This is a genomic window from Pseudomonas gessardii (genome assembly GCF_001983165.1).
In the GTDB taxonomy this organism is placed as follows: domain Bacteria; phylum Pseudomonadota; class Gammaproteobacteria; order Pseudomonadales; family Pseudomonadaceae; genus Aquipseudomonas; species Aquipseudomonas gessardii.
Window position 1 is genome coordinate 54,690 of record NZ_MNPU01000006.1, and the last position, 57,671, is coordinate 112,360.

Sequence of the window (57,671 nt, forward strand, 5' to 3'; positions counted from 1 at the left end):
AGTGGCGACCAGACCCACTTGAACGCATACGCCAGGCCGATCAGGCTCGCATAGCCAATGGTCTCGCGTGCCACACCGGCTTCACGCAACCAGACCGAGAGCGTCGAAAACACCAACATGTAAGGCAGACCGGCGGCAAAGCCGAGCAGTAGCAGCACTAACGTCGAGGGGCTGGCATAGGCAGCGAGCGCGGCGCGCCAGGTTTTACGGGGCATGGGCTGGAGTCTGCCTCAGATTTACGGAAACAAAGCGCGCACTCTAACCGCTGTGCTCTACCGGGCGCCAGCCATGACGCTGAATATCAACGCGATTGTTCAGGATACTGACACCTTCGCTGCGCAAACGCGCACGCTGTTCATCGCCCGAAGCGCTGCCCACGGGCAGACTTATCCGACCGCCGGCGGCGACCACCCGGTGCCAGGGCAACGTCGAACCTTCGGGAAGCTGGCTCAGCGTACGGCCCACGAAGCGTGCGGCGCGCCCCAGCCCGGCCAGGTGCGCCAGTTCGCCGTAACTCACCACGCAGCCTGCGGGTACTTGGGCCAGGGTCAGGTACAGCGCGGTGCGGCGCATTTCGGCCGGGGTTTGCGGAGTGTCGGCGGGCTCGTTCACGGTTCAGGCAGCTCGGTTGAAATGAGTCGTCAATAGGTAAGAAACATCTGTAAAAGCGCTGTTGAGAATTGAACTCAACAGAAAACCTTGAGTCAGTCCTTGCTAAGACTTCAGCTACGCCGATAATGCCCCTTTTTTTCGCCAAACTTGAGCCCCGTAACCGCTTATGTTGTCCAGAACCCTGCTGTGCCTCGCTGTCTTTACTGCTTCTACCCCTGTGCTGGCCGATACGGTCTGGTTGAAAAACGGTGATCGCCTGACCGGCAAGATCAAGGTTTTCGACGGCGGCAAGCTGCTGATCCAGACCGAATACGCCGGCGCGATCCCGGTGGACTGGAAACAGGTGAAAACCCTGGAAAGCGACCAGGAACTGCTGGTCAAGCAGGATGCCTACACCGGCGAGAAGGCCAAGTCCCTGCACCCGGCCGAGGACGGCAAGGTCATCCTGGCCAACGGCGAGGCGCCCAAGACGGTGGAGTTGGCCAGCATCCAGCAGATCATCAAGCCAAAACCGGTGATCGAGGACCTGGTATGGAAGGGCAATGTCGACGTGGCGCTGGACTACAAGCGTGCGGAAAAAGATACCGACGACTATGACATCGACTTCAAGACCACCGCCCGTCACGGCAAGTGGCGGCATATTGCCGAAGGCGAATACAACCGCGAATTCCAGAACGATGTGGTCACCACCGACAACTGGAGCGCCGAGTACGCGCTGGACCGCTTTATTACCGACCAATGGTTCTGGCAGGGGCGCCTGACCTACAAGCACGACAGGGTCGAAGACCTGCGCCGCCAGCGCACCGTCGGTACCGGTCCGGGTTATCAGTTCTGGGATGATGAGCTGGGGGCGTTTTCCCTGGGTTCGTTGCTCAACCGTACGGACTATGAATACCAGGACGGCGGCAAGGACAACTTCTATTCCCTGGCCATGAAGTGGGACTACAACCGCTACCTGATCGGCAAGACCGTGGAGTTCTTCACCAACGGCGAACTGGGCAAGCCCCTGGCCGGCCCTGCCGACTATTCCCTCGATGCCGAAATGGGCCTGCGCTACAAGGTCACCGAATGGGCTTCGCTCAATCTCAAGGCCGAACGCGACATCATCAGCGGCAGCTCGGACAGCGACCTGAGCAAGACCCGTTATACCGCGGGCTTTGGCGTGACCTGGTAAGCCTGCCACGGTACGAATGCGGACTTTTAATGTGGGAGCGGGCTTGCTCGCAATAGCGATGTATCAGTCGACATATTCGTTAACTGACAGTCTGCTATCGCGAGCAAGCCCGCTCCCACATTTTTTTCGGCGTTGTTACAGGCGCAACCCCCCATCCATCTCCAGAATGCGCCCGGTGTAATAGTCGTTCTCGAAGATATACGCCGCCGAATGGGCGATCTCTTCCGGGCGGCCCATGCGCTTGAGGGGAATCCCCGCCGTCATCTTCTCCAGCGCCTCGGGCTTCATGCCCAGGGTCATCTCGGTCTCGATAAAGCCCGGGGCAATGCCCGCCACGCGGATGCCATAGCGTGCCAGTTCCTTGGCCCAGGTCACCGTCGCCGCTGCCACGCCGGCCTTGGCCGCCGAATAGTTGGTCTGGCCGACATTACCCGCCCGGGAAATTGACGAAATGTTGATAATGGCGCCGTGGTTGTTCAGCTCCACCATCTTCGCCGCCACTTCACGGGTGCAGAGGAACACGCCGGTCAGGTTGACGTCGATCACCGCCTGCCACTGGGCCAGGCTCATCTTGGTCATTTCGCCGTCCTTGACCTTGAGCAGCAGGCCATCGCGCAGGATCCCGGCGTTGTTGATCAAACCATGGATCGCGCCGAAATCATCGGCGATCCGGGCCACGGTATGGATCACCTGTTCTTCATCCGCCACATTACATAGATAGCTGCGCGCGGTAACACCATGGGACTGGCAGGCCGCCACTGCTCCATCGAGCTTTTCCTGGTTGAGGTCCACCAGCGCCAGGTGGGCACCTTTGCTTGCAAAATACTCGGCCATGGAACGGCCCAGCCCCTGGCAACCGCCGGTGATAATGATTACTTTGTCGTTGAGATGCATTCGCATGTCCTGTGAGCAGATTTAAGCGGTTGCCCAAGTCCGTTTTTTGACGGAATTTATCGAAGGAGTCATAAGTTGAGCGTCCACGTAGCCCAGAATGCCCGAGAACTACTGCTCAAGGAATACCGTGGGGCGCTCGCCACCCACTCCAAGGCCATGCCCGGCTTCCCCTTTGGTTCGGTGGTGCCTTACTGCCTGGATGCCGAGGGCCGGCCGCTGATCCTGATCAGCCGTATCGCCCAGCACACCCACAACCTGCAAAAAGACCCTAAATGCTCGTTGCTGGTGGGCGAGCGCGAGGCCGAGGACGTGCAGGCCGTGGGGCGCCTGACCTACCTGGCCGAGGCCGAAAAGCTCGACGACGAGGCCGCCATTGCCGCTGCCGCCGAGCGTTACTACCGGTACTTCCCGGATTCGGCGAACTACCACAAGGCCCATGACTTCGACTTCTGGGTCCTCAAGCCGGTGCGCCATCGTTATATCGGCGGTTTCGGGGCGATCCACTGGGTCGATCAACTGACCCTGGCCAACCCGTTCGCCGGCAAGGCCGAGCTGAGCATGATCGAGCACATGAACAGCGATCACACCAAGGCCATTGCCCACTATGTCGAACTGGCCGGCCTGCCGACCTTCGAGCCGGCGCAATTGGCCGGTATCGACAGCGAAGGCATGCACTTGCGCATCGGCCAGGGCCTGCACTGGTTGCCTTTTGCGCAGACTTGCAACACGCCGACACAAGTGCGCGAGGCCCTGGTTTTCCTGGCTCACGCCGACGCCTGGCCGAAAAAAGCCGGCACGCACGCTTGAATTCACGAAAGGGCGACGTCATCTAAGGTCTAGTAGCAAGGCATTCTTGCGTTGAGGAACCATTTGATGCGCCCTTTTTTATTGCTCTTTCTGCTGTTTCCGGTGCTGGAGCTGTTCGTATTCGTCAAGGTCAGCGGGGCTATCGGGTTTTTCCCGGCGCTGCTGCTGATCATTCTCGGCTCGATGCTCGGCGTGTTTGTGCTGCGCATCGCTGGCCTGGCCACGGCACTGCGTGCCCGTGAAAGCCTGAACCGCGGCGAATTGCCGGCCCAGACCATGCTCGAAGGCCTGATGATGGCCTTGGCCGGTGGCCTGCTGATCCTGCCGGGTTTTGTCAGCGATGTGCTGGGCTTGATCCTGCTGCTGCCCTTCACCCGTCGCTTGCTGGCGGGCAAGATGCGCCAGCGTGCCGAAGAAGCGGCGATCCGCCAGCGCGCCTTTGCCGATGACCTGCAGCCCCGTGGCGGCCCGGCACCTCGCCAGCCGCTGGGGCGTGAAGGTGATGTGATCGAAGGCGAGTTCGAGCACCGCGACTCCAAGTAACGCCATCCCTGGCCCGGCACCTTCGGGTGCCGGCCGACACAAAAAATTTCACCTGCGGCCCTTGTAATAAGCATATACGCCCTTATGTAACGGTCACCGCAAGGTTTCTGGTGGCGACACCAGACAGACTTCCGCGTTTCGCTTGGCGAAGCGCGACCGGCACCGCCGGAATACAACCAGCCGGTACTGATACCGGCCGATGAAACTTACAATTAGGAGAGATCGACAATGAGCAAGCTTCGTCCTCTGCACGACCGCGTCGTTATCCGTCGCAGCGAAGAAGAAAAGAAAACCGCTGGCGGTATCGTTCTGCCAGGTTCGGCTGCTGAAAAAGCCAACCACGGTGTGATCCTCGCAGCTGGCCCAGGCAAGACGCTGGAAAACGGTCAAGTACGTGAGCTGGCGGTGAAAGTGGGTGACAAGGTTGTATTCGGTCCTTACTCCGGCAGCAACACTGTGAAAGTCGACGGCGAAGATCTGCTGGTGATGGCTGAGAACGAGATTCTCGCCGTTCTGGAAGACTGATTTCCCGCCCATTTTCCCGTTACTACAAAGTATTTAAGGAATATCGATCATGGCTGCTAAAGAAGTTAAATTCGGCGATTCCGCCCGTAAAAAAATGCTCACCGGTGTCAACATCCTGGCTGACGCAGTAAAAGCGACCCTGGGCCCGAAAGGCCGTAACGTGATCATCGAGAAGAGCTTCGGCGCTCCGACCATCACCAAGGACGGCGTTTCCGTCGCCAAAGAAATCGAACTGGAAGACCGTTTCGAGAACATGGGCGCGCAGCTGGTCAAAGACGTTGCCTCCCGTGCCAACGATGACGCAGGCGACGGCACCACCACCGCCACCGTTCTGGCTCAGGCCATCGTCAACGAAGGCTACAAAGCCGTCGCTGCCGGCATGAACCCGATGGACCTCAAGCGCGGCATCGACAAGGCGACCATCGCCATCGTTGCCGAGCTGAAAAACCTGTCCAAGCCTTGCGCTGACACCAAGGCCATCGCTCAGGTAGGTACCATCTCTGCCAACTCCGACAGCTCCATCGGCGACATCATTGCCGAAGCCATGGAAAAAGTCGGTAAAGAAGGCGTGATCACCGTTGAAGAAGGCACTGGCCTGGAAAACGAATTGTCGGTTGTAGAAGGCATGCAGTTCGACCGTGGCTACCTGTCCCCGTACTTCGTCAACAAGCCAGAGACCATGGTTGCCGAGCTGGACAGCCCGCTGATCCTGCTGGTCGACAAAAAGATCTCGAACATCCGCGAAATGCTGCCAGTACTGGAAGCCGTTGCCAAAGCCGGCCGTCCACTGCTGATCGTTTCCGAAGACGTTGAAGGCGAAGCCCTGGCGACTCTGGTGGTGAACAACATGCGTGGTATCGTTAAAGTCGCAGCCGTCAAGGCTCCGGGCTTCGGCGACCGTCGCAAGGCCATGCTGCAGGACATCGCCGTCCTGACCGGCGGCACCGTTATCTCCGAAGAGATCGGCCTGAGCCTGGAAAGCGCCACCCTGGAAAACCTGGGTAGCGCCAAGCGCGTGACCATCTCCAAGGAAAACACCATCATCGTTGACGGTGCTGGCGTAGAGCAGGACATCCAGGCGCGCATCACCCAGATCCGTGCCCAGGTTGCCGAAACTTCGTCCGACTACGACCGTGAAAAACTGCAAGAGCGCCTGGCCAAGCTGTCTGGCGGCGTTGCAGTGATCAAGGTTGGCGCGGGTTCCGAAGTAGAAATGAAAGAGAAGAAAGCCCGCGTTGAAGACGCCCTGCACGCAACCCGCGCAGCCGTTGAAGAAGGCGTGGTACCTGGCGGTGGCGTTGCGCTGATCCGTGCTCTGGAAGCGCTGACTAACCTGACCGGCGACAACGCTGACCAGAACGTGGGTATTGCTGTACTGCGTCGTGCTGTTGAAGCACCGCTGCGCCAGATCGCTGCCAACTCCGGCGACGAGCCAAGCGTTGTGGTCAACGAAGTCAAGAACGGCAAAGGTAACTACGGTTACAACGCTGCGACTGGCATCTACGGCGACATGATTGAAATGGGCATCCTGGACCCTACCAAGGTGACTCGTTCCGCGCTGCAAGCGGCATCCTCCATCGGCGGTCTGGTCCTGACCACTGAAGCTGCGATCGCTGAAGCGAAGAAAGAAGCCCCGGCTGGCGGCGGTATGTCAGACATGGGCGGTATGGGTGGCATGGGCGGTATGGGCGGCATGATGTAAGCCAGCCTTACCCCTGATACATAAAAGCCCCGCCTGAGTGATCAGGCGGGGCTTTTTCATGGGCGCTTATCGGGGCACTGTTGGCTCAGTTGAGGGCCGGGTCTTTCGGGGCTTTCCAGCTCAGCAGGTGGTGCTTGAAGTCATAACTGGCCGTTTGGTAGTAAGTGATCGCGCGCTGGATCAACGGGTCATTGCTGTCAACCCGGGACTCTTGGCTTGCACCCAAGGCCTGGTCATGGCGACGCAGGCCTTGGCGCGGGCTGAGGATTGCCAGGTTGGTGCCATCAAACAGGCCCAGGTGCTGATAGTTGCCGACCACCACGCGCGGTGGCAGCGGGTTGTCCTGCAACAGGTTGCGCCCGAAAAACGTCGATTCATAGCTCAGGTTCAGCAGGCCCAGAAGTGTCGGGGCGAGGTCGATCTGGCTGGCCAGTTGCGCGCTTTCCCGGGCCTTGATCAATTTCGGCGCATAGATAAACAACGGAATCTGGTAGTTGGCGATGGGCAAGTCTTCCTTGCCCGCGCTGCCGGCGGTGTGGTCGGCGACAAACACGAAGATCGTATTGTCAAACCACGGTTTTTGGCGCGCAGCCTGCAGGAACTGGCCGATGGCGTAGTCGGTGTATTTCACCGCACCGTCGCGACCATTGCCGGACTTGATATCGATCCTGCCATCCGGGTAAGTGTAGGGGCGGTGGTTGGACGTGGTCATCAGCTGCAGCAGGAACGGTTGTTGTTTGGCGTAGTCGGCATCCGCCAGTTTCAGGGTCTGGTTGTACAGGTCTTCATCGGCCATGCCCCAGGCGTTCTTAAAACTGATGTCGGATTCGGCGACACTGCTCTGGTCGACCACCCGGTAACCGTTGCCGCTGAAAAACGCATTCATATTGTCGAAGTAGCCGCGGCCGCCATACACAAACACGCTGTCATAGCCGATGCCCTTGAGCTGCTGGCCCAGGCTGGCAAAGCCGCTTTCCCGGCCAATGCGCTTGACGATGGAGCGCCCCGGTGTGGGCGGGATGGCCAGGGTAATGGCTTCCAGACCGCGGTCGGTACGGGTGCCGGTGGCGTAGAAGTTGTTGAAGTACAGGCTCTGCTTGCGCAGTGCGTCGAGGTTGGGCGTCAGGTTGCGTGCATCCCCATTGCTGCCCATGTATTTGGCGCTGAAGCTTTCGAGGGTCACCAGCACTATATTGGGTTTGCGCAGGGTGCCGGGGTTATCGATGGTGCGGCGGATATCCAGCGGGTCGCTGCCGATGAAGCGCGCATTGGGCTCGCTCAGCTCCGCGCGTAGCTGGCGGGCCACGGTATCGCTCGGCAGGCTTTTGTAGAACTGGCTGTAGTCCAGTTCGTTGTTACGGAACGCCGCGAAGAACTGGTATGGGCCATTGCTGGCCAACTCGTTGTTATAGGCGTTGCCACCCTGGGTGCGCGGGCTGTCCTGGCTGATCATTTGCAGGCTCAGGCCGGCAACCACCAGCAGTCCCAAGGCATTGAGCAAGCGCCCACGCATGGCCGGCAGGGGCGAGTCGAGGGCTGCGTTGAACAGTTTGCGCAAGGCCAGGCTCAAGACAATCGCCAGCACCGCCAACAGGCTCAACAGTTTGCCGATGGGGTAGGACTCCAGCAGGTTGTTCAGTACCTCGTCGGAATACACCAGGTAATCGACGGCGATAAAGTTGAAGCGCACCCCGAACTCATCCCAGAACAACCATTCGGCCACTGAGGTGAACAGCATGGCGAACAGGCTGACGGTCAGTACCCCTTGCAGGAACCAGCGATGGCCACGCCGCCGCCATAACGCGGGCGGGCACAGCAGCAGGTACAGGCCCAGGGGTAGTGCGGCATAGGCCAGGAAGCCCAGGTCGTAGAGCAGGCCTACACCGAACACCGGCAGCAGGTTACCGCTGACTTCATCCAGGTGGGTGACGAGCAAGACGCTGCGGGTCAACAGAAAAATGACCAGCCAGGTGCCGGTCACCAACAGCAAATAGCGCATTGGCGCAGTTTTGATAAAACCCATATCTAACTTCCTTATATCAATGGGGGGCGATTTTCACTCGGGTACTGTAGTCAAGCTGTGAACCGATAGTGAAAAACTCGTTACGCCAGGCAATCAGTTGAAAAGAGTAATAGGTTAGCCTGTCAGGCCTAGCGGTAAGCCCGGCTTGGCCTTAAGCTGCGCGAGCCAACACGGCCGCTACCGCGTACGGAGACACTGCCCATGCGAATTTTATTGGTTGAAGACAACCGCGATATTCTGGCCAACCTGGCCGATTACCTGGGGCTCAAGGGCTACACCGTAGACTGTGCGCAGGACGGCTTGTCAGGCCTGCACCTGGCCGCCACCGAGCATTACGACCTGATCGTGCTCGATATCATGTTGCCCGGGATTGATGGCTACACCCTGTGCAAACGCCTGCGTGAAGACGCGCGCCGCGATACGCCGGTGATCATGCTCACCGCCCGCGATCAATTGGACGACCGTCTGCAAGGCTTCAAATCGGGTGCCGACGACTACCTGCTCAAGCCGTTTGCCCTGTCGGAGCTGGCTGCGCGCATCGAAGCGGTACTGCGTCGTGCCCAGGGTGGCGGTCGGCGGGAGCTGCAGGTCGGCGACCTGTCCTACGACCTCGACACCCTGGAAGTGACCCGCGAAGGACGTCTGCTCAAGCTCAACCCGGTCGGCCTGAAACTGCTTGCGGTGTTGATGCAAAAAAGCCCGCATGTCCTGCGCCGCGAAGTGCTTGAAGAGGCCCTGTGGGGCGATGACTGCCCGGACAGCGACAGCCTGCGCAGCCATGTCCACCAATTGCGCCAGGTGATCGACAAGCCTTTCGCCAAACCGTTGCTGCAAACCGTGCATGGTGTGGGCTACCGCCTGGCAGAGGGCCGTGATGGAGTTTAGGCAAAGCCTTGCCCAGCGGATCATCATCGCCTTTGCGCTGATGAGCGCGCTGGTGGCGGGAGCCTTCGCCATGGGCATCGTGGCCACGGTGCACCTGGTGGAAGAAAAACTGATTTCAGCGGGCCTGGGCGGCGACCTGCAACGCCTGCTGTTGATGGACAGCGTCGAGGACTGGCGCCACCGCCCTGAGCCGGACCAGTTGTTCTACTTCAGCGGCGGGCGTGGGGATTTTCAACTGCCCAAGGACTTGCGGCATCTGGACGCCGGCTTTCATGAAGTGTTTCGCGATGCGCTTTCCTACCATGCCATGGTCGAAATCGTCGACGGCCGTCGGTATGTCCTGCTGCAAGACCAGAGTGATTTTGAAGAGCGCGAGCGCGTACTGTTTGCGGTGGTGCTGGTGGGGTTTGTCCTCAGCCTGGCGCTGGCGGTATTCCTCGGCTGGGTTCTGGCCCGCAAGGTGATGGCACCGGTCGTACGCCTGGCGCGCCAGGTGCGCCATCGCGACCAGCTATTGGGCCTGGCCCCACCGCTGGCCCCGGACTACGCGGCCGACGAAGTGGGCGAGTTGGCAGTGGCCTTCGACGCCACCCTTGGCCGCCTGCGCCAGGCGCTGACCCGTGAGCGCTTGTTCACCAGCGATGTGAGCCATGAACTGCGCACCCCCTTGATGGTGCTGGCCAGTTCCTGCGAATTGTTGCTGGAGAACCCGGCGATTGATTCACGGGGGCGCAAACAGGTTGAGCGTATCGCCCGGGCCTGCGAAGAAATGCGCGAGCTGGTGCAGACCTTCCTGATGCTGGCCCGTGCCCAGCATGATGACACCACAATGTCGCCTCAGATCAGCCTGACCGAGGTCGCGGAGGGCTTGCTGGGGATCTGGCGCGACCCCATCGAGCGCAAGGGCATCGAGTTGTTCTACCAACCGGGCAACCCACTCGACACCCGCTACAACGCCACCTTCCTGCATGCGGTCATGGGCAATCTATTGCGCAATGCCCTGCATTACACCGAGCAGGGGTTTATTCGCCTGACCCTGGAACCCACCGGTTTTGTGGTGGAAGACAGCGGCGTGGGGATTCCCGAAGACAAGCGCGAGGCCATGTTCGAGCCGTTTGTGCGCGGTAACGAAAAACGCGGTGACGGCCTGGGCCTGGGTTTGTCGCTGGTCCAGCGCATCTGCGAGAGCCAGGGCTGGGTGGTCAGCCTCAGCACCATGGAGCCCAGTGGTTGCCGCTTCCAGGTTGAATTGAACCCGATCAAAACCTGACCCCTTGCCTGCCCCTGTTCTCGGGGGCAAATGGCTTTATGCCATGCTTTTTCCCTGTAAAACTTTGTAATTCTTTAGGATTAGACGGGACGTTTTTTTCACAAAGGGTTGACCTGCGGATGACGCACGACTGCTTAAGGTTGTCGGCATCAGTCCAGGAGAGCTGTTGATGGCTACCCCAATCAAGCTTGAATTTTCCGCAAAGTACGACGACCAGCACGCTCAGGAATATTTGCTTAAACATCAGGACACCCTGTCGCGCCGTCTGTCTCACAAACGTGATGAACAATTGGCCCGTGGTGCGCTGGCGATGGCCGGTGAGCCTGGCCTGGTATTGGACCTGCCGTGCGGGGCCGGGCGTTTCTGGCCGTTGCTGGCCGAAAAGCCCAACCGGATCATTATCGGTGCGGACAATTCCGAGTCCATGCTCAACATCGCCATGGGTGCGCAGCCGGCCGAGGTGGTCAAGCAGGTACGGCCCTTGCAGACATCTGCCTTTGATATCGATTTGCCAGATAACGCCGTGGACAGCATTTTCTGCATGCGCCTGTTGCACCACATCGGCGAGCCTGCGCACCGCATGGCGATATTGAAGGAATTTCAACGAGTTACCCGCGATAGCGTGATTGTCTCGTTGTGGGTGGATGGCAATTTCAAGGCCTGGAAACGCAAGCGCCTGGAAGAGCAGCGCCGCCAAAAAAGTGAGCAGGACAGTTACCGAAATCGATTTGTGTTACCGGCTGCTACTGTTGAGGCTGAGTTTGAGCAAGCTGGTTTCCGCGTCCAGGAGTATTTGGACTTCATACCGCTGTACGCCATGTGGCGTGTGTATGTATTGCGCAAGAGGTAACAGGATGGCAGTTGAGTGCGTAGCAGGCAGTCACGTAGCTCCCGAAGAGCGGTTCGATTATTTCTGGCAACAGCAGGGCGAATGGGTCGAGGAACCCAATCGACGGCGGGGTGGCGAAAGCGGCGTACAGCGAGTGATCGGTACCCAGGGGCGCCTGCTCTACAGCAAGCGCCAGACCGGCCATACCTACCGCAGTTGGCTGCATCCCTTTGGGCGGCCTACGGTACTGCGCGAGCGTGATGCGCTCAGGGGCCTGCGCTTGCTGGATGTGGGCGTCCCGGAACTGGTGTTTTGTGGTGCCCGTCGCGATCGGGACCAGCAGTGGACGGCCTTGCTGGTGACGGCGGCATTGGAGGGTTTTACGGACATCGACAGCTGGTACGCCGCCGGTGGCCGCGAGCAATGCGGGGAGCTGGCGCATGAGCGCCTGCTCGATGAATTGGCGCAAACCCTGGCGCGGATGCACAAGGGGCGCTGGCAGCATGGCTGCCTGTACAGCAAGCATATTTTCGTGCGGGTCAGCGGGGCGGGTGAGGGTGCGACGGTCGACGTGGCGCTGCTGGATCTTGAAAAGTGCCGCCAACGTTTGACCGCCCGCCGGGCCGCTGCCCATGACATGCAGCAATTGCGTCGCCATTCGTCGTGGAATGCCACCGACTGGCAAAAACTCAGCTACTTTTACGAAACGGCGTTTGGCAGCGCTATCAAGGGTTTAACCTAATGAAGCTAGAAATAGCACGAGGTTTGTTTCTGTTGGGGGCCTTGGGCATCGCTTCCCTGGCCCTGGCTGCCTGGGAGCAGCCCCGCACAGAAGTCCTCAGCGCAGAGCACAGTGGTGGGCAATGCCCGCTGCCGCGTATCGCCAAGACTGCTGGGGTTACACAACCTGATCATCAGCTTTTGCTGTTTATGTTTGGGATGTCCCAGGGCATGAGGCCTGCGAGTTGAATAGATTGACGCCCCTGTAAAAGGCCCCGCAGCGCGGGGCCTTTTGTTTTTTGCGTGTTGCTGCGTGCTTTGCCCGGGTGGCGGCTAAAACAGAGCAACAGCAGAAGCGGAGCGCGAAGCTGCATTCGCCGCCATTACCGCAGAAATGGATATGTCCTCAATCAGCCAAGGGATCAGGCTTGGCCAACAACGTATAAACACACGGCAACACAAACAAAGTAAACAACGTCCCCACAGACATCCCCGTAGCAATCACCATCCCGATATCAAACCGACTGACCGCCCCCGCCCCCGTGGCCAGGATCAACGGCACCATCCCAAACACCATCGCCGCCGTGGTCATCAAGACCGGGCGCAGGCGAATCGCCGCTGCCTCTTCCACCGCTTCACGGGGCGTCAGGCCTTTGTCCTTGCGCAACTGGTTGGCAAATTCGACGATCAGGATCCCATGCTTGCTGATCAGCCCGATCAACGTCACCAACCCCACCTGGGTGTAGATATTCATGCTCGACCAGCCGAGGAACAGCGGGATCAACGCCCCGCAGATCGACAGCGGCACCGTCACCAGGATCACCAGCGGGTCACGGAAGCTCTCGAACTGCGCCGCCAGCACCAGGAAGATGATTGCCAGCGCCAGGCCAAAGGTGACCCACAGCGCGCTGCCTTCCTGGATGAACTGGCGCGACGCGCCGCTGTAGTCAAAGGCGTAGCCGGCCGGGGTTTCTTCGAGGGCGATCTGGCGCACGGTGTCGATGGCCTCGCCCATGCTGACAATCGGGAAACCCGAGATCAGTGCCGAGTTGAGTTGCTGGAACTGGTTCAGCTGGCGCGGCCGTGCGCGGTCGCTGACGCTGATCAGGGTCGACAGCGGCAACAGTTCGCCCCGGGTGTTTTTCACGTAGTAATTGTTCAGCCACTCGGGGTTGTCGCGGTAGGCCCGTTCGACCTGGGCGATTACCTTGTAGCTGCGGCCATCAAGGGTGAACCGGTTGATCTGCGCCTCCGCCAGCAAGGTCGCCAGGGTGCTGCCCAGGTCTTGCATCGACACCCCCATCTGCGCTGCCTTGGCGCGGTCGATATCCACCACCACCTCGGGCTTGTCGAACGCCAGGTCGATATCCACAAAGGCGAACTTGCCCGACTCCATGGCGCGTTTCTTCACGCGGGTGGCCACTTGTAGCAATGACTCATAGTCATTCGGCGTATTGATCACAAACCCGAAGGGCAGGCCTTCGCCGGTGCCCGGCAGCGACGGCAGGTTGAAGCCGAACACCTGCAAGCCGGGAATCTGCTCCAGGCGTTTCTGCACCTCGGGCAGGATCTGCATCTGCGTGCGGTCGCGCTCGTTCCACGGTTTGAGCAGGAAGCCGCCGATACCCGACTGCACCCCGTTGAACCCATTGATCTGGAATGAGGAGTAGTACTCCGGGAAGTCCTTGAAGATCGTGATGAACTCATCGGTGTAGGTGTTCAGGTAGTCCAGGTTGGTCGGCTGCGGCGCGCTGGCCATCATGAAGATGATGCCCTGGTCTTCGTCCGGGGCCAGTTGCGACTGGGTGAACTTGAGGAACACCGGGATCAGGCACAGCACGATCAAGGCAAATACAATCACCACCGGCCGGGTGTCCAGGGTGCCGTGCAGCAGGCTCTGGTAGCGGCGCTTGAGGCCCTCGAAGATCAGGTCCAGGCGATGGGCCAGGCCCGTGGGGTTTTCGTCGTGGCGCAACAGCAGGGCACACATCATCGGGGACAGGGTCAGGGCAACGATGCCGGAAATCACCACCGCCCCGGCCAGGGTCAGGGCGAACTCCTTGAACAATGCCCCGGTCAGCCCCTCAAGAAAGCCGATGGGCGCGTAGACCGCCGCCAGGGTGATGGTCATCGACACCACCGGCACGGCAATCTCCCGCGCACCTTCCAGCGCTGCGTCCAGTGGCGTCTTGCCGTCTTCGATATGGCGGTGGATGTTCTCCACCACCACAATGGCATCGTCGACCACCAGGCCGATGGCCAGCACCATCGCCAGCAGCGTCAACAGGTTGATGGAGTAGCCCATCAGTTGCATGAAAAACAGCACGCCAATCATCGACAGCGGGATGGTGACCACCGGGATCACCACCGAGCGCAGCGCCCCGAGAAACAGGAACACCACGACGATCACGATCAGCACTGCTTCAAACAGGGTCTTGATCACTTCGTTGATCGAGGCCTGGATAAACAACGTGGCGTCGTAGGCAATTTCGGCCTTGAGAGTGGGGGGCAACTGGGATTCCAGCTCCGGCATCAGCTTGCGCACTTCCTTGATCACGTCCAGCGGGTTGGCGCTGGGGGTGGCCTTGATGCCGATATACACCGAGGGCGTGCCGCCAAAGGAGCTGATGGCGTTGTAGTTTTCCGCGCCCATTTCCACCCGGGCCACATCGCCGAGCAGCACCCGGCTGTCGCCATCGGTCTTCACCGTGATAGCGGCGAAGGCTTCGACGGTCTTCAGATCGGTATTGGCGTTGATGCTGGTGACCACATATTCGCCCTTCACCTCGCCGGCGGCGGAGAGGAAGTTGTAGTGGCGTACGGCATCGGTCACGTCGCTGGCGCTCAGGCCAAAGCCCGCAAGCTTGACCGGGTCCAGCCACAGGCGCATGGCAAACACCTGGTTGCCGAGGATCTCGGCCTCGGCCATGCCGGGCAGGGTCGCCAGCTTGGGCTGGATCACCCGCGACAGGTAGTCGGTGATCTGCGGGTTGCTCAGTTGCTGGCTGGAGAAGCTGATATACATCAGCGCCGAGGCATCCGCGGCTTCCTTGCTCAACACCGGGTCTTCAGCGTCCAGGGGCAGCTTGTTCTTGACCTCGTTGGCCTTGGCCAGCAGCTCGGTGAACAGGCGGTCGCTGTTGGCGCCGATCCGTGCATAGATGGAAATCACCGAGAAGTTCTGGCGACTGACCGAGGTCATGTAGTCGATGCCTTCGGCGCTCGCCAGGCTTTGCTGCAATGGCTGTGTGATGTAGCCCTGGATCGTCTCGGCATTGGCCCCGGGGTAAGCGGTGGTCACCGTGATCAGGGCATTTTCCATGGACGGGTATTGGCGCAGTGGCAGTTTGCTGTAGGCCTGCAAACCCAGAAGCACGATCAGCAGGCTGACCACCATGGCCAGTACCGGGCGGCGGATAAACGTGTCGGTAAACGCCATGGCTCAGTTCCTTGAACCGTCGTTGCGCAGAGGCAGGCCAGGGGTGGCCGGCAGGTTTTTATCCGCAGTGATGGCAATATGCGCACCGGTGTCGAGCTTGATCTGCCCGGCGCTGACCACTTGCTCGCCACGGCTCAGGCCCTGGGTGACCAGCACTAGGCCGTCGCGCCGTTCGCCGGTCTCGATAAAGCGCCGTTCGGCGATCAGGATCGGTTGGCCGCTGGCATCTTGTTCAAGGCTGCCGTCCGCGGCCTTTTTCTGCGCCACCACATAGGCCGAATTGCCGTAGAGGGTGTAGGTAATCGCACTTTCCGGTATCACCACCTGGGCTTGCGGATCGGGCAACAGCACTTGCAGGCTGCTGAACATGCCCGGTAGCAGTTTAGTGTCCGGGTTGGCCAGGGTGGCCCGCACCAGCACGTTACGGGTGCTGCTCTCGACTTTGGGGTTGATGGCGCTAAGGGTGCCGGGGAAGGTCTGTTTGGGGTAGGCCGAGACGTGCACCTGTACCTCCTGGCCGATGGCCAGCTTGGGCACCGATTGCTCGGGCACATAGAAGTCCACGTACAGGCTGCTCAGGTCCTGCAAGGTGGCGATCACCGTGCCGCTGGCCAGGTAGTCGCCCACATCCACCTGACGGATGCCGATGGTGCCGCTGAACGGCGCGACGATGTGTTTCTTGGCCAGGGACGCCTTGAGCTGGTTGACCGTGGCTTTGTGCTTTTGCAGTTGCGCCGAGAGCCGGTCGAACTCGCCCCTGGAGATTGCCTGGCTGCCCACCAGTTGGCTGCCGCGCCCGTAGTCGAGCTGGGCCAGGCCCAGGTCGGCCTGGGCCGTATGCAGCAAGGCGTCTTCCACCGCGCTGTCGAGTTGCACCAAAGGTTGCCCGGCCTTGACCTTCTGCCCGGACTCGAACTGCACGTCCTTGACGGTGCCGGCGATCTCCAGGGCCAGGTTCACCCCTTGCAAGGCCTTGAGCGTGCCCACCGCTGGCAGGCGTTGTTGCCAGGGGTGTTCGACCGCCGTGGCCACCGCCACGCTGATCGGCGGTTTGGGCGCAGAAAAGACCTGGATCTGCTGATAGATGGAAAAGGCCTTATAGCCTCCCAGCAGCAGGACGATTAACAGGACAATGGCCAACATGATCAGCATGCGACGACGCAGCATATTCCGGTTCCTTGGAAAAAACTGAGGCAGACGAAGACGAACGATTCGGCACATTACTCCGAGTTTCGGGGGGATTCCAACTGGTAAATTTCACAGTTGGCAGGCAGGCTCAAACCCCCGGGTTGTAAGGGCTTGGAGGAGTGGGAAAGGGGTGTCAGCCCTTTCCTTGGGGGCGTGTATCAGCGTGTAGGTTTGGCCAGCGCCGTATACACCGACGGGAGGACAAACAAGGTGAACAAGGTGCCGATCGACATGCCGGTGGCGATCACCATGCCGATATCAAAGCGGCTGACCGCGCCCGCCCCGCTGGAAAACACCAGGGGGATCACCCCCAGCACAGTGGCGATGGTGGTCATCAGCACCGGCCGTAAGCGGATCGCGGCGGCTTCCTCGATGGCGACACGGGGTGACAGGCCCTGTTCCTTGCGCAGTTGGTTGGCGAACTCGACGATCAGGATGCCGTGCTTGCTGATCAGGCCGATCAAGGTGACCAGGCCGATTTGTGTGTAGATGTTCAGGGTCGACCAGCCGAGGAACAACGCAATCAACGCGCCGCAGATCGACAGTGGCACCGTCACCAGGATCACCAGGGGGTCACGCAGGCTCTCAAACTGGGCCGCCAGCACCAGGCCGATGATCGCCAGGGCGAGGCCGAACGTGCCCCAGAGCGCATTGCCCTCCTGGACAAACTGGCGCGTGGCGTTGCTGTAGTCGAAGGTGTAGCCGGCCGGTGCCTCTTCTTCGGCGATGGTTTGCAGGGTTTCAAGTGCGTTGCTCATGCCGACAATCGGGTAAGCCGAGACCAGCACCGAATTGAGCTGCTGGAATTGATTCAACTGCCGCGGTCGTACCTGTTGCTTGGAGACGGTGATCAACGTCGACAAGGGCAATAATTGGCCTTTGGCATTTTTTACGTTGTAGTGGCTCAGCCAGTCCGGGTTGTCGCGGTAGGTGCGCTCGACCTGGGCGATCACTTTGTAGAGGTTGCCATCAATCCTGAACCGGTTGATTTCCGTTTCCGCCAGCAGGGTGGCCAGGGTCAGGCTCAGGTCCTCCATGGACACGCCTATTTGTGCGGCCTTGACCCGGTCAATGTCGATCACCACTTCGGGTCGGTCGAACGCCAGGTCGATATCCACGTAGGCAAATTTCCCGGAGTCGATCGCCCGTTGCTTGACGCGCTCGGCCACGCCCAGCATCGATTTGTGGTCTTGCTGGGAACTGATGACAAAGCCAAAAGGCAGGCCCTCGCCCGTACCCGGCAAAGAGGGCAGGTTAAAGGCAAAAATCTGCAGGCCGGGGATCTTGTCCAGTTTCTCGCGTAATTGCGCCAGCACCTGCATTTGTGTGCGCTCGCGCTTGTCCCAGGGCAGCAGTTGAAAGCCGCCAACCCCCGAGTGCACGCCATCGAGGCCATTGATCTGGAAGGAGGCCTGGTACTCGGGCACGGTCTTGAACGGCTCGATAAAGTCCTGGGTGTAGCGATTGAGGTAGGCCAGGTTGGTCGGCTGCGGCGCGTTGGCGAGGATAAAGATCAGGCCCTGGTCTTCATCGGGTGCCAGCTCCGAGAGGGTGAAGGTGAGCATGGCTGGGATCAGGCCAAGGATGAGCAGGGCGAACACGATGACCACCGACTGCGCCTCCATGATCTGGTGCAGGCGGCGCTGGTAACGGTGCTTCAGATGATTGAAAAAGCGATCGAGGAGCAGCGGCAGGCCCTGTGGCTGTTGTTCCGGGCGCAACAACAGGGCGCACATCATAGGGGACAGGGTCAGGGCAACGATGCCGGAAATCACCACGGCGCCGGCCAGGGTCAGGGCGAACTCCTTGAACAGTGCGCCGGTCAAGCCTTGCAGGAAGCCGATCGGCGCATACACCGCCGCCAGGGTGATGGTCATGGAGATCACCGGCATGCACACCTCCCGCGCCCCCTTGATCGCGGCTTCAAGGGGGGACCTGCCTCTTTCGATATGCCGATGGATGTTCTCCATCATCACAATGGCGTCATCGACCACCAGGCCAATGGCCAAGACCATGGCCAGCAGCGTCAGGACGTTGATGGAGTAGCCCATCAGTTGCATGAAAAACAGCGTGCCGACCAGCGACAAGGGAATGGTGATGACGGGAATCACCACCGCGCGTAACGAACCCAGAAACAAGAACACCACCAACACCACAATCAGGATGGCTTCCATCAGGCTCGACAGCACATGGTCGATAGAGGCGTTGATATACAGCGTCGAGTCGTAGGCGATATCCGCATGCAGGTGGGGCGGTAACTGTGTTTGCAGCAGGGGCATCAGCTCGCGTACGCGCTTGCCCAATTCCAGTGGGTTGGCATCGGGGGTCGGTTTGATGCTGATATAGGTCGCGGGCAGGCCATTGAACGAACTGAAGCTGTCGTAGTTCTGCGAACCCAACTCCACCCGCGCCACATCACCGAGGCGGACCTGGCTGTCACCGTCGATTTTCAAGGTGATGGCCCGGAAGCCCTCGGCCGATTGCAGCTCGGTATTGGCCGTCACACTGGTGACCACCAGTTCACCGGTGGCATCGCCGGCAATGGACTGTACGTTGTAGCGCTTGATGGCGTGCGTCACATCGCTGGCGCTCAAACCAAACCCCGCGAGTTTCAGCGGATCGAGCCACACACGCATGGCAAAGCTTTGGTTGCCGATGATCTGGGCCTCGGCCATGCCCGGCAGTGTCACCAGTCGAGGCTGGATCACGCGGAGCAGGAAGTCGGTGATTTGCGCATTGCTCAGGGTGTCGCTGGAAAAACTCAGATACATCAGCGCGGTGTTATCCGCCGCGACTTTGCTCAGGACCGGGTCCTCAATCTCCTTGGGAAGCTGGTTCCTCACTTCATTGGTCTTGGCCAGCAGTTCGGTGAATAAACGGTCGCTGTCGGCACCGACCCGGCCATAGATGGAGATAATGGACACATTCTGCCGGCTGGAGGAGCGCATGTAGTCGATGCCTTGCGCGCTTGCCAGGCTTTTCTGCAGGGGTTGTGTGATATAGCTCTGGACGGTTTCGGCACTGGAGCCCGGAGAGAGCGTGGTCACCGTAATCAGCGCATTTTCCATCTGGGGGAACTGGCGCAGCGGCAATTGCCCCCAGGCTTGCCACCCCAGCAGCAGGATCAGCAGGCTGACGACCAGGGCCAGCACGGGACGGCGGATAAACAGGTCGGTGAACGTCATTCAGCGTTCTCCCGTTGTGCCGCCAGTGGTCGCTCATCGGGTTGATTCCTGTCGAAGCTGATGTGCACCGGGGTGCCGTTTTGCAGTTTGATCTGGCCGGCCGTGATGATTTGTTCGCCCTTGGCCAGGCCCTTGGTAATCACGATGTCGCCGTCGCGTCGCTCGCCGGTTTCGACCAGGCGTTGTTCGGCGATCAGGACCGGCATGCCCTCGCCATCCAGTTCGTCGCGGCCTTCGCTGTTTTTGCGCGGCACCACGACGTACACGTATTCGCCATAGGGGCTGTAGGCAATTGCGCTTTCCTGGACCACGATGTGCGCGCCCGGGTCGGCCAGCATCACCTGCAAGTGGGCGAACATGCCCGGGAGCATGTCGTCGGGCGGGTTGGTCAGGGTGGCGCGTACCAACACATTGCGCGTGTTGTCATCGACGATGGAGTTGATGGCACTGACCGTGGCGAAACTGAAAAGCCCAGGCCGCGCCGAGACCTCAATGCGCACGGACTGGCCGATCTTGATCTGTTGGACGGCTTGCTCGGGGATATGGAAATCGACGTAGAGACTATGGGTATCCTGCAGGCTGGCGATCACCGTGGAGCTTTGCAGGTAGTCGCCGATGTTGACCTGGCGGATGCCAATGGTGCCGTTGAACGGGGCGACGATACGTTTTTTTTCCAGGGTCGTGCGGCGTTGTGCAACGACGGCATTGTTGCGGTTGAACTCGGCGGACAGCCGGTCGAACTCACCTTTGGAAATGGCATTGACCGCCACCAGTTCCCGGCCGCGTTGAAAGTTCTGCCGGGCCAGGCTCCGGTCAGCCAGGGCCACCTCCAACTCAGCCTGCTCGGTCTGGTGTTCGAGCTGCAGCAGGGTTTGCCCTTCCTTGACCTCTTGCCCCGAGTCGAAGTGCAACTGGGTGACGACGCCGGGCACCTCAATACTCAGGTTGATACCTTGCAACGCCTTGAGCGTGCCCGCTGCGGGCAACTGGCGCTGCCACGGCTTTTCGAGGACCGTGGACACCGCCACGCTGACGGGGGGCTTCGGCGCATGCAGAAGTTGCAATTGTTGGTAAGCCCAGAACGCCTTGTAGCTGGCGAGCATCAGCACGACCAACAGGACGATGCTGAGCATGGTAATCATCCGGCGACCCGGCATAGTGGCTTCCTTGTGATGGCGATGTCGTGCGGGAGGGGCGATGGACGAGCAGGCAGGCGCGCTCGTTGGCCCGGTGAGCCACGCAGTTTTCACGAGAAAGGCGGGTGCTATAAGGGGTAAATTCGCGAGTGTCTGTGAGAATGTTGGTCGCCGTAGGGAGGCGTTTTCACATGTTTCGTAGGAGAAATGCCTGGTGCTGGCGGGGCAGGAGAAGACGCTCCCGGGCGTTGGCCGGGAGCGATCAGGTGGCGCGGGGGTGAGGTCAAATCAGATGCAGGTGGTTATCCCAAAAACCGGCTGGTAAATCCAGGGGCTTGGCCACCCATTGGGGCTGCCGGCAATCGTAGAAACGGCAGCGGCCCTGGCCCGAGGTCACGACAAAGCCGTCCGCCACCGCGCCCACGCCGGCGCAGTCGGGCAATGGCCCGTCCAGGCGCAGTTCGCCGCTGTCCATGTCCCAGATAAAAAAGCGGTTACCCCGTGGCGCGGTCAGTGCCACCAGGCGTAGCTCGCTGTGCACGGCCACGCTGGCGGTGTAGTGCCCCATGGCCTGCAACTGCTCGTCCGCCACCGGGAACGCCACGAACGGTTGCCCCGGACGCTTGATCGCCAGCAGCTCGGAGCGCTCCTGGGACGGCCCCATGAACTGTTGCCCGGTGAGGATCGTGCCATCGCTGGCGATCCCCATATGCCGCACGCTGTTCATCGGCTGGGCGAGGGTTTCCTTGCTCAACAGGGTACCGTCACGCTGCATCAACACCAGGCTGGGTTCCATGGCGTCGAGGTTCATCTCGACCCGGCTCTCGGCCTCGGTGCGAATGCCACCATTGGCCACGATCAGGGTCTCGCCATCCGGCATCCACGACACCTGGTGCGGGCCGATGCCGTGGGTGGACATCTCGCCACTGTGCACCAGGCGCTCACCCTCAAACCGATACACCCCCAACAGGCCGCGACCGGGGTCGGTGGTGTCGTTTTCCGTGGCATACAGCCAGTCGCCACTCTTGTGGATCACCGCATGCCCATAGAAGTGCCGGTTGGCCTGGGACGTCACGGTTTGCAGCAGCGTGCCGTCGCGCAGGTCCACCAGATAGCTCTCGGTGCCCGGGCGGCGGGCCACGAACAGGGCGATGGGCAGGCTCGGGTGGTTGATGATGTCGTGGCAGCGCTGGCCGACCTGGGTGGCGAACACCTGGCTGCCGTCCAGGCGATAACCCACGGCGTAGTGCTTGCCATCGCCATCATCCCGGGCCGACAGCAGCAGCGGGCTGTCGCCCTTGCGTTTGAACAGCGTCCAGCCACCCAGGGTGATTGCACTGAGCAGCACGCTGCCGATGGCCAAAGCCTGTCGCCTGAGCATCATCAGTCACCGTCGTTGGCATTGAAGCCCAGTTGGATGCCCAGCGCCTTGGCCAGTTCGCCTTCGTGCAGGCGGTGGACCACGTTGAGGCTGTCGTAGAGTGCGTTGAGTTGCTCGCGCCCGGCGTCGTCGGCCAGCAGTTCATTGAGCGAACGCGGGTTGCTGTCGAACAGCTTCAGGGCGGCGGCGTAGGCGGCGTCGATCTTCTCGGCCAAAGGCTTCTGGTCGGCGGGCAGCAGGCCACGCAGGCCCTTGTTGTCGACCCCGACCCACACGGTCTGGGCCGCCGCGAGGCTGGCGCGCAAGCCTTGCAGGGACGACTGGCTGCGCCATGCATCGGCCTGGAACGGCTGGGGGATACCCTTGGACAGGCGCCCCATCGGTGTGCCGAGCTTTTTCTTCAGGGTGTCCAGGGCCGTGACCTGCACGCGCAGCAACTCGGCGATGGCCTCGTGGGAATCGGCGTAGCGCTGGTTAGGAAACTTGCTCATCTGCGCAAGCATGCCGTCGGTGCTGTTCCAGCTCGTAAGAATCTCTTCGGCCAGCAGTTTCTGGCGCTCGCCGATGGCAATCAGCAGCGGGCAGTAGCGGGCTTTCTGGGCGTCGTTGGCGATATCGGTCTTGGCGTCATACAGGATGTATTCGTAGGCCGACAGGCCCTGCACGACCACGCTGGACTTGGCCAGGGCGGCGGCATCGATCTGCGGCTGGGCGCTGGCCAGTTGCTCGACCTGGCGGCCGACGAGGTTTTTCTTGTCGGGCCAGAACTGCACCTGCCAGGCGCGATTGCCTTCGGCCAGCGGGCCGATCAGCAGCGGTTGCAACTCGGCCCAGGCTTTTTGTGCATGGAGGAAGTCGGCGCGGGCAGTCTCCAGGGATTCCTTGCCTTGGCAATAGGCCAGGGCGCTGACGGCCAATTGCCGGTCAGCCTCGACCCAGCGGCTGTAGGTCGGCAGGATCACTTGCTTGGCGATGGCCGCCGAGGTGACTGCTTGCGGGTCCTGCGGCGAGCAGGCGCCCAGGGCCAGGGCGGCCAGGCTGGTGAACAACAACTTGGGACGGAACATGTCGAGCTCCCTTCAATAATTGGGGCAAAGCTTATAGAGAATTCAGGAACGCGAGCAACGCGGCGCGCTGCTCGGCGTTAAACGACAACACCTGTTGTTGCGCCGCCTGGGCTTCACCGCCGTGCCACAGCACGGCTTCAAGCAGGTTGCGGGCGCGGCCGTCATGCAGGAACTGGGTGTGGCCACTGACGTTTTGCGTCAGGCCAATGCCCCACAACGGCGGCGTGCGCCAGTCGCGGCCACCGGCCTTGAATTCAGTACGGTTATCGGCCAGGCCCTCGCCCATATCGTGCAGCAGCAAGTCGCTGTACGGACGGATCACCTGGTTGGCCAGTTCCGGTTCGGCGGCATTGCCGGCGGTGGTGAACTTGGGGGTGTGGCACGCCTGGCAACCAGCCTGGAAAAACAGATTCTTGCCGGCCAGCACCTGCTGCGCGTTGACATCACGGCGTGCGGGTACGGCCAGGTTACGGGTGTAGAACAGCACCAGGCGCAGGATGTTATCGCTGACTTCCTGCTCGCCATTTTCGCCATTGCCGTTGGGCGCCTGCCTACAGGCAACCTGGGCCTCGGTGCAGTCGTCCATCGGCCGTAGGCGGGTGGTCAGGCCCATATCACCAGAAAACGCGTGAATATTTTGTTGATTGAGGTTCGGTTGCCCGGCCTTCCAGCCAAAGCGCCCGAGCACGGTTTTTTGCTGGGCATCATCCCAGACCCAGTTCGGGCGGCCGAGCACGCCGTTTTTATCCGGGCGTTTGCTGGCGTTTTGCAGGATGTCCGCGTCGCTGATGGCTTCGAGCAAGCCCAGGCCGATCATCGGTGGGGCCACGCGCGCGGAAAACCGCGTATCCGGGTGCATCGGCCCGTAGCCGAGCTGGGTGATTTGCAGGGTCGGCTTGCGCAACTCGACCACTGTGCCGTCCTTGAACGTGACGTTGACCGGGGTGTAGTCGACCCGCACCTTGCCTTCCGGGACCACGCCGGGCACGGCCATGTCCTGCAGTTGCCCGCCGTAGACCGGCTCGGGCACCACGCCAATCTGTTCGATGACCTTGGCATAGGGCGGCGAATCCGGGATCGACAAACGCACCAGCATCGATACCGCATTGCTGGCTTCAGGCACGGGCGGGTGACCGCGACCGTCCTTGATATGGCAGTTCTGGCAGGCGTTGGTGTTGAACAGCGGTCCCAGCCCATCACGGGCGGTGGTGGTGGCCGGGGCGATCACCCAGGGGTTGCGGAAAAAGCTGTTGCCGACGCTGAAGTCCAGGCGGCGGGTCGGTGCCAGGTTGGCCGATGGCAGCGAAAAGGCATTCTGGTCGCTCTTGCGCACCGTTGTGCCGCCTCCCGAACGGGCCTCACCGGGCTCGGCCTGGGTAAACGTCGGCGGCGGGGTGTCATCGCAGGCACTCAGGCCCACAGCCATCAAGAGTACAGACAGGCGAAGCGGCAAACGGAGCATCGGTAATCCTGGAAGACGAGCGACGGTGGAAAAAATCAAGGCGCAAAGTCTAACAGGGCGGGGCGGATTGAATAAGAGCAATTATCGTTTGCTCCAATCCCGACCATTCCCGCTAGAATGGCCGCACATTTTTCCTGGAGGTGGCCAATGCAGGCTCTCGACGCTTTGCTTAACCGTGTTTCCGTGCCGCGCCTGCTGGAGCCGGCCCCTACTGCCGAGCAGCGCGAAGTGCTGTTCGCGGCGGCCATGCGGGCGCCAGACCACGGCCAGCTGCGGCCTTGGCGCTTCCTGACGGTGGAAGGCGCGGCCCGCGAACAGATGGGCACCCTGCTGGCCGAAGCGGCCCTCCTGCAAGACCCCGAGGCGCCGCAAGCGGTGATCGACAAGGCGCAGAACGGCCCGTTGCGCGCACCGTTGGTGGTGGTGGTGATTGCCCGTCTGCAGGACCACTTCAAGGTGCCGCAGTCCGAGCAACGGCTGGCGGCGGCCTGTGCGGCCCACGGCATTCTGCTGGCGGCGTATGCCCAGGGCATTGGTGCGGTGTGGCGGACCGGGGAGTTGTCGTATTCGGCGCATGTGGCCAAGGGGTTGGGGCTGACGACCGGTGAAGAAGTCATCGGCTTCCTCTACCTGGGCACCGCGCAGAACCCGCCGCGTACGGCGGCCAAGGAAGATATCACGGCGTTTGTCAGCGCCTGGACCGGTGTCTGACTCGCCGCAAATCTGCTGGTGCTGTATGTGGGAGCTGGCTTGTGTGGGAGCTGGCTTGCCTGCGATAGCATCGCCTCGGTCTAACTGATACACCGAGGTGTCTGCATCGCAGGCAAGCCAGCTCCCACACAAGCCAGCCCCCACATAGGGTGTTTCATTGTTTTCAGAACCGGGGGGTTACACCCGGAACTGATCCATCAACTTCATCTGTTGATTGGCCAAGGCATTCAACTGGCTGCTGATTGCCGCCGATTCCGTGGCCTGGCTGGTCAGGGTCTCGGTCACGGTGCGGATCGCCGAAACGTTGCGGTTAACCTCTTCGGCCACGGCGCTCTGTTCTTCGGCAGCACTGGCGATTTGCAGGTTCATGTCGCTGATTACCGTGACCGCATCGCTGATCTTGCCCAGGGCCTGTACCGCCTGCTGGATCTGCCCGGCATTGCTCTGCGCCTGGCTTTGGCTCGAATGCATGGTGGTCACCACCCCGCGGGTGGCGCTCTGGATGCGTTCGATCACCAGGCGGATTTCCTCCACCGAATCCTGGGTGCGTCGGGCCAGGTTGCGCACTTCGTCCGCCACCACCGCAAAACCCCGTCCGCTTTCCCCGGCGCGCGCCGCTTCAATCGCGGCATTGAGCGCCAGCAGGTTGGTCTGCTCGGCAATGCTGCGGATCACTTCCAGCACCGAGCCGATCTGCTCACTGTTGACCGCCAGGGCTTCGACTTCGGTCACCGCCTTGCTGACTTCTTCGGCCAGGGTGGTGATATCGAGGGTACTGCGCTCGATAATCGCCAGGCCTTCACGGGCCGATTGATCGGCGCCCCGGGCGGCACTCGCCGCGTTTGAGGCGCTGTTGGCCACATCGTGGGCGGTGGCGCTCATCTCGTTGGAGGCGGTTGCCACCTGGTCGATCTCGCGGAACTGCACCTGCATGCCTTCGCTGGTCTGGCGCGCGATTTCCGAGGATTGGTCGGCGGTGCCGCGGGCTTCGGTGATGCTCTGCTTGATCTGGGCGATGGTCGGTTGCAGCTTGTCGAGGAAGCGATTGAACCAGCTGACCAGTTCCCCCAGTTCGTCTTTTTTCGTGTAGGCCAGGCGCTGGGTCAGGTCGCCGTCGCCGCTGGCAATGTCCTTGAGCATCGCCGCCACACTGTTGATTGGCCGGGTCACGCCGGTGGCGGTCAGCCACATCAGCAACAGGCCCAGCAGGCCGGCCACGGCGCCCACCAGCAAGGCCTGGAATGTGCCGCGATCCCTAGCGGCATCGAGCACCGTCTGCAGTTTGAGTGCATCGGCCAGAAACACTTGCTTGGGCAGCTTGATCACCACGCCCCAGGGCTTGGCATCGGCAATCGGCTTGACCGGGTACACCGCGCGGATCGTATCGTCCTGCTCACGGACCATGCGTGTGTCACTGGCCATCAGTTGTACGAGCTCTTTGCCTTCGTCGCCGAGCACATCGACGATGCGCTTGCCGACCTTGTCCGGCTCGCCGCTGTAGCTGGCAATCAGGCCACTGCCAGAGAGCACCTCCATGATCCCGGCACCGCCGAACAGCTCTTTTTGCGCGGTATTGGCGGCTGCTTGCAGGGCATCCAGGGCAATATCGACACCGACGACGCCAATCACCTTGCCATCCACCAGCAGCGGCAGGGAGATCGTGGTCATCAGCACCGACTTGCCGGCGACGTCGTCGGCGTACGGGTCCAGCAGGCAAACGCTGCGGGTATCCCGTGGGCAGGTGTACCAGATGTTGTAGGGCGTACCGCTGAGGTTGAGGCTGGTCTTGTTCATGTCGGCTTCGACCATCACCGTGTTCAGGCTCTCACCGCCGGCACGGCTCCAGTAGCTGGAAAAGCGCCCGGCCTCGTTGGAACCGTGCAGCTTGTCGTTGACGAACTCGCTGTCCTTGCCATCCAGGCCGTTGGGTTCAAACGACAGCCAGATTCCCAACACCTTGGTATTACGCTCGAAGGTGGTCTTGATCCGCTGGTTGAGTTCCTCGCGCACGGTCGCCGCTTCCAGCGAACGCTTGGCGGCCATGTTGCGCAAGTCCTTGACCTGATCGGCGAGGGCGGTGATCGCCAACAGGCTCTCGCCGAAAATTTTCTGGACCTGGACTGCCTGCTCGGCGGCCTTGGCCTGGAGCAGGTTCTCCACGCCGGTGGTGAGCATGCGTGAGCTGGAGGCGCTGACCAGTTGGTCGTTCTGGCTGGACTGGTAGAGGTTCAGGCTGACGATCAGCGCAATCACCCCCAACAGGCAGAGGCCGGACAGCAGCACGATTTTCAAGCGGATCGAGAGGGTGTCGAACATGGCATTACTCGCGTTTGGACTTGTTGGAATACAAGCAGAAAAGCGGCCAAGTCCATTCGGCGCTATGTTCGCAACATCGGCGCCGACGGATATTTCATGAGGGGCAGGCGATGAGCGGTAGCGCGCTCAGGCAACGGTGCGCGCCAGGCGTTCAGGGCGGGACCAGATCCACAGGTTGCCCAGGCCCATCCCGGCGATGGCCAGGTAGATCGGCCAGCCGTGATCGAGCATCACCAGCATCAGCCCGGCACACAGCAGCATGCTCACCGTGGCGCTGACCTTGGCCCGGCGCGCGATGATCTTGCCGTTGCGCCAGTTGAACAGGATCGGCCCGAACAGCCGGTGGTTTTCCAGCCAGGCGCTCAGGCGTGGCGAACTCTTGGTGGCGGCCCAGGCGGCCAGCAGGATGAATTCGGTGGTGGGCAGGCCCGGCACGACAATCGCGACCAAGCCGATCCCCAGGCTGACGTAGGCCAGCAGGCCGAACAGGATTCGGGCGAGTTTGGAGGGGGATTGGGTTGTGCCGGTCATGGGAGCAATGGGTATGGAGTACGAAGATTTCAAATTGGAATGCGATCAAGTTGTGAGAGCTGGCTTATGTGGGAGCTGGCTTGCCTGCGATAGCATCGCCTCGGTCTAACTGATACACCGAGGCGTCTGCATCGCAGGCAAGCCAGCTCCCACACACGCCAGCACCCACATTAATTGCATTCCAACAGTGGATCAGGCCAGTTCCGGGGCACTAGCGTACGCCTGTTCCAGCAATACGGTGAAGCGTACGAATGCATCCACCGCACCTTTCTCCGCCGCCGCTTCTTCTTCGGCGCTCAGTTCCAGGCTATCGAGGGTGCGGGTGAAGCGCTTCCAGCCTTCGGCACGACCACCGGCCGGCTCGCCCAGGTGGCGGGCCCCGAAGGTTTCGCTCAGGCCCAGGCCCACGGCACGCTTGATCAGGAACGCCGCGCCCAGCTTGGAGCCTTCGGACACGAACAGCCAGCCCAGGGCCTGGGCCTTGCTCGGGTTCTGCACGGCACCGGCCACCGGGGCTGGCACTGCGGTTTCCAGGTCGGCCAGGTCCAGCTTGGCGGCGTCGGCGCGGCAGCGTTCGGCCAGGTCCGGCACCAGCTTGATCAGCTCGGGATCGTTGTACAGCGCTACCAGTTCCGACTGGAACAGGTACTGCGCGACCACGAAACGGGCGAAGTTGGCCTGGGTTTCAAACGGGGCGTGAGCCTTGACCAGGGCATCGAGCTTGGTATGCGGCTCGTGGGTGATCTGGTTCAGGCGCTGGGAGCGCAGGCTTGCGCGTTCTGCGGTGGTGGAAGCGGTCATGGGATGTCCTTGAGAAGGAAAAGCGCCTTATTGCCAGGCTGTTATTACTAGACGAACAAGAAGACGCGTCACAGTAAAAAATCCTCACCCCCGGCCGGCGATAAAACCGGCGAGGCGGGGCTGCATGGGTCAGATGTCCCAGATCAGGTTGATCGCAACGTTGCGCCCTGGCTGGGTCAGGCGGTCCAGGCTGGCCGGCGAGGTCACGCCGGCTTCACCCACACCGTCGTAGCTGCGCACGTCATCCCAGTTCCAGTATTTCTTGTCGGTCAGGTTGTACAGGCCGCCGTTGACGGTCAGGTCGTCGGTGACTTTGTAGAAACCGGTCAGGTCGACGACGCCAAAGCCCGGGGTCTTGAACGGGCCGTTGGCCTTGATGCCTGTTGGGGTAAAGAACGTGGCGCTGTCGACCCGGTCCTGTTTCTTGACCAGGGTCCAACTGACCAGCGCCCCGTAGGTGTCCTGGTCGTAGCCCAGGCCAAACACGCCCTTGAGCGGGTTGACACTGTTCAGCGGCTGGCCGGTTTCGTCGTTGCGCCCGTGGGCGTAGGCAATCGCACCCTTGGTGTACAGGCCTTGTGGCGCGCCGAAGGCGTCCAGGTTCAAGCGGCCTTTGACTTCCATGCCCTTGATGGTGGCGCGCTTGATATTGCCCGGCTGGAAGATGGTGCCGGTCGGGCCCAGCGCGGCGTTGTCTTCATCGATAAAATTGCGGTACTTGTTATAGAACACCGCGACATCGAAGTTGCCGGCGTCGAAATTGCCACGGATCCCGGTTTCATAGCTCTTGCTGGTTTCTGGCTTGAGGTTGGAGTTGGGCTCGACGACATAGCCTTCGCCAAGGTTTTCAAAGCGCCCGTACAGCGCTTTGGCCGATGGCGTGCGGAACCCTTCGGCGTACTGGCCAAACCAGGTGTACTGCTCGGTCAGCGCGTAGGTCACGCCCAGCTTTGGCGAGAAGCGATGCCAGGTTTTATTCGAGTCGTTGTGGGGGTACTTGCGGTCCGGGTCGGTGGTGTTGAGGAACTCTTCGGTCAGCTTGGGTTTGAGCTGGATGTAGTCGTAGCGCAGGCTGGGCATGACGGTCCAGTTGTTCCAACTGATCTGGTCCTGGGCGAACAGCGCATAGCTGTTGATGGTCGGGTCCGGGAAGTCGCTGGCTTTTTTCACGCTGTCGGCAGGGGCTGGGCTCGGTGCGCCGATGGCGGTACAGCCGGCACCGACGGCCAGGCAGGTGGCTGCGCCTTCACGGGAGCCGGTGACTTTCTGCTGCTTGAGCGTGGTGCCGTAGGTCAGCAGGTGATCGGTATCGCCGATGACGAAGGCCTTGTCCAACTGGGCGTCGAACACCCACTGCTTTTCTTCGTAGAGGGTGTCGCGGGTGCGCAGTACGCGGCGGCCGGCTTGATAGATTTCGCTGGTGGCCTGATCGGTCTTGGCGATCTGGTAGTTGAGGCTGGTCTTGATGTGATCGGCAAACGGCGAGTCGAGGGAAAACTTGTTTTCCAGGCCAAAGCGTTCGCGGGTGATGGTGTCGTTGCCACGACGGTCGCGGTACATATTCATGCCCTGGCCTTCGAGGAAGATCCCGCCCACTGCACTTTTCTGGTTGATGTCGCGGTCGTCCTTGTACTTCTCGTAGGTCAGGCCCAGGCGGTTGTCTTCGCCGTAGTTCCAGCCCAGCTTGGCCAGCACGTTGGTGGTGCGCACGTCTTCGGGGTTGGCGCCGGTGCGGGCCAGGCCGGTGGCGTTGTTGCCGTCGTAGGACTCCATCTCGTGGCCATTGCGCTGGCTCAGGTGCAGCAAGCCATCGAAGTCCTGCAGCCGCCCGGCGACGGTGCCGGAGGTCAGCCAGCTTTCGTCGGCCGAGCTGTAGCCGGTTTTCAGGCGCGCGCCCACATCCTGGCCGGGTTTGATGATGTCGTCCGGGTCGAGGGTGAAGTAGCTGACGGCGCCGCCGATGGCGCTGCTGCCGTACAGGGCCGAGGCCGGGCCGCGGATGATTTCCACGCGCTTGACGATTTCCGGGTCGACATAGTTGCGGCGGGTCTTGGCGTACGGGCCGTTGAAGAAGTTGTCCGGCACCTCTACACCGTCCACCTGGGTGAGGATGCGATCACCGTCGATCCCACGGATGTTGTAGCCGGAATTACCGGAGCGGGTGCCGGCGCCGCCGACCGAGACACCTGGCTCGTAGCGCACCAGTTCGCGGATGGTGTTGACGTTCTGGCGGTCCAGTTCCTCGCGTCCATGCACGGTGACAGTGCTGGGCACGCTGTCGACGCTCTGCTCCTGGCGGGTGGCGCTGATGGTCATTTGTTGCAGGGTGATGGCGCTGCCCGCCGTGCGCTTTTCCAGCACGATGTTGTTATTGCCCAGTTTGCGGTAGTTCAGGTTGGTCCCCACCAACAGCCGGTCCAGGGCTTTTTCCGGGGTCAGCGAACCGCGCGCGCCCGGGGAGGAAACCCCTTGGCCCAGTTCGGCGGGCAGGCCGATCTGCCAGCCGGTGACGGCGGTAAAGGCGTTGAGTGCTGACACCAGGGGTTGCTGCTCGATGCTGAAGCTGTAATTGGCATGGTTGCGCGCAGCGGGTTCGGCCGCGGTGGCCGTCAGCACCGGGCCGCCCGCCAGCAGGATGGCGGCGGTCAGCAGGCACAGCGTGGGCGAAGAGGACCGGCGGTTGAAACGAGAGGACATCGAGAGCGCTCCGAGGGACGAGTCTTATAGTTGCGAGCCTGAATCAAATAGGAATCAGTTGCATTGGCTAAGACGAGACGTACCAGCAGCAGCTATCGAGTAAAAATAATTATTCTCAGTTGAGAATCACCAGCGCGGGGAACTCCGAGAGCTTGGCCGAGGTGATGTGGGCCAGGGAGCGCACCACGTCCAGGGGCTGGTCCAGGCGGTAATTACCGGTCACCGCGACGCTGGCCAGTTGCTCATTGGTGTTGACGATCCAGCCCGGGTAATAGCGCCGCAGCTCAGCCAGCACTTCACTCATCGGGCAGTTTTCAAAGATCAGCCGGCCCTGGACCCACGCCAGTTCCTTGGTGGCATCGAGCTTGGCCGGTTGGCCGAAGCCCTTGGGGCCGACGCGGATGCTCTCGCCGGCGCTCAGGCGCACCCGGTTGTTGCCGGAGGGGGTGCTCAGGTCGACATCCCCGCGTTGCACCTGCACCTGCGCTTCACCGTTGAGGTAACGCACGGCAAACGCCGTGTCGCTGACGCTGGCGCGCACCGGGCCGGCGTCGATTTGCAGGGGCAGGCCACGGTTGGCCACGACCTCGAAAAACGCCTCGCCCTGATACAGGCGGGCGATGCGCTGATGCTCGTCGATGGTGCTGGAGAACGCCGAATTGGTATTGAGCAGCACCTTGGAGCCGTCCTCCAGTTGCAGGCGCTGGCGCTCACCGACCACGGTCAAGTGGTCGGCCTGCAGGCGCACCGGCAGGTTGCTGAAGCTGAACAGCCCCAGCAGCAACACCGCCGCCGTGGCCAGGGGCTTGCAATGCGGCTTGATCCGCCGCCAGGCGCTGGGCTTGCGCGGCGCATTGAGGGCTACGGCGGCGCTGTGCACCGGCGCACCGCCCCAGGCGGCCTGGGCTTTGGCGAAGGCTTGGGCGTGACTCGGGTCGGCATCCAGCCAGGCCTGGAACGCGATTTGCTGGCCAGGCTGCGGGCACTGCAACGCGATCAGCCAGTCGAGGGCTTGATCCATGGCCGCATGTTGCAACACCTCATGAGCCAGCTCATGGGGGCGCAGTTTGTTCGGGTCCGTCACGGTGTTCCTCGGGTCTTCGCCACGTTTTATTCAAGAGCTGTTGTGACATGTCTGTCAGCTTTTACCGACAAAGCTTAAGGGTGATCGAGCCGTGCGGCTACACCTATGCAGATGGCCATGATCAATTTCAGTTCCTTTTGCACGGTGCTCAACGACACCTGCAATTGGTCGGCGATCTCTTGATAGCTGCAACCGTGCAGGCGGCTGAGGATAAAGATCTGCTGCTGGCGGGCGCTCAACTGCCCGAGGCTGACGCTCAGGTGCTCCAGCAGTTGCTCGGCGTGGGCGGCGTCTTCGGGCGTCGTGACCGGGGAGGCGACGCTTTGCAGGACATCCATCGGGACATCTTCCTGCAAGGTACGGGACTGGATCCGCCGCGCGCGCAGATGATCCAGGGCCAGGTTGCGCGCGGTCTGGAACACGAAAGGTTCGAGGTGATCAATCGGTCGTTCGCTGAGGGCCCGGGTGACGCGCAGGTAGGTTTCCTGCAACAGGTCCTCGGCGGTGCTGTGGTTATCCACCATCCGCTGCAAAGTGCGCAGTAGCACCAGCCGTTGGCTGAGGAAGACTTGGTTGAAGCGAGATAGGCTCACAGGGGTACCGGACCGATTGCTAGTTAATGATAATGCTTATCATCAACACAAATGGCAAGTAGCGAATGTATGAGCTGCACGAATCCCTGTGGGAGCTGGCTTGCCTGCGATTGCATCATTGGGGGGCGGCAGATACACCGCGCCGTCTGCATCGCAGGCAAGCCAGCTCCCACATAAGCCAGCTCCCACATAAGCCAGCCCCCACACAAGCCGGTTCCCACAGGGAGTTACTCGGCGTTACATAGCGCCAGGCAGTTATCCAGCATACGGTTGGAGAAGCCCCACTCGTTGTCATACCAGGCCAGGACCTTGAGCAGCTTGCCGCTGGACTTGGTGTGGTTGGCGTCGAAGATCGACGACAGCGGGTTATGGTTGAAGTCGCTGGAAACCAGCGGCAGGGTGTTGTAGCCGAGGATTTTCGAGTGTTGGCTGGCTTCTTTGAGCAGCGCGTTGACCTCGTCTGCCGTGGCTTCTTTTTTCAATTGCACGGTCAGGTCCACCAGCGACACGTTGATCACCGGCACCCGCACCGCCATGCCGGTCAGCTTGCCTGCCAGTTCCGGCAGTACCAGGCCCACCGCTTCGGCGGCGCCGGTCTTGCTCGGGATCATGTTCTGCGTGGCCGAGCGGGCGCGGTAGGGGTCGGTGTGGTAGACGTCGGTCAGGTTCTGGTCGTTGGTGTAGGCATGAATAGTGGTCATCAGGCCGCTTTCGATCCCCAGTTCGCGATGCAGCACCTGGGCCACCGGCGCCAGGCAGTTGGTGGTGCAGGAGGCGTTGGAGATGATCTGGTGCGATTGACGCAAAATGTCATGGTTTACCCCGTAGACCACGGTGGCATCCGCGCCCTTGGCCGGGGCCGAGATGATTACCTTGCGCGCACCGGCGCTAAGATGGGCGGCGGCCTTGTCACGGTCGGTGAACAGGCCGGTACATTCAAATACCACGTCGATCTTGTGTGCAGCCCACGGCAGGTCGGCCGGGTTGCGAATGGCACTCACGGCAATCCGGTCGCCGTTGACGGTCAGACTTTCCTGATCGTGGGCCACCTCTGCATCGAAAGTGCCATGGACGGTGTCGTATTTGAGCAGGTGGGCATTGATCGAACTGTCGCCCAGGTCATTGATGGCGACGATCTGCAAATCCTGGCGGTAACCTTGGGTATAAAGTGCGCGCAGGACGTTGCGGCCAATACGGCCAAAACCATTGATTGCAATCCGAAGAGTCATTTGAAAGCGCCTGTCGTCGATTTGTTGTAAGAATTACAAGATTATTCGCATAAAAATAGAAAACAAGCCTTTTTAGTGGCAATATTTTGTTCAATCTACAACGAGTGACCTGAATCAACTGGTCCGATGATCCGAGCGACTCCCTGCCATCCCATGAGCGGTGGGCGTTTGATCAGCATAGACACTCAGGTCGCCACATCCGTTAGCCTGGAGTTCTACACATGCATCCCCGCGTACTTGAGGTCACCGAACGCCTTATCGCCCGTAGCCGCGCTACCCGTGAGGCGTACCTTGCGCTGATTCGCGGCGCGGCCAGCGACGGGCCGATGCGCGGCAAGCTGCAATGCGCCAACTTTGCCCACGGCGTGGCCGGGTGCGGCACTGAAGATAAAAATAGCCTGCGGATGATGAATGCCGCCAACGTGGCAATTGTTTCGTCATATAACGACATGCTTTCGGCGCACCAGCCCTACGAGCATTTCCCGGAACAGATCAAAAGCGCCCTGCGCGAGGTCGGCTCGGTCGGCCAGTTTGCCGGCGGCACCCCGGCCATGTGCGACGGCGTGACCCAGGGCGAGCCGGGCATGGAGCTGAGCCTGCTGAGCCGCGAAGTGATTGCCATGTCCACGGCGGTAGCGCTGTCCCACAATATGTTCGATGCCGCGTTGATGCTGGGGATCTGCGACAAGATCGTCCCCGGCCTGATGATGGGCGCCCTGCGTTATGGCCACTTGCCGATGATCTTCGTGCCGGGTGGGCCGATGCCGTCGGGGATCTCCAACAAACAGAAGGCCGATGTGCGCCAGCGCTATGCCGAAGGCAAGGCCAGCCGTGAAGAGTTGCTGGAATCGGAGATGAAGTCCTACCACAGCCCCGGCACCTGCACCTTCTACGGCACCGCCAATACCAACCAGCTGCTGATGGAAGTGATGGGCCTGCACCTGCCGGGCGCCTCGTTCGTCAACCCGTACACGCCGCTGCGCGATGCGCTGACCCGTGAGGCCGCGCACCAGGTCACGCGCCTGACCAAGGCCAATGGCAACTTCACGCCCATTGGCGAGATCGTCGACGAAAAATCCATCGTCAACTCCATTGTTGCTCTCAACGCCACCGGCGGCTCGACCAACCACACCCTGCATATGCCGGCCATCGCCATGGCGGCGGGCATTATCCTTACCTGGCAGGACATGGCCGACCTCTCGGAAGTGGTGCCGACCCTGTCCCACGTCTACCCGAACGGCAAGGCCGATATCAACCACTTCCAGGCGGCGGGCGGTATGTCGTTCCTGATCCGCGAGCTGCTGGAAGCCGGCCTGCTCCACGAAGACGTCAACACCGTCGCCGGCCATGGCCTGGGCCGCTACACCCGCGAACCGTTTTTGGTGGGCGGCGAACTGATCTGGCGCGAAGGCCCGATCGAAAGCCTCGACGAAACCATCCTGCGCCCGGTGGCCCGCGCCTTCTCCCCGGAAGGCGGGCTGCGGGTGATGGAAGGCAACCTCGGCCGCGGGGTGATGAAAGTCTCGGCGGTGGCCCTCGAACATCAAGTCGTCGAAGCGCCGGCCGTGGTGTTCCAGGACCAGCAGGACCTGGCCGATGCGTTCAAGGCCGGCCAGTTGGAGAAGGATTTTGTCGCCGTGATGCGCTTCCAGGGCCCGCGCTCCAATGGCATGCCGGAATTGCACAAGATGACGCCGTTCCTCGGTGTGCTGCAGGACCGTGGCTTCAAGGTCGCGCTGGTGACGGACGGACGCATGTCCGGTGCCTCGGGTAAGATTCCCGCTGCGATTCACGTCAGCCCCGAAGCCCAGCGCGGTGGGGCGCTGGCGCGGGTCAAGGATGGCGATATCATTCGCGTCGATGGCGTCAAAGGCACCCTGGAGCTTAAGGTGGACGCCGAAGAGTTTGCAGCGCGCGCGCCGGCCACGGGCCTGTTGGGCAATAACGTGGGGGCCGGTCGCGAGCTGTTTGCATTTATGCGCTTGGCCGCAAGCTCCGCAGAGCAGGGCGCCAGCGCCTTTACCTCTGCCCTGGAGACACTCAAGTGAAACTTGCACTGGTTGGTGATATTGGCGGTACCAACGCCCGGTTTGCGTTGTGGCGGGACCAGGCACTGCATTCGATCCGGGTGCAGGCCACGGCGGATCACGCCAGCCCCGAAGAGGCGATCCAGGCCTACCTCGCCGAGGAAGGCCTGGCGCCGGGTTCCATTGGTGCGGTGTGCCTGTCGGTGGCCGGGCCGGTCAGTGGGGATGAGTTCAAGTTCACCAACAACCATTGGCGCCTGAGCAAGGCCGCGTTCTGCAGGACATTGCAAGTGGACGAGCTGTTGCTGGTCAATGACTTCTCGGCCATGGCCCTGGGCATGACCCGCCTGCAACCCGATGAGTACCGCGTGGTCTGCGCCGGCACGCCGGAGCCGTGGCGCCCGGCGGTGGTGATCGGCCCGGGCACGGGGCTGGGCGTGGGCACTCTGCTGGATATGGGGGCAGGCCGTTGGGTGGCGCTACCGGGGGAGGGCGGGCATGTCGACCTGCCCCTGAGCAGCCCACGGGAAACCCAGTTGTGGCAGCACATCTACAACGAGATCGGGCATGTCAGCGCCGAGACCGCCCTGAGCGGCGGCGGCTTGCCCCGCCTGTACCGGGCGATCTGCGCGGTGGACGGCCACCCGGCGGTATTGGAAACCCCGGAGGCGATTACCGCCGCCGGGCTGGCGGGTGATCCGGTGGCGATGGAGGTTTTGGACCAGTTCAGCATCTGGCTGGGCCGCGTGGCCGGCAATAACGTGCTGACCACCGGCGCCCGGGGTGGCGTGTATATCGTGGGCGGGGTGATCCCGCGGTTTGCCGAATTCTTTATCAACAGTGGCTTTGCCAAGAGCTTTGCGGACAAAGGCTGCATGAGTGACTACTTCAAGGGTATCCCGGTGTGGTTGGTGACGGCGCCGTATTCCGGGTTGACCGGGGCCGGTGTGGCGTTGGAGCAGGCATTTGCGTAGGCAGTGATGGCCCTATCGCGGGCAAGCCCGCTCCCACATTTGATGGTGTTCACAAATCAAGATGTGGGAGCGGGCTTGCCCGCGATGGGGTCCTAGAGAGCACCCCATAACAACAAGGAGGCCCCCGTGAGCGTAATCAGTAAATCCATTCTTCTCGTCGACGACGACGAGGAAATCCGCGAGTTGCTGCAAACCTACCTCAGTCGCGCCGGCTTCCAGGTGCGGGGCGTGCCCAATGGCGCGGGGTTTCGCCAAGCCATGGACGAAGCACCGTGCGACCTGGTGATCCTTGACGTGATGCTGCCCGATGAGGATGGCTTCAGCCTCTGCCGCTGGGTGCGTCAACACCCGCGCCAGGCCCAGGTGCCGATCATCATGCTCACCGCCAGCTCCGACGAAGCCGACCGGGTTATCGGCCTGGAGCTGGGCGCCGACGACTATATCGGCAAACCCTTCAGCCCCCGTGAGCTGCAGGCGCGCATCAAGGCCCTGTTGCGCCGCTGCCAGTTTGGCCAGGAACGCAGCGGCGGCGATGTGTTGGTGTTCGATGAGTGGCGGCTGGACATGATCAGCCATCGGCTATTTCACCTCGATGGCGAGGAAGTCATCCTGTCCGGGGCCGACTTTGCCCTGCTCAAGCTGTTCCTCGATCACCCCCAGCAAATCCTTGACCGCGACACCATCGGTAATGCCACCCGTGGCCGTGACCTGATGCCCCTCGACCGCATTGTCGACATGGCCGTCAGCCGCCTGCGACAACGCCTACGCGATACCGAGAAACCGCCGCGGCTGATCCGCACCGTGCGTGGCAGTGGTTACCAACTGGCAGCCAATGTGGTTGCCAGCAATGCCCACTGAACGCCGGCGCATTCCGGTCCCGCGTTCATTGCTGGGGCGCATGCTGCTGCTGACCCTGTTGGCGGTGCTGTTTGCCCAGGCCTTATCCAGCGTGATCTGGGTGTCGCAACTGCGCGCTACCCAGCTTGAAGGCCTGGTCACCAGCGCCCGTAGCCTGGCCCATTCGATGACCGCCAGCGTCAGCTATTTCCGCTCGCTGCCGGTGGCTTATCGGCCGCTGGTACTCGACCAGTTGCGCAGCATGGGCGGCACGCGTTTTGTGGTGACGCTCAACGACAAGCCGCTGGATATGCAGATCTTGCCGCAAACCCCGCGCAAACAGGCGGTGCTCGGTGTGGTGGACGACGTGCTGCGCCAGGCCCTGGGCAGTGACGTGCATTTTTCGGTGGAGTTTGTCAGTGCCGAAGACCTGCGCATCTTCAATGCCGGCCTGAAACTCGATGAACTGCCACGCTCCTGGGCGCATTACGCCCTGACCCTGGAGCCGGTCAACCCCCCCGTATTGGTGACGCAGATCGAGTTGGGCGCCGGCGAGTGGCTGTATATCGCCTCGTTGCTGCCCGAGCCCTACACCAGCCTCGAAGAACAAGGCCTGCCCTCCCAGCAGGTGTGGTTTATCGTGTTGACCAGCGGCTTTTTGTTGCTGTTTATCGGTTTGCTGGTGCACTGGCAAAGCCGGCCGCTCAAGCGCCTGGCCCGGGCGGCGCGGGACCTGTCCCTGGGCGCCGACGTGGAGCCGGTGGCCGAAGGCGGCGGCAGCGAAGTGGTGGAAGTGGGCCGGGCGTTCAATGCCATGCGCGAGCGGATCAGCCGCTACCTGACCGAGCGCAGCCAGTTGTTCAGTGCCATTTCCCACGACCTGCGCACCCCGATCACCCGCCTGCGGCTGCGGGTGGAGTTGCTGGAGGATGAAAAGCTGCAAGCTAAGTTCGGCCGTGACCTGGATGAGCTGGAGCTGCTGGTCAAGGGCGCGTTGCAGTGCGTCAAGGACACCGACATCCACGAGAACATCGAGCCGGTGGACCTCAACCATGTGCTCGACTGCCTGGTGGAGCCGTACCTGGCGCCCAACGGCAATGGCCGGGTGACCCAGCACGGCCGGGCGTTGACGGCCTACCCGGGCAAGCCGTTGGCGCTCAAGCGCTGCATTGGCAACCTGATCGACAATGCCTTGAAGTACGGGCAGAACGCCCATCTGCGTATCGAAGACGATGGCGCGCAGTTCATCCTGCATGTGGATGACGAGGGGCCGGGCGTGCCGGAGCAGCGTCTGGAGCAGGTCTTCGAGCCGCATTTTCGCCTGGCGGGGCAGCAGCAGGGGTATGGTTTGGGGTTGGGGATTGCGCGCAATATTGCCCACAGCCATGGCGGCGAAGTGAGCCTGCAGAATTTGCGCGAAGGTGGCCTGCGGGTGACCTTGCAACTGCCCCGTACCCTGGACTAAGCCGCGCTGCCGAGCCTATGTGGGAGCTGGCTTGCCTGCGATAGCGGTACATCTGACCCACCGCCATCGCAGGCAAGCCAGCTCTCACACCGGTCCGCAGTAGGTCAGATACTCTGGCGCAATCTGGCTAAATCTCTCAGCGGCGGCGCGCCAAACAACCGGCTATATTCCCGGCTGAACTGCGACGGGCTTTCATACCCTACCCGATAGCCCGCCGCCGAGGCTTCCAGGCCTTCGGTGATCATCAGACGGCGCGCCTCCTGCAAACGCAACTGCTTCTGGTACTGCAACGGGCTCATGGCGGTGATGGCCTTGAAGCGGTGGTGCAGGGTCGACACGCTGAGATTCACTTCCTTGGCCAGGTCATCGATGCGCAGCGGTTGCTCATAGTGGCCGTTCAACCAGGTGATTGCGCAGCTGACCCGATGGCTTTGGCTATTGGCTACGGCAATTTCGTACAGGCGATAGCCCTGTGGCCCACGCAACAAACGGTAGAGGATTTCGCGGCTGATCAACGGCGCCAGGACCGCGATATCTTTGGGTGTATCCAGCAAGCGTGCCAGGCGTAGTACGGCGTCGAGCAACTGGGTGTCGATGCGGTCGACATACATCCCGCGCGCTGTCGGGCGCGTGGGCACGCCCATGGGGCCGGCTTCGACAATCAAGGCGGTCAACTGCGCCGGGTCGAGATTGATGCGTATCGACAGGTTGGGGTCTTCGGGTGTGGCATCGATAACCCGCCCGGCTACCGGCATCGCGACCGAGAACACCAGGTAGTTGAGTGGGTCGTAGGCAAAGATTTCATCGGCCAGGCGCACTTCCTTGCTGCCGTTGGCGAGGATGCACAGGGCGGGTTCCACCAGCACCGGCATGAAATCGCGCGGCGCATTGTGGCGGTTCAGGTACAGCGAGGTGATCGCCGTGCCGTAGGAACCGTCTTCCCAGGTATGCCGGTGCACGATACTGGCCAGCTCGGCGCGCTGTTTTTCCATCTCGGTATCGAGGGGAATGGACTGCTGTTCGGGCGACGACATGGGGCGTTCTCTGCAGGCTGCATTGATGGGCACAGCTTAGCGGCGGCGGGGTAAACAGTGTTATGTCGATTCTGCACAATCCTTGCCTGATCCTGCGGCGCCTTTTGAATCAGGCAAGCACAGGGCCTGTCATCTGCCTGAAACAAAGCCTCTGCCCCTGGCATAAAGCCTGGGGGCAAACCGGGTGTCCCTGCTTCTGGCAGGATTGTGCAATAAGCCGGCAGGAATCGACTAACCCTGCCAGTGCCTGCGCCCGTATCGTTGATCCTGTGGCAACACGTCCTCAGCGTGTTTGCCGAGCATCACTTCTCAACGGGAGAGTCGAACATGTCCACCCCCATTCCCGCGAGCCATATGGCCTTTATCCGTGCCCGCAGTGGGTGCAGCACCGAACTGGGTGCGCGCTTGAGCCGTTTGATCGAACCGGGTCGCCAGGCTCAGGGTTGCCTGCAATTCTCGTTGCAGCATTCCCAGGTTGACCCCGACGTATGGTTGGTTTCAGGTTTCTGGTGCAGCGAACAGGCGATGAGCGCCTACTTCAGCTCGCCAGCCCTGATGCTGTTTAGTGAGTTGTTGAACGACGGGGTCGTGCGCAGCATGGACTTCCAGACCTTCATCGAAGCATCTGCCCCGGATGCCTATGGCGAGTACCTGCAACTGGCCGGTTAGGGTTTAGAATGGCCGACTTTCCATTGGCCAGGACCTGCAACATGGCACGTAAAGAGTTTGCCCACCACGAAGCTGTTTCCGCCCTTGTGCGCGAAGACCAGGGTGGCTATAGCGCCGCCATCGCCGTCAAGGCCCTGGATGGCATGAGCGCCCCGCGCTTTCACAAGATCCTCGATGGCCAACGGTTCAAGACTGCCGACGACGCTGACGATGCGGCGGCCCAGCAATTGGAGCGCTTGATCGCTATCGATGAAGAGGGCCAACTGGCCTGGGCAGCTGCAGCAAACTAAAGAACAGCGCAATCCCAATGGGGTAACCCGATCAGTGTGGGAGCTGGCTTGCCTGCGATAGCGGTGTTTCAGTCAGATTTGCCTTAACTGAACCACCGCTATCGCGGGCAAGCCCGCTCCCACATTTTTTACGGTGGTTTCCATCAGGGTTTGTGGGCACCTGGCCGGTACATCTTGAACAGGGCTTGCGGCCCCAGCTGGAAATAATCCGCCGGGCCGCCACCCCGCAGAATCGGCTCGGCCGCCGCAGTGTCGTAGATCCCATCCTTGAGCAGCCATTTGGCGATATGCACCGCAACCACTTCGCCGAGCACCAGCCAGCTCGGGACCAGCCCTTTGTCAGCCCGCTGCAACTGAATGATCTGCGTAACCTTGCACTCGAACGACACCGGGCTTTCGCCGACCCGTGGCACCGCAATCACCTTGGACGCCACCGGCGTCAGCCCGGCCAGTTCAAACTCGTTGACCTCAGGTGCAACGGCGGCGCAGCTCTGGTTCATCTGCTCGGCCAGTGGGCGCGTGGCCAGGTTCCAGACAAACTCGCCGGTCTGTTCGATGTTGTTCAGGCTGTCTTTGCGCCCGACACTGGAAAAACCAATGATCGGTGGGATGTAGTTAAAGGCGTTGAAAAAACTGTAGGGCGCCAGGTTCAGGCGGCCCTGGTTGTCCTGGGACGAAATCCAGCCAATCGGGCGCGGGCCGACGATGGCGTTGAACGGGTCATGGGGCAGGCCATGGCCGTTGGCGGGTTCATAGAAATGGATATCGTCAGGCATGGACGGCGGTTCCTACGGCGGGGAAAAGCGCAATAGTGCAGGTCCAAGGGCCGGATTTCCACCGGATTGGCGGTGCTGTATGGAATTTTCATCCATCGCCCACCTATTTTTCACAGCTGCACGGCCAGTCTGCACGCCAGGTCGATACCCCCCATGAGTCGGCCTTTCGAGACTGAACTCTGGAGCCTTCTGCACAATGAATAAACTTCCTCAGATTACCCTGGCGTTCTGGGTCATGAAAATCTGTGCGACCACCCTTGGCGAGACCGCCGGGGACTTGTTGTCGATGACCTTGAACGTTGGCTATGCCATCAGCTCGATGATCCTGCTCAGCGTGTTCCTCATCACCTTGCTGACGCAGTTATGGTCGAAAACCTACAACCCGGTGCTGTACTGGATCGTGATCCTGTCGACCAGCACGGCGGGCACCACCATGTCTGACTTTATGGACCGTACCCTGGGCCTGGGGTACGCCTCCGGTTCGATGATCCTGATTGTCCTGTTGCTGATGGTCTTCGCCCTCTGGCACTTGAGCGGCAACTCGCTGAACGTCAACAAGGCGCAGACCCCGCGCGGCGAGCTGTTCTACTGGGTGGCGATCCTGCTCTCCAACACCCTGGGCACGGCACTGGGGGACTTTTTGGCTGACGACTCGGGGCTGGGCTTTGCTGGCGGCGCCCTGTTGATCGGCGCGAGCATCCTGCTGGTGGTGGCGCTCAAGTACTGCACAACGGTTTCGTCGGTGGTGCTGTTCTGGGTGGCGTTTGTCTTGACCCGGCCCTTTGGCGCGACCCTGGGGGATTTTTTGACCAAGCCCTACGAAAAGGGCGGCCTGGACTTTGGCACCGTTGGCTCGTCGGCGGTGCTGGCGGCGGTGCTGCTGGTGATGATCGCCGGTGCCTGGTATGTGCAGCGCAGGGATAGCCGCCAGCCGCTGGCAGAGCTGTCCTGACGGGATGAAAAAAGGGGCCATGTCACTCGATGACATGGCCCCTTTTTTATACCCGGCGAATGCTTAGTCCGTGGTAATCCGTGAATGCTTGCGTGTGTCCTTCATGGTCACGTAGACCACCAGCGACACGGCAATACAAGCGGTCACGTACCAGTAGTAGCCGGTCTCCATGCCGACACTCTTGAACCACAGTGCGATGTATTCGGCGGTGCCGCCGAAGATCGACACGGTCAGTGCGTACGGCAGGCCGACACCCAGGGCGCGAATTTCGGTAGGGAACAGCTCGGCCTTCACCACGGCGTTGATCGAGGTGTAGCCGCTGACGATGATCAGCGCGGCCATGATCAGGAAGAACGCCCCCCACCAAGTCTGGATGGTGTGCAGGGTGGTGAGGATCGGCACGGTGAACAGCGTACCGAGGATGCCGAAGGCGATCAGGATCGGTCGGCGACCGACCTTGTCCGACAGGCCACCGATAATCGGTTGCAGGCACATGAACAGGAACAGCGTGGCCGCCGAAATGGTGGTGGAGTCGGAAATGCTCATGCCGACGGTGTTCACCAGGTATTTCTGCATGTAGGTGGTGTAGGTGTAGAAGGCCAGGGTGCCGCCCATGGTCAGGCCGACCACGGTCATCAGTTCCTTGGGGTGGCGCATCAAGGTGCGCATCGCGCTTTCCTTGGCTTTTTCCTTCTTGGTGAACGACTCGGTTTCTTCCATGCCGCGACGCAGGTACAGGGCCACGACCGCGCACAGGGCACCGATGGCAAACGGGATACGCCAGCCCCAGGCATACAGCTCTTCGGTGGTGAGGACCTGTTGCAGCACGATCAGCACCGCCAGCGCGATGAGCTGGCCGGAGATCAGGGTCACATACTGGAAGCTGGAGAAGAAACCGCGACGTTCCTTGGTCGCCATTTCACTCAGGTAGGTGGCCGAGGTGCCGTATTCGCCACCGACCGACAGGCCTTGCAGCAAGCGGGCAAACACCAGCAGGATCGGTGCGCCGACACCGATGGTTTCATAACCCGGGCTCAGGGCAATGATCAGCGAGCCGAAGCACATCAGCAGTACCGAAGCCATCAACGCGGCTTTACGGCCTGCGCGGTCGGCGTAGAGGCCCATCAGCCAGCCGCCGATCGGGCGCATCAAAAAGCCTACGGCGAAGATCGCGGCGGTGTTGAGCAGTTGGGCAGTGGTATCGCCCTTGGGGAAGAAGGCTTTGGCAAAGTACAGGGAGAAGGCGGCGTAGACGTACCAGTCGTACCACTCGACCATGTTGCCGACCGAACCGCTGAAGATCGACTTGATGCGGCTGGAGGTGCTGCGTTCTTGCGCCGGCGCAGCCGCCGACCCCAAGGGCAGGGAATTGGAGTTATCCATTGAAGGATCCTTTATATGTCATTGTTTTTGTGGAGCGCGCGTGGGCGCAGCCTGGCTGGAGCTATAGCAGGAGCTGTGCCAAGTAGGTGAGGGCCCGGTCTAGAGGGGTTTTCGGATATTTCTGAGCGGAAAATCGCTGATGGTTTTTTGCTTATGAGCGGAAATCCGCCGACGCTGATCGTACCCACGCTCTGCGTGGGAACGCTTCCTGTGACGCTCTGCGTCACGGACGCGGAGCGTCCTGGGCTGCATTCCCACGCGGAGCGTGGGAACGATCGGGTTAGAGAAAGGTTTCCCGGGTCAGGCCATGGCGCTGCATCTTTGATCGTACCCACGCTCTGCGTGGGAACGCTTCCTGTGACGCTCTGCGTCACGGACGCGGAGCGTCCTGGGCTGCATTCCCACGCGGAGCGTGGGAACGATCGGGTTAGAGAAAGGTTTCCCGGGTCAGGCCATGGCGCTGCATCTTTGATCGTACCCACGCTCTGCGTGGGAACGCTTCCTGTGACGCTCTGCGTCACGGACGCGGAGCGTCCTGGGCTGCATTCCCACGCGGAGCGTGGGAACGATCGGGTTAGAGAAAGGCTTCCCGGGTCAGGCCATGGCGCTGCATCTTTTCATTGAAGGTACGCCGTGGCAGTTGCAACTCGGCCAGCACCGCCTTGATATCGCCCTTGTGCCGGGTCAGCGCGGCTTTGAGGCAATGGGCCTCGAACGCTTCCTGCTGCGCCGCCAGGGATTGCCCGGCTTCGATACCTTCCGGCTCCGGCTCGCCCAGGCCCAGCACCTGGCGTTCGGCAACGTTGGCCAGTTCGCGCACGTTACCGGGCCAGTCATGGCTGAGCAGCCGCCCCAGCTGCGGCCCGCTGAGGGGCGCGGCCTCGCGGCCCAGGCGTTCGGCGGCGCCCTGGGTAAAGTGCTCGAACAGCAGCGGGATATCTTCGCGGCGCTCACGTAGCGGCGGCAGGCGCAGTTGCGCCACGGTCAGGCGGTAGGCCAGGTCTTCGCGAAAACGCCCGGCACGGGCTTCGTCCAGCAGGTCGGGCTTGGTCGCGGCGATGATGCGCAGGTCGACCTTGATGCTCTGGTTCGAGCCCAGGCGCTCCAGCTTCTGTTCCTGCAACACCCGCAGCAGCTTCACCTGCTGGGCCAGGGGCATGCTTTCGATCTCATCGAGAAACAGCGTACCGCCGTCGGCGTACTCCAGCTTGCCGATCCGCTTGCCCTGGGCGCCGGTGAAGGCGCCGCTTTCATGGCCGAACAGTTCGGCTTCAAACAGTTGCTCGGGAATCGCCGCACAGTTGAGCGCGACAAACGGCTTCTTCGCCCGGGGCCCGAAGTCATGCAGGCAACGGGCGACCAGTTCCTTGCCGCTGCCGGTCTCGCCGCGGATCAGTACGTTGACCGGCAAGGCCGCAAGGTCCAGCACCTGGCGTCGCAGGTTCTGCAGGCTGCGCGACACCCCGAGCAGGCTTGACTCCAGTTTGGCCCGATGATCGGCCTGTTGGTGCAGGCGGCGGTTTTCCAGGATCAGCCCGCGCTTGTCCAGGGCCCGGCGCAGGCTGGCGAGCAGGGCGTCGGGGCTGAAGGGCTTTTCCAGGAAGTCGTAGGCCCCGTCGCGCATGGCTTCGACGGCCATGGGCACGTCGCCATGACCGGTCAGCAGGATCACCGGCAGGTCGCCATCGCGCCGTTGCACCTCGGCCAGCAGCTCCAGGCCGCTGAGGCCCGGCATGCGCACATCGCTGAGAATCACCCCGGGAAAATCCCTGGGCAGGTGGGCCAGGCAGTCCTCGGCACGGCTGAACAGCTGCACGGCGAACCCGGAGAGGCTCAGCCACTGTTCCACGGCCGTGCGGATGCTGGCCTCGTCATCCACCACGATCACTGCGTTGAGCATAGGTCCGGCGCCTCCAGCGCGATGGGCAGGGTCAGGGTAAAGACGGCGCCGTCGTCCTGATTGGCAGCACTCAGACGCCCGCCCAGTTCATGCACGATAGCGTACGACACCGCCAACCCGAGCCCGAGCCCGTCACCCACCGGCTTGGTGGTGAAGAACGGGTCGAACACATTGTTCAGGTGTTCCTCGGCAATGCCGCCGCCGCTGTCACTGACGCTCAGGTGCCACAGTTGTTGATCGGCATGCAGGCGGATTTCCAGGCGTTTGCGCGGCTTGTTGGCCATGGCATCCAGGGCATTGCGTAGCAGGTTGATCAGCACTTGTTCCAGGCGGATGGCATCGCCGCGCACCCAGGCCGGGCGGGTCAGGTCGAGCACGGTGCCGATGGCTTCGTCGCGCAGGCGCGCGTCGAGCAAGTGCAGGGACTGATCGACCACGGTCGCCAGGTCCAGGCGTTCGCGTAGGCCGCTGGGGCTTTTACGGGCGAAGGTTTTCAGATGGCCAGTGAGGGCAGCCATGCGGGTGAGCATGTCGTCCAACGGCGTCAGCGCCTGGTAGGCGTCATCGATGCGCCCGTGATCGAGCAACAGGCGCAAGGTGGCCAGTTGCATGCGCTGGGCGGTCAGTGGCTGGTTGATTTCATGGGCCAGGGCCGCAGACATCTGCCCCAGCGCCGCCAGCTTGGCCGATTGCACCAGGCCATCCTGGGCGGTGCGCAAGGCGCGGGTGCGTTCCTCCACCAGGCGCTCCAGTTCTTCGCGGCTACGCTGGCGCAAACGGGCCAGGCGCCAGCGCTGGCTGAGGAACAGCACCAGGAACACCAGGGTCAACCACAGGCCTGCTGCGGCGAGGCCGGCGTTGCGCTGGTCTTCAAAGGCCACCTGAGGCTTGCGCAGCAGGTGCAGGGTCCAGCCTTCGGCTTTGAGGGGCAGGGATTCCCAGATGTAGTCGGCGTTGCCTTCGGGCCCGGCCACGCGCATCAGATGGCTGTTTTCGTCAAAACGCTGCAGGGTCTGGGTGTCCAGGGGCAGCAGTTGTTTTTTGTCGTATTGACGGGTGGCCTGCAGTTCGGCGTGGTCGTTGGCCGACAACGGGCGCAGGTTGCGGTATCGCCATCCGGGTTTATTGGCGATAAACACAATGCCCCGGGCATCGCTGACCAGCAGCAGGTCATCGCCCTGGGCCCATTCGCGCTCCAGCTCCGGGAACTCCAGTTTCACCACCATGGCGCCGAGAAACTGCTCCTGCTCATCCAGCACCGCGCTGGAGAGGAAGTACCCCGGAATCCCGGTGGTCACCCCCACCGCATAAAAGCGCCCGGTGCCCTGGCTGCGGGTCTGGCTGAAATAGGGGCGAAACGCATAGTTGTGGCCGACATAGCTGCTGGGCAGGCGCCAGTTGCTGGCCGCCACGGCCAGGCCGGTGCGGTCCATCAACTCCAGGGTCGACGACTGCGCGGCACCGTTGATGCGTTCCAGTTTATGGTTGAGCACGTCCTGGGTTGCCGGATCCAGCGGGCCTTTCAGGGCGCGGATCATTTCCGAGTCCAGGGCCAGCACGGCGGGCAGGGCGCGGTAACGTTCAATCAGGGTGTGCAGGGAGTTGGCATACAGCGCCAACTGCTGGTTCGCGCGGCCGGCGTCGTCCACCAGGGCCTGGCGTTCAGCCTGGCGCATGGCGAGGGCGGCGGCCAGGACGGCGCCGGCGATAATCAGCAGGGAGTAGAAGGTCAAACGCAATGGGCGAGGGATCGCGATCATACGAGAATGAACAGCTGCAGTAGGGGGCGAGCACCATAACATGCGCAGTACTTGTGGCGAGTGAGCTTGTGTGGGAGCAGGCTTGCCCGCGATAGCATCACCTTGGTGTTACTGAGACACCGAGGCGCCTGCATCGCGGGCAAGCCCGCTCCCACAAAAAAAGGCGACTGTGGCATGCAGCCACAGTCGCCTTTATCTCTGCAGGAGGGGGCTTACTGCACTTCTACCGCCAGGCTCTCACTGATCTTTTGCTGCCAGATAGCAGGACCGGTGATGTGGACCGACTCGCCCTTGCTGTCGACGGCAACAGTGACCGGCATGTCCTTGACGTCAAACTCGTAGATCGCTTCCATGCCCAGTTCGGCGAAGGCCACCACGCGCGACTGCTTGATCGCTTGCGCCACCAGGTAAGCCGCGCCGCCCACGGCCATCAGGTACACGGCCTTGTGGTCCTTGATCGCTTCGATGGCGGTCGGGCCGCGCTCGGATTTGCCGATCATGCCCAACAGGCCGGTTTGTTCGAGGATCTGGCGGGTGAACTTGTCCATCCGCGTAGCAGTGGTCGGGCCAGCCGGGCCAACCACTTCTTCGCGCACCGGATCGACCGGGCCGACGTAGTAGATGAAACGACCCTTGAGGTCCACCGGCAGGGTTTCACCCTTGTTCAGCATCTCGACCATGCGCTTGTGCGCCGCGTCGCGACCGGTGAGCATCTTGCCATTGAGCAGTACGGTTTCGCCCGGTTTCCAGCTTTGTACGTCTTGCGGGGTCAGGGTGTCGAGGTTGACGCGGCGCGCCGACGGGCCGGCTTCCCAGACGATTTGCGGGTACGCGTCCAGCGGTGGCGCTTCGAGCGAGGCCGGACCGGAACCGTCGAGCACGAAGTGCGCGTGACGGGTGGCGGCGCAGTTGGGGATCATGCACACCGGCAGGGAGGCGGCGTGGGTCGGGTAATCCATGATCTTCACGTCGAGCACGGTGGTCAGGCCACCCAGGCCCTGGGCGCCGATCCCCAGTTGGTTGACCTTCTCGAACAGCTCCAGGCGCATCTCTTCGATACGGTTGGAGGGGCCGCGCTTTTTCAGCTCGTGGATGTCGATGGATTCCATCAACACTTCCTTGGCCATGACGGCGGCTTTCTCGGCGGTGCCGCCGATACCAATACCGAGCATGCCCGGTGGGCACCAGCCGGCGCCCATGGTCGGTACGGTCTTGAGCACCCAGTCGACGATGGAGTCGGACGGGTTGAGCATGGCCATTTTCGACTTGTTCTCGGAACCACCGCCCTTGGCGGCCACGTCCACTTCCACGGTGTTACCCGGGACGATGGAGTAGTGGATCACGGCCGGGGTGTTGTCCTTGGTGTTTTTGCGCGCGCCGGCCGGGTCGGCGAGGATCGAGGCGCGCAGGACATTTTCCGGCAGGTTGTAGGCGCGACGCACGCCTTCGTTGATCATGTCGTCCAGGCCCATGGTGGCGCCATCCCAGCGCACATCCATACCCACGCGCACGAACACGGTGACGATCCCGGTGTCCTGGCAGATCGGGCGGTGGCCGGTGGCACACATGCGCGAGTTGATCAGGATCTGCGCCATGGAGTCACGGGCAGCCGGCGATTCTTCGCGCAGGTAGGCCTCGTGCATCGCCTGGATGAAGTCAACGGGGTGGTAGTAGGAAATGAATTGCAGGGCGTCGGCAACGCTCTGAATCAGGTCGTCTTGCTTGATCACGGTCATGAGTCGCGCTCCTCTATAAGGGAACATTCAATAAAGGTGGCTTCAGATGGGGGTATCGGTCGCTGAAGCCACCTTTTCCAAGGCACGCCGGGTAGTGCTGGCGCGACGCTAAAAAGGCGCGGCAGTATAACCCGGTGCGATGGCCGATACACCCGACGATGGTCAAACTCTACCGATTGCGAACCGGCAGGCGCCGACCAGCCGGCGCCTATAAAAAGCAGTTACAGTGATCGTACATTTTGATTCGAGAGCTTTCATGCCTGAACTGCACGTCGGCGAACGCCAGTGGTCGGTCGCCACCGGCAGCAATCTGCTGGACGCCTTGAACCAGGCCGGTGTGGCCGTGCCCTACAGTTGCCGGGCGGGCAGTTGCCATGCCTGCCTGGTGCGTTGTCGGGGCGAGGTCGAGGACAAGCAACCCGACGCCCTGAGCCCGGCCCAGCGCCAGGACGGCTGGCGCCTGGCCTGCCAATGCCAGGTCACGGGCGATGTGCAGGTTGAAGCCTTTGATCCCTTGCGCGACGGCACGGCGGCAACGGTGCTGGGCACAGACTGGTTGAGCCCGACGGTGTTGCGCCTGCGCCTGCAACCGGAACGTGGGCTGCGTTACCGGGCCGGCCAGCACTTGGTGTTGTGGGCCGGCGCGGTGGCGCGGCCTTATTCCCTGGCCAGCCTGCCCCAGGACGATCCGTTCCTGGAATTCCACCTCGATTGTCGCTTGCCCGGCGAGTTCAGCGATCTTGCCCGGCAGCTACAGGCCGGTGATCAGCTACGCCTGGGGGAGTTGCGCGGCGGGGCGTTGCACTATGATCCTGACTGGCAAGCCCGGCCATTGTGGCTGCTGGCATCCGGCACCGGCCTGGGCCCGTTGTGGGGGGTGTTGCGCGAAGCCCTGCGCCAGGACCACCAGGGCGCCATCCGCGTGATTCACCTGGCCCATGAGACGGGCGGCCATTATCTGGCCGAGCCCCTGGCCCAGCTCGTGACCAGCCATGGCAACCTCACCGTCGAGTTGTGGACGGCGGCGCAGTTGGCCGGTGCTTTGGCGCAACTGCGGCTTGTTTCCCGGCAAACCCTGGCCTTACTCTGCGGGCACCCCAGCAGTGTCGAGGCCTTTTCCAAGCGCCTGTTCCTGGCTGGCTTGCCGCGTAATCAACTGCTGGCCGATGTGTTCCTGCCCCGTGGTTGAACGCTGATGTCTACCTGCGAGACTCACCATGACCGACGCCATTTTGCTGGAACGTGACCGTGGACTGCTGATCCTGCAGTTCAACCGCCCCGACAAGAAAAATGCCCTGACCCGTGCCATGTACTACCAGTTGGCCGAGGCGTTGGAGCAGGCTGATGCCGATAACACGGTCAATGCGGTGCTGATCCAGGGCAGCTGCGAGTGTTTTACCGCCGGCAACGACATTGGCGACTTCTTGCAACAACCGCCCACGGACCTGGACAGCCCACAGTTCCTCTTCATGAAAAGCTTGCTTAATTGTCGCAAACCGGTGATTGCCGGCGTGGCCGGCGCTGCGGTGGGCATTGGCACCACGCTGTTGCTGCATTGCGACCTGGTGTATGTCAGCCGTGATGCCCGGTTGCGCATGCCGTTCGTCAACCTGGGGCTGTGCCCGGAATTTGGCTCCAGCCTGATCCTGCCGCGCTTGCTCGGGCATGCGAAAGCCGCTGAGTTGTTGCTGTTGGGCGAAGGGTTCAGCGGGGAGCAGGCTGCGCAGTGGGGGATTGCGACACAAGCGCTGGACAGCGGCGAAGCCGCCTTGGCCAAGGCGCGGGAGGTGGCCGAGCGTTTCGAGACTCTGGCGCCGGGGGCAGTACAAATCAGCAAGCAGTTGATGAAAAACGTCGACCGCGAGCAGTTGCGCCAGGTGATTGAGGCGGAGGGTGCATTGTTTACCCAAAGGTTGCGGTCGCCGGAGGCGATTGCGGCGTTGTCGGGGTTTATTGCCCGGCGCTGAAACTGAAGTGGCTGGACTGACGCTATCGCGGGCAAGCCCTCTCCCACATGGGAATGCATTTCAACTGTGGGAGCGGGCTTGCCCGCGATAGCGCCAATCCAGCCACCCCAACACCATGATCTGAAATGCAAAAAGCCCCGGCACTCACATGCCAGGGCTTTTGTTCTTCAGCAGGTCACTCAGACCATCTTGTCGCCAACGTGCAGGATCTTCATGCCGTTGGTGCCACCAATGGTGTGGTAGCTGTCACCCTTGGTCAGGATCACCCAATCGCCTTTCTCTACCACACCACGCTTGAGCAGCTCGTCGATGGCAGCCTGGCTGACTTGCTCGGGCGGCAGCGACGCCGGGTCGAACGGTACGGTGTAGACGCCACGGAACATGGCCGCGCGGGCCTGGGTTTCGCGGTGCGGGGAGAACGCGTAGATCGGGACCGAGGAACGGATACGCGACATGATCAACGGCGTGTAGCCACTTTCGGTCAGGGCGATGATCGCCTTTACACCCGGGAAGTGGTTGGCGGTGTACATGGCGGCCAGGGCGATGCTCTGGTCGCAGCTTTCAAAGACCTTGCCGATACGGTGGCTGGAGGTCTTGCTGGTCGGGTGCTTTTCCGCGCCGACACAGATACGCGCCATGGCCTGGACCGCTTCCAGCGGGTACGGGCCGGCAGCGCTTTCCGCCGAGAGCATCACGGCGTCGGTGTAGTCGAGCACGGCGTTAGCCACGTCGGACACTTCGGCACGGGTCGGCATCGGGTTCTGGATCATCGACTCCATCATCTGGGTCGCAACGATCACTGCTTTATTGTGGCGGCGTGCGTGCAGGATGATTTTTTTCTGGATGCCGATCAGTTCAGCGTCACCGATTTCCACGCCGAGGTCGCCACGGGCAACCATCACTGCATCGGACGCCTTGATCAGGCCGTCGAGGGTTTCGTCGTCGGCCACGGCTTCGGCGCGCTCGATCTTCGCTACCAGCCAGGCGGTGCCGCCGGCTTCGTCGCGCAGTTGGCGGGCGTATTCCATGTCGGCAGCGTCGCGTGGGAAGGATACGGCGAGGTAGTCCACTTCCATTTCGGCGGCGAGCTTGATGTCAGCCTTGTCTTTTTCGGTCAGGGCCGGTGCAGTCAGGCCACCACCGCGACGGTTGATGCCTTTGTGGTCGGACAGCGGGCCGCCGATGATCACAGTGCAGTTGAGCTCGGTGACGGTGGCGGTGTCGACACGCATGACCACGCGGCCGTCGTCCAGCAGCAGCTCGTCACCGACGCCGCAGTCTTTCACCAGGTCCGGGTAGTCGATACCCACGACCTGCTGGTTGCCTTCGGTCAGCGGATGGCTGGTGGAGAAGGTGAATTTGTCACCAATCTTCAGCTCGATGCGCTTGTTGGCAAATTTGGCGATACGGATTTTCGGACCTTGCAGGTCACCCAGCAGCGCGACGAAGCGGCCATGCTTGGCGGCGAGGTCACGTACCAGCTTGGCGCGAGCCTTGTGCTCGTCCGGGGTGCCGTGGGAGAAGTTCAGACGGGCAACGTCCAGGCCAGCCAGAATCAGCTGTTCGAGGACTTCCGGCGAGTTACTGGCCGGGCCAAGGGTGGCGACGATTTTGGTACGACGGACGGACATGCACGGACTCCTGAGTTCTAGCGCTGGGGAAGGCTACTATGCTCTTTGGCTGTAGTCATTGTTCGTTTGCACTACTTATTGTCGATTCGCCTGTTTTCAGTCTATGGCGCTGGACGAACAACCTTGAAGATTTTCGCCCAAGGGTCGATACACTGCTCAAGACAGGAGAACACCCATGCGAGTTTTGATCATTGCTGCCCTGGCCGTCAGTGTTGTCGGCTGTACCCGTTGGTCGATGGACCATCATTTGAACAATGCCTACCGTGCCTACAATGTGGGTGACTGCGAACGGGTCACGCTGGAGTTGTCCCAGGTCGACCGTGAAAGCCGGTCCCGTCGCTACGTACAACCGGAAGTCTCGATGCTGCGTGGGCAGTGCCTGGAGCGGCAGAAGCTATTTGTGGATGCAGTACAGACCTATCAGTTCATCATCAGCCAGTACCCTTCGAGCGAATACGCGTACCGTGCTCGCGCCCGCCTGGATACGCTGCAACAGCTGGGGCACTACCCGGGTGCAAGCACGGCACGAGCGCGGCCAGCAGCCTTATGATGGCATTTATCATTTCATAGCTGGCCTCTTGCCAGAGTTGGGCTATTCTTTGAATGTCTGTTTGTACAACTTTCAATTCAAACAGATACAAAGCCCGACTTCGGCGCAGGTAAGTGACAGGGCAGAAGCTGCTGTTGCACCGCGATTCGGGGCGCGAAGGGTCGTTGCTGGCAGCGCTGCGGTCCGAATCACAGGGGCGGCCTGAGTCATGACTATTGGACGGCGATCTCATCATGTTTAAGGACCGACGGATTGAACGGCACCAGTTGCCCTGTTTTCTACAGGTGTTCAACCGCTTCACGGACAAACCCATCGGTTACCTGGGCAACATCTCCAATGAAGGACTGATGCTGGTCAGTCAATTACCCATGATGGTCGACGTGGATTTTGAGCTGCGCTTGAAAATCCCCGGACCGGAGGGGGCAGTGCATGCCGTTGACTTCACTGCCACCTGCCTGTGGAGCCGTGAAGATATCAACCCCCAGCATTACGATTCGGGGTTCATCCTGTTGCAGGCGCCCGCCGAGTACGGGCAACTGATCGTTGCTCTGGTGCAGTACTTCAGCTTTGACCCCTTACAGGCTTCGGCCTAGGGTCATGTGCCCTTCATAACACGCCGGCTTTTTTCCAGCCCAGGTAACGGGTTACCAGGTCGGCGCCCAGTTCGGACGGATGAGCATCCAGTACCGCCAGGCCCTGCGCCTTCAGGCGATCATGGAGTTCTTCCCGGGCATTGAGGTAGTCGACGCTGCCACAGTAGGCCAGCGCTTCAGGCAGGGTTTGCACGGGTGCCTGGCGCAATTGATCCAGCACTTCCTCGCGCAGGCTTGCCACCAACACCCGGTGCTGGCGGCTGATGCGCTTGACCGCCGTCAGCAGATCCTCATCGTCCTCATCCCGCAGATTGGTCACCACAATCACCAGGCCCCGGCGCTTCTGGCGGGCCAGCAGTTGGTTGGCCGCGGCCTGGTAGTCGGCCGCGCGCCGGGTGGTGTCCAGGTCGTATACGGCGTTGAGCAGCTGGTTCAACTGGCCACTGCCCTTGACCGGTGCCAGGTAGCGCGGCTGGTCGCAGGCGAAGGTACACAGGCCCACGGCATCGCCCTGGCGCAAGGCCACGTAGCTGAGCAGCAGGCAGGCGTTGAGGGCGTGGTCGAAATGGGACAGTTCGCCGTCCTGGCTGCGCATCCGTCGGCCGCAATCGAGCATGAAGACAATCTGTTGGTCGCGTTCATCCTGGTATTCCCGGGCGATCGGCGTACGTTGTCGTGCCGTGGCCTTCCAGTCGATCTGGCGCAGGCTGTCGCCCTCGCGAAATTCCCGCAGTTGGTGAAACTCCAGGCCCAGGCCACGCCGTTGGCGCTGACGCACACCCAGTTGGCTGAGCCAGTTGTCCACTGCCAGTAACTGGGCACCGTACAGGCGGGCAAAATCTGGATAGACCCGGGTGGCATCCTTGGCCGGCACCTGGCGTTTTGCGGTCCATAACCCAAGCGGGCTGGGCAGGTGCACCTCGCAGCGCTCAAAGCTGAAATGCCCACGGCTCAAGGGGCGCAGGCGGTAACCCAGCGTGCTGTGTTCGCCGGGGTGCAGGGCGATGGACTGCGGCAGGTTCTGCACGCTCAAACCGTCCGGCACGTGATCAAACACTTCCAGGGCCAGTGGCTGTGGATAGTCGTGCTCCAGGGTGATCCTCACCTCGCTCCAGCGCCCCAAGGCCAGGCTGCCTGGCATTTGCCGCCGCAGGCGTGGCGAGGGGCGGCGCTTCAGGCGGGCGGCGTCGAGCAATGCCAGCAAGAACAGCGCCAGGAGCAGGCCCCAGGCTACGGAGTGCAGGGCGGCCGGCACGTTGAGTTGCAGGGCCATGGCCGTTCCGAGGGCGATGTTCAGGCCCAACAACACCGCGAGCCAGGTTAGCAACAGGCGAGTGGGTCTCATGGGCAGGTCACTGGCGTGGCGCCGGCACTTGGTCGAGCAACTGGGTCAGTACCTGATCCACCTCCAGGCCCTCGATATCCAGCTCCGGGGCGATACGTACCCGATGGCGCAACACCGCCAGCGCGCAGCCTTTGATGTCGTCCGGGGTCACGAATTCGCCGCCACGCAGCAAGGCGCGGGCGCGGGCACCACGGACCAGGGCAATGGAGGCGCGAGGCCCGGCACCCAAGGCCAGGCCGGGCCAGGTCCGGGTGGTGCGGGCCAGGCGCACGGCGTAGTCGAGTACCTGCTCATCCAGGGGCAGCTCACTGGCGACCTGCTGCAACAGCAAGACGTCATCAGCCTGTAGCACAGTGCGCAGAGGCTGTACGTCGAGCATGTCGGCGCGGGATGAGCGGGTCACTTCGCGTACCATTTCCAGCTCCTGCCGGGCCTCGGGGTAGTCCATGCGCACCTTGAGCATGAACCGGTCGAGCTCGGCCTCCGGTAGCGGGTAGGTGCCTTCCTGTTCGATAGGGTTTTGGGTGGCCAGCACCATAAAGGGCTGGCCGATGGGCAGGGCTTCGCCTTCGAGGGTGACCTGGCGCTCCTGCATGGCTTCGAGCAGGGCGGCCTGGGTTTTTGCCGGGGCCCGGTTGATCTCGTCCGCCAGCAGCAAGTGGGTGAACAACGGCCCCTTGCGCAGCTTGAACTGTTCGGTATGCAAGTCGTACACGGCATGCCCGGTCACATCACTGGGCATCAGGTCCGGGGTGAACTGGATGCGTGCGAAGTCGCCGTCAAAGCAGCGGGCGAGGGCACGCACCAGTAAGGTTTTACCCAGGCCGGGAACGCCTTCGAGCAGCACATGGCCGCCGGCGATCAGCGCGGTCAGTACGTCATCGATCACGGCATCCTGGCCAATCACCGCCTTGCGCAACTCGGTGCGCAGCGCCTGGGCCAACTGGGTGGCTCGCCCGGTGTCGAGGGTGTTGGATA

49 protein-coding genes and 1 pseudogene (2 of these 50 cut by a window edge) are annotated in these 57,671 nt (G+C 61.7%); 22 read left to right on the forward strand and 28 right to left on the reverse strand.

Features of this window, described 5'->3' with window-relative positions; translation table 11 throughout:
• Positions 1-215, reverse strand: partial view of an AmpG family muropeptide MFS transporter gene (locus tag BLL38_RS06690; RefSeq protein WP_076961839.1) — the start only. 1,318 nt of this gene lie to the left of the window's left edge; the window shows 215 of its 1,533 coding nt (coding positions 1-215); it begins with the start codon at positions 213-215; its stop codon lies off the left edge, out of view.
• 43 nt (positions 216-258) lie between these two features.
• Positions 259-612 (reverse strand): MGMT family protein, encoded by a 354-nt coding sequence (locus tag BLL38_RS06695; protein ID WP_076961840.1) that lies wholly within the window; start codon positions 610-612, stop codon positions 259-261.
• 166 nt (positions 613-778) lie between these two features.
• Between BLL38_RS06695 and BLL38_RS06700 the strand changes: the two genes are divergently transcribed.
• The gene (locus BLL38_RS06700) at positions 779-1,786 is read left to right on the forward strand and encodes a DUF481 domain-containing protein (RefSeq protein WP_076961841.1); all 1,008 of its coding nucleotides are present in this window, start codon (positions 779-781) and stop codon (positions 1,784-1,786) included.
• Positions 1,787-1,921: 135 nt separating this feature from the next.
• On the opposite strand, the gene BLL38_RS06705 is transcribed toward BLL38_RS06700, so the two are convergent.
• Positions 1,922-2,680, reverse strand: a complete 759-nt coding sequence (locus BLL38_RS06705) for an SDR family oxidoreductase (protein WP_076961842.1) — start codon at positions 2,678-2,680, stop codon at positions 1,922-1,924.
• Positions 2,681-2,755: 75 nt separating this feature from the next.
• Between BLL38_RS06705 and BLL38_RS06710 the strand changes: the two genes are divergently transcribed.
• The 4 genes from BLL38_RS06710 to groL all read left to right on the forward strand — a co-directional run bounded on the left by BLL38_RS06710 (position 2,756) and on the right by groL (position 6,257).
• Positions 2,756-3,487 carry a HugZ family pyridoxamine 5'-phosphate oxidase gene (locus tag BLL38_RS06710; RefSeq protein WP_076961843.1) on the forward strand — a complete coding sequence of 244 codons (732 nt, stop codon included), beginning with the start codon at positions 2,756-2,758 and terminating at the stop codon, positions 3,485-3,487.
• A 66-nt stretch (positions 3,488-3,553) separates the two neighbouring features.
• Entirely contained in the window at positions 3,554-4,030 is a 477-nt protein-coding gene (locus tag BLL38_RS06715) for an FxsA family protein (protein WP_076961844.1), read from the forward strand.
• Positions 4,031-4,258: 228 nt separating this feature from the next.
• The gene (locus BLL38_RS06720; protein WP_017139748.1) at positions 4,259-4,555 is read left to right on the forward strand and encodes a co-chaperone GroES; all 297 of its coding nucleotides are present in this window, start codon (positions 4,259-4,261) and stop codon (positions 4,553-4,555) included.
• A 49-nt stretch (positions 4,556-4,604) separates the two neighbouring features.
• A complete protein-coding gene (gene groL, locus BLL38_RS06725; protein ID WP_076961845.1) occupies positions 4,605-6,257 on the forward strand; it encodes a chaperonin GroEL in 1,653 nt (550 codons plus the stop codon).
• A gap of 85 nt (positions 6,258-6,342) precedes the next feature.
• Here the strand turns inward: groL and BLL38_RS06730 are convergent, their stop codons facing one another.
• Complete coding sequence (locus BLL38_RS06730) at positions 6,343-8,280, reverse strand: LTA synthase family protein (protein WP_076961846.1); 1,938 nt, start codon at positions 8,278-8,280, stop codon at positions 6,343-6,345.
• A 201-nt stretch (positions 8,281-8,481) separates the two neighbouring features.
• On the opposite strand from BLL38_RS06730, the gene colR reads away from it, so the two are divergent.
• The 5 genes from colR (at position 8,482) to BLL38_RS31375 (ending at position 12,233) form a co-directional block, all read left to right on the forward strand.
• Positions 8,482-9,165, forward strand: coding sequence for a two-component system response regulator ColR (gene colR, locus BLL38_RS06735; RefSeq protein WP_029295378.1), 684 nt, complete (start codon positions 8,482-8,484; stop codon positions 9,163-9,165).
• A complete protein-coding gene (locus BLL38_RS06740; RefSeq protein WP_076961847.1) occupies positions 9,155-10,435 on the forward strand; it encodes a sensor histidine kinase in 1,281 nt (426 codons plus the stop codon). The genes colR and BLL38_RS06740 overlap by 11 nt, the downstream gene beginning before the upstream one ends.
• A gap of 169 nt (positions 10,436-10,604) precedes the next feature.
• Positions 10,605-11,285, forward strand: coding sequence for a class I SAM-dependent methyltransferase (locus BLL38_RS06745; RefSeq protein WP_076961848.1), 681 nt, complete (start codon positions 10,605-10,607; stop codon positions 11,283-11,285).
• 4 nt (positions 11,286-11,289) lie between these two features.
• A complete protein-coding gene (locus BLL38_RS06750; protein ID WP_076961849.1) occupies positions 11,290-12,006 on the forward strand; it encodes a lipopolysaccharide kinase InaA family protein in 717 nt (238 codons plus the stop codon).
• Positions 12,006-12,233 carry a hypothetical protein gene (locus BLL38_RS31375; RefSeq protein WP_076961850.1) on the forward strand — a complete coding sequence of 76 codons (228 nt, stop codon included), beginning with the start codon at positions 12,006-12,008 and terminating at the stop codon, positions 12,231-12,233. The genes BLL38_RS06750 and BLL38_RS31375 overlap by 1 nt, the downstream gene beginning before the upstream one ends.
• Positions 12,234-12,390: 157 nt before the next feature.
• Here BLL38_RS31375 and BLL38_RS06760 read toward each other — a convergent pair whose 3' ends face one another.
• From BLL38_RS06760 to BLL38_RS06790, 7 genes are all read right to left on the reverse strand, one after another.
• The gene (locus BLL38_RS06760) at positions 12,391-15,423 is read right to left on the reverse strand and encodes a multidrug efflux RND transporter permease subunit (RefSeq protein ID WP_076961851.1); all 3,033 of its coding nucleotides are present in this window, start codon (positions 15,421-15,423) and stop codon (positions 12,391-12,393) included.
• A 3-nt stretch (positions 15,424-15,426) separates the two neighbouring features.
• Positions 15,427-16,590, reverse strand: coding sequence for an efflux RND transporter periplasmic adaptor subunit (locus tag BLL38_RS06765; protein WP_076961852.1), 1,164 nt, complete (start codon positions 16,588-16,590; stop codon positions 15,427-15,429).
• Between the two features lie 179 nt (positions 16,591-16,769).
• Complete coding sequence (locus BLL38_RS06770; protein ID WP_076961853.1) at positions 16,770-19,796, reverse strand: multidrug efflux RND transporter permease subunit; 3,027 nt, start codon at positions 19,794-19,796, stop codon at positions 16,770-16,772.
• Positions 19,793-20,953 carry an efflux RND transporter periplasmic adaptor subunit gene (locus BLL38_RS06775; RefSeq protein WP_076961854.1) on the reverse strand — a complete coding sequence of 387 codons (1,161 nt, stop codon included), beginning with the start codon at positions 20,951-20,953 and terminating at the stop codon, positions 19,793-19,795. The genes BLL38_RS06770 and BLL38_RS06775 overlap by 4 nt, the downstream gene beginning before the upstream one ends.
• A 262-nt stretch (positions 20,954-21,215) precedes the next feature.
• A complete protein-coding gene (locus BLL38_RS06780) occupies positions 21,216-22,313 on the reverse strand; it encodes a DUF1513 domain-containing protein (protein WP_076961855.1) in 1,098 nt (365 codons plus the stop codon).
• Between the two features lie 2 nt (positions 22,314-22,315).
• A complete protein-coding gene (locus BLL38_RS06785; protein WP_076961856.1) occupies positions 22,316-23,380 on the reverse strand; it encodes an imelysin family protein in 1,065 nt (354 codons plus the stop codon).
• 31 nt (positions 23,381-23,411) lie between these two features.
• Positions 23,412-24,842, reverse strand: a complete 1,431-nt coding sequence (locus tag BLL38_RS06790; protein WP_076961857.1) for a di-heme oxidoreductase family protein — start codon at positions 24,840-24,842, stop codon at positions 23,412-23,414.
• 147 nt (positions 24,843-24,989) lie between these two features.
• On the opposite strand from BLL38_RS06790, the gene BLL38_RS06795 reads away from it, so the two are divergent.
• Complete coding sequence (locus BLL38_RS06795) at positions 24,990-25,553, forward strand: nitroreductase family protein (protein ID WP_076961858.1); 564 nt, start codon at positions 24,990-24,992, stop codon at positions 25,551-25,553.
• Between the two features lie 177 nt (positions 25,554-25,730).
• Here BLL38_RS06795 and BLL38_RS31835 read toward each other — a convergent pair whose 3' ends face one another.
• From BLL38_RS31835 to gap, 8 genes and pseudogenes are all read right to left on the reverse strand, one after another.
• Complete coding sequence (locus tag BLL38_RS31835; RefSeq protein ID WP_373562107.1) at positions 25,731-26,486, reverse strand: methyl-accepting chemotaxis protein; 756 nt, start codon at positions 26,484-26,486, stop codon at positions 25,731-25,733.
• A gap of 102 nt (positions 26,487-26,588) precedes the next feature.
• A pseudogene (locus tag BLL38_RS31840) lies at positions 26,589-27,869 on the reverse strand (methyl-accepting chemotaxis protein); the annotation flags it as partial.
• A 126-nt stretch (positions 27,870-27,995) separates the two neighbouring features.
• Positions 27,996-28,400: a YbaN family protein gene (locus BLL38_RS06805; protein ID WP_076961860.1), complete on the reverse strand. Its 405-nt coding sequence runs from the start codon at positions 28,398-28,400 to the stop codon at positions 27,996-27,998.
• A gap of 192 nt (positions 28,401-28,592) precedes the next feature.
• Positions 28,593-29,201 (reverse strand): biliverdin-producing heme oxygenase, encoded by a 609-nt coding sequence (locus BLL38_RS06810; RefSeq protein WP_076961861.1) that lies wholly within the window; start codon positions 29,199-29,201, stop codon positions 28,593-28,595.
• Between the two features lie 129 nt (positions 29,202-29,330).
• Positions 29,331-31,898, reverse strand: coding sequence for a TonB-dependent receptor (locus tag BLL38_RS06815; protein ID WP_076961862.1), 2,568 nt, complete (start codon positions 31,896-31,898; stop codon positions 29,331-29,333).
• Between the two features lie 115 nt (positions 31,899-32,013).
• Positions 32,014-32,982, reverse strand: coding sequence for a FecR family protein (locus BLL38_RS06820; protein ID WP_076961863.1), 969 nt, complete (start codon positions 32,980-32,982; stop codon positions 32,014-32,016).
• 74 nt (positions 32,983-33,056) lie between these two features.
• A complete protein-coding gene (locus BLL38_RS06825) occupies positions 33,057-33,575 on the reverse strand; it encodes an RNA polymerase sigma factor (RefSeq protein WP_076961864.1) in 519 nt (172 codons plus the stop codon).
• Positions 33,576-33,802: 227 nt separating this feature from the next.
• Positions 33,803-34,804, reverse strand: coding sequence for a type I glyceraldehyde-3-phosphate dehydrogenase (gap, locus tag BLL38_RS06830; RefSeq protein WP_076961865.1), 1,002 nt, complete (start codon positions 34,802-34,804; stop codon positions 33,803-33,805).
• Positions 34,805-35,025: 221 nt separating this feature from the next.
• Here gap and edd point away from each other — a divergent pair, with 221 nt between their 5' ends.
• The 4 genes from edd to BLL38_RS06850 all read left to right on the forward strand — a co-directional run bounded on the left by edd (position 35,026) and on the right by BLL38_RS06850 (position 40,107).
• Positions 35,026-36,852, forward strand: coding sequence for a phosphogluconate dehydratase (gene edd, locus BLL38_RS06835; protein ID WP_076961866.1), 1,827 nt, complete (start codon positions 35,026-35,028; stop codon positions 36,850-36,852).
• The gene (locus BLL38_RS06840; protein WP_076961867.1) at positions 36,849-37,805 is read left to right on the forward strand and encodes a glucokinase; all 957 of its coding nucleotides are present in this window, start codon (positions 36,849-36,851) and stop codon (positions 37,803-37,805) included. The genes edd and BLL38_RS06840 overlap by 4 nt, the downstream gene beginning before the upstream one ends.
• A 126-nt stretch (positions 37,806-37,931) precedes the next feature.
• Positions 37,932-38,663, forward strand: coding sequence for a response regulator (locus BLL38_RS06845; protein ID WP_076961868.1), 732 nt, complete (start codon positions 37,932-37,934; stop codon positions 38,661-38,663).
• Entirely contained in the window at positions 38,653-40,107 is a 1,455-nt protein-coding gene (locus BLL38_RS06850) for an ATP-binding protein (protein WP_076961869.1), read from the forward strand. The genes BLL38_RS06845 and BLL38_RS06850 overlap by 11 nt, the downstream gene beginning before the upstream one ends.
• 104 nt (positions 40,108-40,211) lie before the next feature.
• Here BLL38_RS06850 and BLL38_RS06855 read toward each other — a convergent pair whose 3' ends face one another.
• Positions 40,212-41,141 (reverse strand): AraC family transcriptional regulator, encoded by a 930-nt coding sequence (locus BLL38_RS06855; protein WP_076961870.1) that lies wholly within the window; start codon positions 41,139-41,141, stop codon positions 40,212-40,214.
• A gap of 327 nt (positions 41,142-41,468) precedes the next feature.
• Here BLL38_RS06855 and BLL38_RS06860 point away from each other — a divergent pair, with 327 nt between their 5' ends.
• Both BLL38_RS06860 and BLL38_RS06865 read left to right on the forward strand, forming a co-directional pair.
• The gene (locus BLL38_RS06860; RefSeq protein ID WP_076961871.1) at positions 41,469-41,810 is read left to right on the forward strand and encodes an antibiotic biosynthesis monooxygenase family protein; all 342 of its coding nucleotides are present in this window, start codon (positions 41,469-41,471) and stop codon (positions 41,808-41,810) included.
• Positions 41,811-41,818: 8 nt separating this feature from the next.
• Complete coding sequence (locus tag BLL38_RS06865) at positions 41,819-42,100, forward strand: hypothetical protein (RefSeq protein WP_076961872.1); 282 nt, start codon at positions 41,819-41,821, stop codon at positions 42,098-42,100.
• Positions 42,101-42,243: 143 nt separating this feature from the next.
• On the opposite strand, the gene BLL38_RS06870 is transcribed toward BLL38_RS06865, so the two are convergent.
• Positions 42,244-42,876, reverse strand: a complete 633-nt coding sequence (locus tag BLL38_RS06870) for a flavin reductase family protein (RefSeq protein ID WP_076961873.1) — start codon at positions 42,874-42,876, stop codon at positions 42,244-42,246.
• 196 nt (positions 42,877-43,072) lie between these two features.
• On the opposite strand from BLL38_RS06870, the gene BLL38_RS06875 reads away from it, so the two are divergent.
• Positions 43,073-43,828, forward strand: a complete 756-nt coding sequence (locus BLL38_RS06875) for a COG4705 family protein (protein WP_076961874.1) — start codon at positions 43,073-43,075, stop codon at positions 43,826-43,828.
• Positions 43,829-43,891: 63 nt separating this feature from the next.
• On the opposite strand, the gene BLL38_RS06880 is transcribed toward BLL38_RS06875, so the two are convergent.
• The 4 genes from BLL38_RS06880 to BLL38_RS06900 form a co-directional block, all read right to left on the reverse strand.
• Entirely contained in the window at positions 43,892-45,211 is a 1,320-nt protein-coding gene (locus tag BLL38_RS06880) for an MFS transporter (RefSeq protein WP_076961875.1), read from the reverse strand.
• Between the two features lie 574 nt (positions 45,212-45,785).
• Positions 45,786-47,111 (reverse strand): sigma-54-dependent transcriptional regulator, encoded by a 1,326-nt coding sequence (locus BLL38_RS06885; RefSeq protein WP_076961876.1) that lies wholly within the window; start codon positions 47,109-47,111, stop codon positions 45,786-45,788.
• The gene (locus BLL38_RS06890) at positions 47,096-48,871 is read right to left on the reverse strand and encodes an ATP-binding protein (protein WP_076961877.1); all 1,776 of its coding nucleotides are present in this window, start codon (positions 48,869-48,871) and stop codon (positions 47,096-47,098) included. Before BLL38_RS06890 ends, BLL38_RS06885 begins: the two co-directional genes overlap by 16 nt.
• A gap of 212 nt (positions 48,872-49,083) precedes the next feature.
• Positions 49,084-50,607, reverse strand: a complete 1,524-nt coding sequence (locus BLL38_RS06900) for a fumarate hydratase (protein ID WP_076961879.1) — start codon at positions 50,605-50,607, stop codon at positions 49,084-49,086.
• Positions 50,608-50,863: 256 nt separating this feature from the next.
• On the opposite strand from BLL38_RS06900, the gene BLL38_RS06905 reads away from it, so the two are divergent.
• Together BLL38_RS06905 and BLL38_RS06910 are read left to right on the forward strand one after the other, a co-directional pair.
• Positions 50,864-51,796 carry an iron-sulfur-binding ferredoxin reductase gene (locus BLL38_RS06905; RefSeq protein WP_076961880.1) on the forward strand — a complete coding sequence of 311 codons (933 nt, stop codon included), beginning with the start codon at positions 50,864-50,866 and terminating at the stop codon, positions 51,794-51,796.
• Positions 51,797-51,824: 28 nt separating this feature from the next.
• Entirely contained in the window at positions 51,825-52,574 is a 750-nt protein-coding gene (locus BLL38_RS06910; protein ID WP_076961881.1) for an enoyl-CoA hydratase, read from the forward strand.
• A 179-nt stretch (positions 52,575-52,753) separates the two neighbouring features.
• Here the strand turns inward: BLL38_RS06910 and pyk are convergent, their stop codons facing one another.
• Positions 52,754-54,205 (reverse strand): pyruvate kinase, encoded by a 1,452-nt coding sequence (pyk, locus tag BLL38_RS06915; RefSeq protein ID WP_076961882.1) that lies wholly within the window; start codon positions 54,203-54,205, stop codon positions 52,754-52,756.
• Positions 54,206-54,380: 175 nt separating this feature from the next.
• Here pyk and BLL38_RS06920 point away from each other — a divergent pair, with 175 nt between their 5' ends.
• Positions 54,381-54,755, forward strand: a complete 375-nt coding sequence (locus BLL38_RS06920) for a tol-pal system YbgF family protein (RefSeq protein WP_076961883.1) — start codon at positions 54,381-54,383, stop codon at positions 54,753-54,755.
• Positions 54,756-54,988: 233 nt separating this feature from the next.
• Positions 54,989-55,348: a PilZ domain-containing protein gene (locus tag BLL38_RS06925; protein ID WP_076961950.1), complete on the forward strand. Its 360-nt coding sequence runs from the start codon at positions 54,989-54,991 to the stop codon at positions 55,346-55,348.
• 13 nt (positions 55,349-55,361) lie between these two features.
• Here the strand turns inward: BLL38_RS06925 and BLL38_RS06930 are convergent, their stop codons facing one another.
• Together BLL38_RS06930 and BLL38_RS06935 are read right to left on the reverse strand one after the other, a co-directional pair.
• Positions 55,362-56,693, reverse strand: coding sequence for a DUF58 domain-containing protein (locus BLL38_RS06930; RefSeq protein ID WP_076961884.1), 1,332 nt, complete (start codon positions 56,691-56,693; stop codon positions 55,362-55,364).
• Between the two features lie 7 nt (positions 56,694-56,700).
• A protein-coding gene (locus BLL38_RS06935) for an AAA family ATPase (protein WP_076961885.1) crosses the window boundary here: on the reverse strand, positions 56,701-57,671 show its 3' portion. 22 nt of this gene lie beyond the right edge of the window; the window shows 971 of its 993 coding nt (coding positions 23-993); its start codon lies beyond the right edge, outside the window; the stop codon is at positions 56,701-56,703.

Coding starts and splice junctions, on each gene's coding strand:
- BLL38_RS06760 (WP_076961851.1), bottom strand. CDS start 15,423: ATGGCGTTTACCGACACGTTTATCCGCCGCCCGGTACTGGCCATGGTG.
- BLL38_RS06885 (WP_076961876.1), bottom strand. CDS start 47,111: ATGCTCAACGCAGTGATCGTGGTGGATGACGAGGCCAGCATCCGCACG.
- BLL38_RS06900 (WP_076961879.1), bottom strand. CDS start 50,607: ATGACCGTGATCAAGCAAGACGACCTGATTCAGAGCGTTGCCGACGCC.
- BLL38_RS06750 (WP_076961849.1), top strand. CDS start 11,290: ATGGCAGTTGAGTGCGTAGCAGGCAGTCACGTAGCTCCCGAAGAGCGG.
- BLL38_RS06930 (WP_076961884.1), bottom strand. CDS start 56,693: ATGAGACCCACTCGCCTGTTGCTAACCTGGCTCGCGGTGTTGTTGGGC.
- BLL38_RS06705 (WP_076961842.1), bottom strand. CDS start 2,680: ATGCATCTCAACGACAAAGTAATCATTATCACCGGCGGTTGCCAGGGG.
- BLL38_RS06865 (WP_076961872.1), top strand. CDS start 41,819: ATGGCCGACTTTCCATTGGCCAGGACCTGCAACATGGCACGTAAAGAG.
- BLL38_RS06875 (WP_076961874.1), top strand. CDS start 43,073: ATGAATAAACTTCCTCAGATTACCCTGGCGTTCTGGGTCATGAAAATC.
- BLL38_RS31835 (WP_373562107.1), bottom strand. CDS start 26,486: ATGCAGGTGCAGTTCCGCGAGATCGACCAGGTGGCAACCGCCTCCAAC.
- BLL38_RS06860 (WP_076961871.1), top strand. CDS start 41,469: ATGTCCACCCCCATTCCCGCGAGCCATATGGCCTTTATCCGTGCCCGC.
- BLL38_RS06855 (WP_076961870.1), bottom strand. CDS start 41,141: ATGTCGTCGCCCGAACAGCAGTCCATTCCCCTCGATACCGAGATGGAA.
- BLL38_RS06810 (WP_076961861.1), bottom strand. CDS start 29,201: ATGACCGCTTCCACCACCGCAGAACGCGCAAGCCTGCGCTCCCAGCGC.
- pyk (WP_076961882.1), bottom strand. CDS start 54,205: ATGTCCGTCCGTCGTACCAAAATCGTCGCCACCCTTGGCCCGGCCAGT.
- colR (WP_029295378.1), top strand. CDS start 8,482: ATGCGAATTTTATTGGTTGAAGACAACCGCGATATTCTGGCCAACCTG.
- BLL38_RS06785 (WP_076961856.1), bottom strand. CDS start 23,380: ATGTTCCGTCCCAAGTTGTTGTTCACCAGCCTGGCCGCCCTGGCCCTG.
- groL (WP_076961845.1), top strand. CDS start 4,605: ATGGCTGCTAAAGAAGTTAAATTCGGCGATTCCGCCCGTAAAAAAATG.
- BLL38_RS06715 (WP_076961844.1), top strand. CDS start 3,554: ATGCGCCCTTTTTTATTGCTCTTTCTGCTGTTTCCGGTGCTGGAGCTG.
- BLL38_RS06790 (WP_076961857.1), bottom strand. CDS start 24,842: ATGCTCCGTTTGCCGCTTCGCCTGTCTGTACTCTTGATGGCTGTGGGC.
- BLL38_RS06925 (WP_076961950.1), top strand. CDS start 54,989: ATGTTTAAGGACCGACGGATTGAACGGCACCAGTTGCCCTGTTTTCTA.
- BLL38_RS06730 (WP_076961846.1), bottom strand. CDS start 8,280: ATGGGTTTTATCAAAACTGCGCCAATGCGCTATTTGCTGTTGGTGACC.
- BLL38_RS06920 (WP_076961883.1), top strand. CDS start 54,381: ATGCGAGTTTTGATCATTGCTGCCCTGGCCGTCAGTGTTGTCGGCTGT.
- BLL38_RS06775 (WP_076961854.1), bottom strand. CDS start 20,953: ATGCCGGGTCGCCGGATGATTACCATGCTCAGCATCGTCCTGTTGGTC.
- BLL38_RS06700 (WP_076961841.1), top strand. CDS start 779: ATGTTGTCCAGAACCCTGCTGTGCCTCGCTGTCTTTACTGCTTCTACC.
- BLL38_RS06890 (WP_076961877.1), bottom strand. CDS start 48,871: ATGATCGCGATCCCTCGCCCATTGCGTTTGACCTTCTACTCCCTGCTG.
- BLL38_RS06805 (WP_076961860.1), bottom strand. CDS start 28,400: ATGACCGGCACAACCCAATCCCCCTCCAAACTCGCCCGAATCCTGTTC.
- BLL38_RS06910 (WP_076961881.1), top strand. CDS start 51,825: ATGACCGACGCCATTTTGCTGGAACGTGACCGTGGACTGCTGATCCTG.
- BLL38_RS06745 (WP_076961848.1), top strand. CDS start 10,605: ATGGCTACCCCAATCAAGCTTGAATTTTCCGCAAAGTACGACGACCAG.
- BLL38_RS31375 (WP_076961850.1), top strand. CDS start 12,006: ATGAAGCTAGAAATAGCACGAGGTTTGTTTCTGTTGGGGGCCTTGGGC.
- BLL38_RS06850 (WP_076961869.1), top strand. CDS start 38,653: ATGCCCACTGAACGCCGGCGCATTCCGGTCCCGCGTTCATTGCTGGGG.
- BLL38_RS06780 (WP_076961855.1), bottom strand. CDS start 22,313: ATGCTCAGGCGACAGGCTTTGGCCATCGGCAGCGTGCTGCTCAGTGCA.
- BLL38_RS06905 (WP_076961880.1), top strand. CDS start 50,864: ATGCCTGAACTGCACGTCGGCGAACGCCAGTGGTCGGTCGCCACCGGC.
- BLL38_RS06765 (WP_076961852.1), bottom strand. CDS start 16,590: ATGCTGCGTCGTCGCATGCTGATCATGTTGGCCATTGTCCTGTTAATC.
- BLL38_RS06880 (WP_076961875.1), bottom strand. CDS start 45,211: ATGGATAACTCCAATTCCCTGCCCTTGGGGTCGGCGGCTGCGCCGGCG.
- BLL38_RS06795 (WP_076961858.1), top strand. CDS start 24,990: ATGCAGGCTCTCGACGCTTTGCTTAACCGTGTTTCCGTGCCGCGCCTG.
- BLL38_RS06770 (WP_076961853.1), bottom strand. CDS start 19,796: ATGACGTTCACCGACCTGTTTATCCGCCGTCCCGTGCTGGCCCTGGTC.
- BLL38_RS06720 (WP_017139748.1), top strand. CDS start 4,259: ATGAGCAAGCTTCGTCCTCTGCACGACCGCGTCGTTATCCGTCGCAGC.
- gap (WP_076961865.1), bottom strand. CDS start 34,804: ATGACTCTTCGGATTGCAATCAATGGTTTTGGCCGTATTGGCCGCAAC.
- BLL38_RS06870 (WP_076961873.1), bottom strand. CDS start 42,876: ATGCCTGACGATATCCATTTCTATGAACCCGCCAACGGCCATGGCCTG.
- BLL38_RS06815 (WP_076961862.1), bottom strand. CDS start 31,898: ATGTCCTCTCGTTTCAACCGCCGGTCCTCTTCGCCCACGCTGTGCCTG.
- edd (WP_076961866.1), top strand. CDS start 35,026: ATGCATCCCCGCGTACTTGAGGTCACCGAACGCCTTATCGCCCGTAGC.
- BLL38_RS06740 (WP_076961847.1), top strand. CDS start 9,155: ATGGAGTTTAGGCAAAGCCTTGCCCAGCGGATCATCATCGCCTTTGCG.